The sequence below is a fragment of the Streptomyces sp. NPDC090083 genome (assembly GCF_044747445.1).
Classification (GTDB): domain Bacteria; phylum Actinomycetota; class Actinomycetes; order Streptomycetales; family Streptomycetaceae; genus Streptomyces.
This window is the reverse complement of record NZ_JBIVED010000001.1, coordinates 1-57,102: the sequence shown is the minus strand read 5'-3', so window position 1 is coordinate 57,102 and position 57,102 is coordinate 1. Positions and strand designations below refer to the sequence as shown.

Here is a 57,102-nt window from a genome sequence, read left to right as displayed (position 1 = left end):
TCGGGGGCGCTGAACGCGGTGTCGACGAGCTGTTCCCAACGCTCCTTGCCCGCGCGGTACTCGGCCTCGTAAACCGAGTTCACACGGTGATCGGCGAGTGCCTCGGTCAACGCGGTCAGGCCCGCCCGCGCGTCGCACACCAGGGTGCGCGCGGCCAGCTTGTGGGCGTCGAACGCGGTGATGTTGAGGTTGACGAACCGGACGGTCGGGTTCTGGAACAGGGTGTGGGACGCCGTCGTGAAGTCCGTGTAGCGGGTGCCGACGCCGATCACCAGGTCCGCGGTGCGCGCGATGTCGTCGCTGACCGCGGTGCCGGTGTGGCCGATGCCGCCCAGGTCGGCGGGATGGTCGTGGCGCAGCGAGCCCTTGCCCGCCTGGGTCGAGGCGACCGGGATCCCGGTCGCGTCGGCCAGCGCCTTCAGCGCCTCCTCGGCGCGGCTGTGGTGGACACCGCCGCCCGCGACGATCACCGGGCGCTCGGCGGCCCGGATCGCCGCGACCGCCTCGGCCAGCTCCGACGGATCGGCCGCGGGACGCCGTACGTGCCACACGCGGTCGGCGAAGAACTCCTCCGGCCAGTCGTACGCCTCGGCCTGGACGTCCTGCGGGAGCGCGAGCGTCACGGCGCCCGTCTCCACCGGGTCGGCCAGGACGCGCATCGCGTTCAGGGCGGCCGGGATCAGGGCCTCGGGGCGCATGACGCGGTCGAAGTAGCGGGAGACCGGGCGCAGCGTGTCGTTGACCGAGAGGTCCGCCTCGACCGGGTGCTCCAGCTGCTGGAGCAGCGGGTCGGCGGCCCGGGTCGCGAAGTAGTCGCCGGGGAGGAGGAGGACCGGCAGCCGGTTGATCGTGGCCAGTGCGGCACCCGTGACCAGGTTGGTCGCGCCCGGTCCGATCGAGGTGGTGACGGCATGCGCGGAGAGCCGGTCGAGCTGGCGGGCGTAGCCGACCGCCGCGTGGACCATGGCCTGCTCGTTGCGGCCCTGGTGGAACGGCATCGTGGCGTCCGGCCCGATGCCCGCCTCCACGAGTGCCTGGCCGAGGCCCGCGACGTTGCCGTGGCCGAAGATGCCCCAGGTGCCGGCGATCAGCCGGTGCCGCACACCGTCGCGCTCGGTGTACTGGACCGACAGGAACCGCACCAGGGCCTGGGCGACGGTCAGACGGCGGGTGGGGGTGCTCATCAGGACTTCTCCGGTGCCGTGTAGAGGGGGAGGCGGGGGTCGACGGGCTGCTCGGGCCAGGTGCCGCGGACCCACGCGTGGTCGGGGTGGTCGCAGATCAGCCAGGAGCGGTCGTCGTCGGGGCCCGCCATGACGTTGAGGTAGTACATGTGGTGACCGGGCACCGCCATCGAGGGCCCGTGCCAGCCGTCCGGGATCAACACCACGTCCCCGCCCCGGACTTCGGCCAGGACGTCCGTGTTGCGGCCCTGGCCGGAGGGGGAGACGCGCTGGTAGCCGAGGCCGGGGGTGCCCTCGTGGTCGGCGAACTCGAAGTAGTAGACCTCTTCGAGGACGGACTCCTCGCCCGGCCGGTGCTCGTCGTGCTTGTGCGGCGGGAACGACGACCAGTTGCCGCCGGGGGTGATCACCTCGACCGCGATGAGCTTGTCGCACTCGAAGACCCCGGCCGCGCCGAAGTTGTTCACCTGGCGGCTGCTGGTGCCGGTGCCGCGCAGCTCCACCGGCACCGACTCCGCCGGTCCGTACCGGGCGGGCAGCCGGCGGGTGCAGCGGGCCCCGGTGAGGGCGAAGCGGCCACCGCCGGCCGACGACACCGTCGTACGGGAGTCCCTCGGGACGTACGCGAAGTCGCTGACGGCGGTGAACACGCTCTCGCGGCCGGTGAGTTCGAAGGTGTCGTGGCCGAAGTCGTCGGCCGCGGAGACCGTGCAGGCGCCGCTCAGCGGGAGGACGATCCACTCGCTGTCGCCGGTGTCGAAGGTGTGGGTGCCGCCCGGGGGCAGCTCCAGGACCCGCAGGCTGGAGTAGCCCCAGGCCGCCGACTCGGGGCTGACGTCCACGACGTAGGGGCCGCCGAGGGCCTTGCCCGCGGGAAGGTGGTATGCGCTCGTCATCGTGTGCCTCCGGTTCACAACAGACCCACAGCGGTGTCCACGGCGCTCTCCACGCTGCCCGTGGCGGGGTACAGCAGGGAGCGGCCGACGACCAGACCCTGGACGGTCGGCAGGCGCAGGGCCTTGCGCCACTTCTCGTACGCGCCGTCCTGGTCGTCGCCGACCTCGCCGCCCAGCAGGACGGCGGGCAGCGTCGACGTCTCCATGACCTCGGCCATGTCGTCCGGGTCGTCGGTGACGGGCAGTTTCAGCCAGGTGTAGGCGGAGGTGCCGCCCAGACCCGAGGAGATCGCGATCGAGCGGGTCACGGCCTCGGCGGACAGGTCGTTGCGGACCTTGCCGTCGACCCGGCGGGAGATGAACGGCTCGACGAACAGGGGGAGCCGGCGGGCCGCCATGTCGTCTATCGCCCGCGCGGTCGACTCCAGGGTGGTCAGCGAGCCCGGGTCGGCGTAGTCGATGCGGAGCAGCAGTTTGCCGGCGTCGAAGCGGAGCCGGGCGATGTCCTCGGCGCGGTGGCCGGTGAACCGGTCGTCCATCTCGAAGGAGGCGCCGGACAGCCCGCCGCGGTTCATCGAGCCCATCACGACCTTGCCGTCGAGGACCCCGAGGAGGAGCAGGTCCTCCAGGATGTCGGCGGTGGCGAGCACCCCGTCGACGCCCGGCCGGGACAGCGCGATACACAGGCGTTCCAGCAGGTCGGCGCGGTGGGCCATGGCCGTACGGTGGCCGCCGACGGCGAGCGCGCCGCGTGCGGGATGGTCGGCGGCCACGATCATCAGACGGCCGCTGTCGCCCAGCAGCGGGCGGCGCATCCGGCGGGCGGCGGCCTCGGCGACGGCCTCCGGGTGCCGGGCTCTGACCGTGACCAGGTCGGGGATGCTGATGCTCAAGGGAGACTCCGTTCAGGGGTGGCTGGATCGGCCACGTGCTCAGTCGCCCGCGCGGGCGCCGACGAGGAGGTCCTCGACCTCGGACTCGGTGGGCATCGCGGTGGAACAGGCGAGACGGGAGGCGACGAGGGCGCCGGCCGCGTTGGCGTACCGCATGGTCCGCTCCACGTCCCAGCCGGACAGCAGGCCGTGGCAGAGCGAGCCGCCGAACGCGTCGCCCGCGCCGAGGCCGTTGAGCACCTCGACCGGGACCGGCGGCACCTCGGCGGTCGTACCGTCGCGGTGCACGGCCAGGACGCCCTTGGGCCCCTGCTTGACGACGGCGAGCTCCACGCCCGCGTCCAGCAGCGCCTGCGCGCAGGCGCGGGGCTCGCGGACGCCGGTGGCGATCTCGCACTCGTCGAGGTTGCCGACGGCGACCGTCGCGTGCCGCAGCGCCTCCGCGTAGTACGGGCGGGCCTCCTCCGGGTCCTTCCAGAACATGGGGCGCCAGTCGAGGTCGAAGACCGTGACGCCGGCCTTGTCGCGGGCCTTGAGGGCGGCGAGCGTGGCGGAGCGGCTCGGCTCCTCGCTCAGGCCGGTGCCGGTGATCCAAAAGACGCGGGCTTGGCGGATCGCGAAGTAGTCCAGCTCGTCGGTGCGGATCTCCAGGTCGGGTGCCTTGGGCTGCCGGTAGAAGTACAGCGGGAAGTCGTCCGGCGGGAAGATCTCGCAGAACGTGACCGGGGTCGGGTACTCCGCGACGGGCGTCACCCAGCGGTCGTCGACCCCGAACTCCTTGAGCGCCTCGTGCAGGTAGCTCCCGAAGGGGTCGTCGCCGGTGCGGGTGATCACCGCGGTGCTGCGGCCGAGCCGGGCCGCCGCCACCGCCACGTTGCTCGCCGAACCCCCGAGGAACTTGCCGAACGTCTCCACCCGTGCCAGCGGTACGCCGGACTGCAGCGGGTAGAGATCGACCCCGATGCGGCCCATGGTGATCACGTCGAAGGGCTGGGCTGACTCGGCCATGCGGGACACTCCTCTGCGCTGCTGGGGGTGGGCGGGTCCCAGGGGCCCGCCGACTCTCAGGTGTAGGACTCGGAGGGGTCACCTGTCAATAGTTTGTACTTACATTCGGACCTGTTCGTGAAATGATGTCTTAACAAAGTATTGACAGCGGGCGCCCTCGGGGATTTGATTCCGTCCCAGCGCAACAACCGTGTTCCGCGGCGGACGACCGGGGCCGGAGAGGCCTCGCGCCCCGATCTCTGCGATCATTGATCCCTTTCCCCTGAAGCACAGTGAGGTGCAGGAAAGATGGACCGTTCCTCTTACTCCCGCTCGCGCAGAATGGCCCCCTTTGTGGCGGTGGCCGCGGCAGCGGCCCTGACTCTCGCCGGCTGCTCCAGCAGCTCGGGCGGGAAGAAGGCCACGGAGGACAGCTCCGGCGCCTCCGCGGGCAAGGCCAGCACGCCCCGCATGACGGTCGCCCTGGTCACGCACCAGGCGCCCGGCGACACGTTCTGGGACATCGTCCGCAAGGGCGCCCAGGCCGCCGCCGACAAGGACAACATCAAGCTCGTCTACTCGGCCGACCCGAACGCGGGCAACCAGTCGAACCTGGTGCAGAACGCGATCGACCAGAAGGTCGACGGCATCGCGGTCACCCTCGCCAAGCCCGACGCCCTCAAGGACGTCATCGGCAAGGCGAAGTCGGCGAACATACCCGTGGTCGGCCTCAACTCCGGTCTCAGCGACTGGAAGAAGCTCGGCCTGCTGGAGTTCTTCGGCCAGGACGAGACGGTGGCCGGCGAGGCCCTCGGCAAGCGGCTGAACACGGAGGGCGCCAAGAAGGTCGTCTGTGTCATCCAGGAGCAGGGCAACATCGGCCTCACGCAGCGCTGCGACGGCGTGAAGAAGACCTTCAGCGGCACCACCGAGGTCCTCAACGTCAACGGCACGGACATGCCGTCCGTGAAGTCGACGATCACCGCCAAGCTCACCCAGGACAAGGCCATCGACTACGTGGTCACCCTCGGCGCCCCGTTCGCGCTGACGGCCGTGCAGTCGCTGTCCGACGCGGGCAGCAAGGCGAAGGTCGCCACCTTCGACCTCAACAAGGACCTCACGTCCGCGATCAGCAAGGGCACCATCCAGTTCGCCGTCGACCAGCAGCCCTACCTCCAGGGCTACCTGGCGGTCGACTCGCTGTGGCTCTACAAGAACAACGGCAACTACAGCGGTGGTGGTGAGCAGCCCGTACTGACCGGCCCGGCCTTCGTCGACAAGACCAACGTCGATGTGGTCGCCAAGTACGCCGCCAACGGAACCCGGTGATGAGCATGACCCAGCACGCCGAGCCGGCGGTGACCTCACCGCCGGCCCCCGGCCCGAAGGAAACCGACGGCCGGACCTCCGAACGGCCCCTGGCACTACGGCTGTTGGCGCGTCCTGAGGTGGGTGTCTTCCTCGGCGCCGCCGCGGTGTACGTGTTCTTCCTGATCGCCGCCCCGCCCGTGCGCGAGGGCGCCTCGATGGCGAACATCCTCTACGGCTCGTCGACCATCGGCATCATGGCGCTGCCGGTCGCCCTGCTCATGATCGGCGGCGAGTTCGACCTCTCCGCCGGTGTCGCCGTCATCACCTCCGCGCTCACCGCGTCCATGCTCAGCTACCAACTGACCATGAACGTATGGGTCGGTGTCGTCGTCGCCCTGATCGTGTCCCTGGGCATCGGCTTCCTCAACGGCTGGCTGGTCGTCAAGACGGGCCTGCCCAGCTTCCTGATCACCCTGGGCAGCTTCCTGATCCTCCAGGGCGTCAACCTCGCCGTGACCAAACTGGTCACCGGCAACGTCGCCACCGACGACATCAGCGACATGGACGGCTTCGGCCAGGCCAAGAAGATCTTCGCGTCGAGCTTCGACGTCGGCGGCGTCCAGGTGAAGATCACGATCGTGTGGTGGCTGGTGTTCGCGGCCATCGCCACCTGGGTCCTGCTGCGCACGAAGTACGGCAACTGGATCTTCGCCGTCGGCGGCAACAAGGAGAGCGCGCGGGCGGTCGGCGTGCCGGTCGCGTTCACCAAGATCTCCCTGTTCATGCTGGTCGGCTTCGGAGCCTGGTTCATCGGCATGCACCAGCTGTTCTCGTTCAACACCGTGCAGTCCGGCGAGGGCGTCGGCCAGGAGCTGATCTACATCTCCGCGGCCGTCATCGGCGGCTGCCTGCTGACCGGTGGCGCGGGCTCCGCGATCGGTCCGGTCTTCGGGGCGTTCATGTTCGGGATGGTCCAGCAGGGCATCGTCTACGCCGGCTGGAACCCCGACTGGTTCAAGGCGTTCCTGGGCGTGATGCTCCTGGGCGCCGTAATGATCAATCTGTGGGTGCAGCGCACCGCGACCCGGAGGTGACCTTCATGACCGACGACACGACCGGCACCCACGGTGCGATCCTGACCGACACCCCGCCCGAGGGCGGCGACCACCCCCTGGTCCAGCTGCGCAACGCGGGCAAGTCCTACGGCAACGTCCGCGCCCTGCACGGCGTCGACCTCGCGGTCCGCCCCGGCCAGGTCACCTGCGTCCTGGGCGACAACGGCGCGGGCAAGTCCACGCTGATCAAGATCATCTCCGGGCTGCACCAGCACACCGAGGGCGAGTTCCTCGTCGACGGACAACCCGTCCACTTCACCACCCCGCGCCAGGCGCTCGACAAGGGCATCGCGACGGTCTACCAGGACCTGGCCGTCGTCCCGCTCATGCCGGTGTGGCGCAACTTCTTCCTCGGCTCCGAGATGACGCTCGGCCCCTGGCCGATCCGCCGCCTCGACATCGAGGGCATGAAGAGGACCGCGGACGAGGAACTCCGCAACATGGGCATCGTCCTGGACAACCTGGACCAGCCCATCGGCACCCTCTCCGGCGGCCAGCGCCAGTGCGTCGCCATCGCCCGCGCCGTCTACTTCGGCGCCCGCGTCCTCATCCTGGACGAGCCGACCGCCGCACTGGGCGTCAAGCAGTCCGGCGTCGTCCTCAAGTACGTGGCCGCCGCCCGGGAACGCGGCCTCGGCGTCATCTTCATCACCCACAACCCGCACCACGCCTACATGGTCGGCGACCACTTCAGCGTGCTGCGCCTGGGCACGATGGAACTGTCCGCCGAGCGCAGCGAGATCACCCTCGAAGAGCTCACCAACCACATGGCAGGCGGCACCGAACTCGCCGCGCTCAAGCACGAGTTGTCCCAGGTGCGCGGCCTCGACATCAACGAGCTGCCCGAGGCGGAGGACCTCAGGGCGTCGGCGGGCACGGCTCCGGAAGGGACTGCCTGACATGTCCGACCGTCCCACTCTGGACCGCATCCGGGTCGGGTCCGCCCCCGACTCGTGGGGCGTCTGGTTCCCCGAGGACCCCCAGCAGGTGCCGTGGCAGAGGTTCCTGGACGAAGTCGCGCAGGCCGGCTACTCCTGGATCGAACTGGGACCGTACGGCTATCTGCCGACCGACCCGTCCCGGCTCACGGACGAGATCACCCGGCGCGACCTGAAGGTCTCCGCCGGCACGGTCTTCACCGGCCTGCACCGGGGCCCCTCCGTCTGGGACGCCACCTGGGAACACGTCAGCCAGGTGGCCGGGTTGACCCAGGCGATGGGCGCGAGGCACCTGGTCGTCATCCCCTCCTTCTGGCGCGACGACAAGACCGCCGAGCTCCTGGAGCCGCCGGAGCTGACCGCCGAGCAGTGGGCCCATCTGACCCAGGGCATGGAGCGGCTCGGGCACGAGGTGAAGGAGGCGTACGGGCTCGACATCGTCGTCCACCCGCACGCCGACACCCACCTCGACACCGAGGACCACGTCGAGCGCTTCCTCGACTCGACCGACTCCGGCCTCGTCAACCTCTGCCTGGACACCGGGCATTACGCCTACTGCGGCGGCGACAGCGTCAAACTGATCGAGACCTACGGCGAGCGCATCGGCTATCTGCACCTCAAGCAGGTCGACCCGGAGGTCCTCGCGGGCGTCGTCAAGGACGAGGTGCCGTTCGGGCCGGCCGTGGCGCGCGGGGTGATGTGCGAACCGCCGTCCGGCGTACCGGAGTTGGAGCCGGTACTGGTCGCCGCGCAGCGGCTGGGCGTGGAGTTGTTCGCGATCGTCGAGCAGGACATGTACCCGTGCGAGCCGGACAGGCCGCTGCCCATCGCGGAGCGCACCCGCGCGTTCCTGCGCTCCTGCGGTGCGTGAGACCTCCGGTTCCCTCCACGTCCACGTCAGCCACCCCTCCACCCCTCCATGACTTTGACGACCCTGACGACACTCACGACCCTGACGACTCGAAAGGACGGCCGATGGCCATGAGCCCGCGCGACCCGCTCGGAGTGGCAGTCGTCGGAACCGGAAAAATGGGCGCCGACCACGTCCGCCGCATCGGGGCCGTGATCAACGGCGCCCGGGTGACCGCCGTCGTGGACGTCGACGCCGAGCGTGCCAAACGGATCGCGTCCGCCGTCGACGGCTGCACCGCGTACACCGACCCGGCCGCCGCGATGGCCGCGGACGACGTCGACGCCGTCCTGATCGCCTCACCGGGGCCCGCCCACGAGGCGGCCCTGCTGACGGCCTTCGAGCACGACCTCCCGGTCCTGTGCGAGAAGCCGCTCACCCCCGACGCCGCCTCCGCGCTGCGCGTCCTGGAGGCCGAGCTGCGGCTCGGCCACCGCCGGGTCCAGGTCGGCTTCATGCGGCGCTACGACGTCGAGTACATGAAGCTCAAGTCCCTGCTGGAGACAGGCCAGTTGGGCCGACCGCTGATGCTGCACAACCGGCACCGCAACGCGGCCAGCCCGCCCTTCTTCACCAGCTCCATGCTGATCAGCGACTCGGTGGCACACGAGACGGACGCCACCCGCTGGCTGCTCGGCCAGGAGATCACGGCGGTCCAGGTGCTGCGCCCGCGGCCCTCCGCGAGCGCCCCCGACGACCTCCAGGACCCGCAGTTCGTCGTGTTCGAGACGGACGGCGGCGCGATCGTCGACGTCGAGATGTTCGTCAACTGCGGCTTCGGCTACCAGGTCCAGGCCGAGATCGTCTGCGAACGCGGCACCGCCCGCATCGGCGACGGCCACGCCATGGTCACCAACATGGCCGGCCGCTGGGGCGGCACCATCGCCCAGGACTTCGTCGAACGCTTCGCCGACGCCTACGACCGCGAGATCCAGACCTGGGTCGACGCCACCCGCCGCGGCGAGGTGACCGGCCCGAGCGTCTGGGACGGCTACGCGGCGGCGGCCGTGTGTGAGGCGGGGGTACGGGCGCTGGAGGAGGGCGGACGGGTGGAGGTGGAACTGGTGGAGCGGCCCGCGTTCTACCGGTGACCGTTTCTCCTTCCGGTGACCACTCCGTCGGGGGCGGCGCGTGCGACCACGTGCCGCCCCCGACGTGCGTGCCAGGCCATGCGTCCGCGACAGGAGCCGCCGGACAGGCCCTACCGCAGGACCGACAGCCGCGGTCTGGGTGCGAATCCCGCCGCCCGATAGGCCTCGTCGATCAGTGTCATCGTCGCGACCGCGTCGTCCGGACCCAGCGGCAGGGGCGCGCCCTCCCTCAACCGGGCCGCGAACGACTCCAGTTGGTAGGTGTAGGAGGAGCGGCGGCCGAGACGCTCCGTGCGTTCGCCGTCCGTCGTGCGGATCACGACGCGGTCGTCGAGATGGGGGAGGACGAAGTTCGGCGCGAAGGCCTCGCCCCGGCTGCCGGTGATCCGGCAGCTCATCACCATCTCGTCGTACGCCATGTGGCAGCGGGCGGAGCCGGTGGCGCCGCTCGGGAAGGCCACGTCGGCGTCGAGCCACTCGTCGACGCCCGGGGCGCCCGGGCGTTCGCCGCCCCGGGCGGAGACCAGGCGGGGTGCGCCGCCCGCCCAGGGGGCGAGCATGCGCAGGGCGTGCAGGCTGTAGCAGCCCAGGTCCATCACGGCGCCGCCGGCCAGGTCGAGGGACCAGCGCGGGTCGGTGTCCGGCGGCGCCGGGATCGCGACGAGCGTCTCGACGTGCCGGAGTTCACCGAGTTCACCGGAGGCCAGCAGCTCGTGCAGGCGCCGGGTGACCGGGTGGAAGAGGTAGTGGAAGGCCTCCATGAAGACCGTTCCGGACGCGGCGGCGGCCTCCCTCACCTCGGCCGCCTCCTCCGCGTTGCTCGCGGACGGCTTCTCCGACAGGACGTGCTTGCCCGCCGCGAGCGCGGCGAGGTTCCACGGTCCGTGCAGGCCGTTGGCGAGCGGGTTGTAGACGACGTCCACCTCAGGGTCGGCGATCAGGTCGGCGTACGAGTCCGCCACCCGCTCGACGCGGTGCGCGGCGGCGTACGCCTCCGCCCTCGACCGGTCCCGCGCGGCCACCGCGACGAGGCGGTGGCCGGTCGCCCGGGCCGGACCGATCAGGGACTGCTCGGTGATCCGAGCCGCTCCCAGTACTCCGATGCGCAGTGGTTCCCGGCCCGGACCGCTCATGCCTCCCGTACCTCCTGGATGGTGACCGGGCGGTGCTCGTGCAGCGACAGGGTGCAGGCGTCGGCGATCCAGCCGGCCTCCAGGGCGTCGGCGACCGTGCACGGCGAGGGGCGGGTACCGGCCACGACCTCGGTGAACGCGGTGAGTTCGGCGCGGTAGGCGGCCGTGAACCGGTCCATGAAGAAGTCGTGCGGCACGCCCGCCGGGAACGTCACGCCCGGCTCGACCGAACGCAGCGGCAGCTTGTCCTCCAGGCCCACCGCGATGGAGTCCGTGAAGCCGTGGATCTCCATGCGGACGTCGTAACCCCGCGCGTTGTGGCGGGAGTTGGACACCACCGCGATGGTGCCGTCGTCCAGGGTCAGGATCGCGCCGGTGGTGTCGGCGTCGCCCGCCTCCTTGATGTACTCGGCGCCCCGGTTGCCGCCGACCGCGTACACCTCGGTGACCTCACGGCCGGTGACCCAGCGGATGATGTCGAAGTCGTGGACCGAGCAGTCCCGGAAGATGCCTCCGGACGCGGCGATGTACGCGGCCGGCGGCGGCGCCGGGTCCAGCGTCGTGGAGCGCACGGTGTGCAGCTTGCCCAGCTCGCCGGAGTGCACGGCGGCCCGCGCGTTGACGAAACCGGTGTCGAAGCGCCGGTTGTAGCCGATCTGGATCGGCACGCCGCTGCCCTCGACGGCCTTGAGGACCTTGACGCCCTCGGCCATTGTCTTGGCGACGGGCTTCTCGCAGAAGACGGGGATGCCCGCCTCGACGGCGGCCAGGATCAGGCTCGGGTGGGCGTCGGTCGCCGCGGCGATCACGACACCGTCGACCCCGGCGGCCAGTACGGCCTCGGGGGAGTCCGCGACCTCGGCGCCGAACCGCTCGGCCGCCTTCTTGGCGGCCTCCGCGAACGGGTCGGCCACGACGAGGGACTCGACCGCGTCGAGTCCGGACAGGGTCTCGGCGTGGAAGGCGCCGATGCGGCCGAGGCCGAGGATTCCGATGCGCATGAGGGCTCTTGCTTTCTTGAGAGGTGCGGGTTTCGTGCGGTGGTTGCCTTGGAGGGCGCCGAGGGCCGGACGGCGCGGGTCAGTCGAGGGCGCCCAGGACGTTCTGGTCCCAGTCGATCACCGAACCGGTGACCACGCCGGACCGCTCGGACAGCAGGAACACCACGAAGTCGGCGATCTCGTCCGGCTGCCCGAGCTTGCCCATCGGCTGCGACCGGGCGGCCAGCTCCCGCCAGTCGTCGCCCGCGCCGTGGAAGGCGCGCTGCGTGGCGTCCTCGCCCTCGGTGTCCGTCCAGCCGATGTTGAGCGCGTTGATCCGGACGCGGTCGAAGCGGTGTGCGTGGGCGGCGTTGCGGGTCAGGCCCACGAGCCCGGCCTTGGCCACGGAGTACGGGGCGAGATGGGGCGGGCCGCCGTGGGCGCAGTTGGAGCCGATGGTGACGATCGTGCCCGGTGCCTCGCGGGCGACCATGTCGGCCACCGCGGCCTGCGTCGCGAAGAACGGGGCCCTCAGGTTGATGGCCATGTGCTGGTCGAACAGCTCGGGTGTGGTGTCCAGCAGCGAGCCGCGCGAGGTCAGCCCGGCCGCGTTGACGAGGCAGTCGACGCGGCCCAGCGCCTCGACGGTGCGTACGACGCTGTCCCGGGCCTGCGCCGGATCGGCGAGGTCGGCGCGCAGGAAGAGCGCGCCGGTGTCCGCCGCGAGCTTCTCGCCCACCTCGGCACGGCGTCCGGTGAACGACACCACCGCGCCCTCGCGCACCGCCGCCCGCACGATCGCGGCGCCCACACCCTGGCTGCCGCCGTTGACGAGGACGACCTTGCCGTCGAGGAGCCCCGTGCCCCCCGGACGTTCCGTTGATCCCATGGCCGCCCTCAGCTCTCGCGCCGCTCGGCACGGGCCCGCAGCTCACCGCGGAGCGCCTGCGGATCCCACCCCTCGCGCACCGCGCGGCGCACGAGGTCCGCCTGCGACGCCGGGGCGAGCCCCTCGACCGGCGGATCGTTGTCGAGGTTGGTCGGGAACGGGTAGCCCTCGGCGCTCGCCGCGACGACCGTGTCGAGCCACTCCTCGCCCACCCCCTCGGCCTTGCGCTTCAGCAGCACGGGGAAGACCGCGTTGGTGACGGCCTCGCGGTCCACCGTCTCCATCGCCCGGCCGAACGCGGAGGACACCTGGAGCAGGTTCGCCATGCGCCGCACGTCCGCCGTGCGGTTGGTGCCGGCCGCGTGGAAGAGCGCCGGGTTGAAGAACGCCGCATCGCCCTTGGCGAGCGGGAGTTGGATGTGGTGGGCCTCGAAGTAGGCCTGGAACCGCGGGAGTCGCCACGCCAGGTAACCCGGCTCGAACTTCTGGGAGTGCGGCAGGTACATCGTCGGCCCCGACTCCACCGGCATGTCGCAGTGCGCGACCGCCCCTTGGAGCGTGAGCACCGGCGAGAGGCGGTGCACGTGCGCCGGGTAGCCGGCCGCCGCCTCGTTCGTCAGGAACCCGAGGTGGTAGTCGCGGTGCACGGTCTGCGCCGCGCCGCCCGGATGGACGACGTTGATCTGCGAGGTGACCTGGTAGCCGGGGCCGAGCCAGGCGGTGGAGACCAGGGCCAGGATGTCGTTCGCGTAGTAGTCGGCGAACGCCTCGGGGTCGTAGAGCGCGGCCTTCTCCAGCGCGTTCCACACCCGGTCGTTGGCACCCGGCTTCGCGAAGTGGTCCCCGGCGCCCGCGCCCGACGCGCGCTGCTCGCCGATCAGGGCCTCGAACACCTCGGTGGCGCGGTCCACGACGGACGGATCGGGGAAGGCGCCCCGGAGCACCACGATGCCGGGACCCTCGGCGAACGCCCGCGCCAGCTCCGTCAGCACCTCGCGGCGCTCCCCGGCGGTCACGGACTTGCGGAGCCGGTCGCTGTCGTAGACGAGGACGTTCCGCTCGACCGAGGTCGCGTACGGGAAGTCGGCCAGGTCGGTCGGCTGCTCGACCAGGGCGCGGAAGGCGTCGAGATCGCAGTCCTGCTCGGTGAGCCAGGCGCGGGTTTCTGCTGATGTGAAGGACATCGTCGTCCCCTCGGGTCACGGAGCGGTGCGGTCCTGTCATTCTTGTCAGTACAAACCCGTCGAACAACCAGCAGCCAGCCATCAAAAACCCCTCAAGGAGACGACCGGTGGGCCATCCCTTCCCGATCCGGGAAATCGCACGTCAGGCGGGCCTCAGTGAGGCCACCGTGGACCGGGTGCTGAACGGCAGGGGCGGTGTGCGGGAGAGCACCGAGCGTGAGGTGCGCCAGGCCATCGCCGATCTCGACCGGCAGCGCACCCAGGTCAGGCTCGTCGGCCGTACGTTCATGATCGACATCGTGATGCAGACGCCGGAGCGGTTCTCCACCGCCGTCCGGGCCGCGCTGGAGGCCGAGCTGCCCGATCTGCACCCGGCCGTCGTCCGCTCCCGCTTCCACTTCCGCGAGACCGCGCCGGTCGGGGAACTGGTCGCCACGCTGGACCGGATCGCGCGGCGCGGCACCCAGGGGGTCATCCTCAAGGCGCCCGACGTCCCGGAGATCACCTCCGCCGTCGGCCGGCTCGTCGCCGCCGGCATCCCGGTCGTCACCCTGGTCACCGACCTGCCCGCGAGCGCCCGCCTGGCCTACGTCGGCATAGACAACCGGGCCGCGGGCGCCACCGCCGCCTACCTGATGGGCCAGTGGCTCGGCGACCGCCCCGGCAACATCCTCACCAGCCTGAGCAGCGGTTTCTTCCGCAACGAGGAGGAGCGCGAGATGGGCTTCCGCAGCACCATGCGCGCCCGCTACCCGGAACGGTCCCTCGTCGAGATCACCGAGGGCCACGGCCTGGACGTCACCCAGTACGAACTGGTCCGGTCCGCCCTCCGCGGCGACCCGGACATCCGCGCCGTCTACTCCATCGGCGGCGGCAACAACGCGACCCTGCGCGCCTTCGCCGACCTGGACCGCGAGTGCGCCGTGTTCGTCGCGCACGACCTCGACCACGACAACACCCGGCTGCTGCACGAGCACAGGCTGTCCGCCGTCCTCCACCACGACCTGCGCCAGGACGTCCGCGACGCGTGCCGCATCGTGATGCGCGCCCAGGACGCCCTGCCGCCCGCGGGCCCGACCCCGCCGTCCGCGATCCAGGTCGTCACGCCCTACAACATGCCTGTCCCCGCGCCGCGTTGAGCCCGTCTCACAGACTGATCGCGTAGGCCTTGCGCAGCGTCTCGTGCACGGTCCACGTCGTACGGTCGCCCGCGCGCAGCACGGCCATGTCCCCGGGGCCGACCGTGAGCGTCGGGCCGTCCTCGACCTCGACGGTGGCCGATCCGCTGATCACGACGAACAGCTCGTCCGCCTCCGTGTCGGTGACCACCCCCGGGGTGATCTGCCAGATCCCGCGGAGCTGCCTGCCGTCCGCGGACTCCCACACGACCTTCCCGGTGACCTCGGGCGTACCGGAGACGATCTGCGCCGGGTCGAGCGGCTCGGGTTCGAGCTCGGCGTCGGGGACATGGACTACGAAACTGTGCGTCATGCCGCGACCCTAGCCGGGGCCGGGCGGTCCGGGCGTGGACACTGTGTGGGGTATCGGCCCAGGTGGGGGGACACATCGTCGCGGAGTGGCGGCCGGGGCGGCGCCGGGTGATCGTGGAGGGCATGGCGCAGACCACGGCGACCGCCCCCGAGCCGCACCCGCACGCGACCCGGGAGAACATCCTCTTCGGCGGCGTCTACGGCGCCGTCCTGGCCTGCTCGATGGTCGCCGCGCTCACCCAGTACGGCCACACCGACCGGGGCAGCCGCCGCTACGACGCCCTGTGGCTGCTGGTGACCGCCGCGGCCTCGGCACTCGCCCACGGGTACGCCCACTACATCGCCGAACGCGCCCCGCACCGCCGCTGGGACGCCCTGCGCACCCTGCGCGACGAGTGGCCCCTCGTCGCCGCCGCGCTGCCCACCGTCTTCCTGCTCGCCGGGGCGGGCTGGGGCTGGTGGCCGGCGAACGGCGTCGAGTACGCGGCGTTCGTCCTCAACATCGTGCTGCTGTTCGGCCTGGGCCTCGTCACCGCCCGCTGGTCGGCGCGGAGTTGGCCGGTGGCCCTGGCCATCGGGGCGGTGGACGCGCTGCTGGGGGTGGTGGTCGTGGTGGCCAACGCGCTGATCAAATAGGCGTGTTCCGGCTACGGGACGTCCCGGTACCCGCGCAGCTTGCGGTACAGCGTGGCCCTGCCGATCCCCAGCGACACCGCCGCCCGCGCCTTGTTGCCGCCGTGCCGACGCAACGCGGCCAGGATCGCGGTGCGTTCGGCGAGCTCCATCGGGCTGAGCCGCCGGGCGGCCGGCCCCTCCCGGACCGGATCGGGCAGCTCGGCCCGCCGCACCGGGCCGGTCGTCCGCCGGTGTTCCGCCAGCGTCCGCACGACATGCGCGAGTTCGGTGACGTTCCCGGGCCACGGGTGTTCCTCGAGGGCGCGCAGCGCGTCCAGCGTCCAGGTCAGCGGCGGCTGCCCCGGCGCCGGGCGGGGCGCGAGGACCGGCAGCAACTCCTTGACGTCCTCGGGGCGTTCACGCAGCGCGGGCAGGGTCACCGACCGGGCCGCGAGGGTGTCCAGGAGGCGCTGGAAGCAGGGGCCCGGGGGAGTGCCGGGCGTGTAGGTGACCAGCAGGCGGACGTCCGGGTGTTCGTCGAGCAGGGAGTTGAGCGCCGCGACGTCCGGCTGGGCGAGCCGCTCCGCGTGCCGCAGGAGCAGCGGGCGGCCGTCGGCCAACTCGCCGTACTTCACGCCGAGTTCCGGCGACTCGGCGGCATCCGCGACCAACGGCTCGATCCCGCCGAGCAGTTCACGGGCCAGCGCGGTCTTGCCGCTGCCGCGCTCACCGGTCAGCAGCAGGGGCTCATGGACCCGGGCCAGTTCGACGGCCCGGCCCACCGCATGCCGCCAGGGCACCGAACCACCGGCCAGCGCCAGCGCCGGGCGCGGAGCCGGGCGCGGCACCTCGGCGACCCGAGCCTCCAGTACGGCGACGATCCCGAGGACGCGGCCCTCGTGCCGTACGGGAGTGACCTCGGCCGTGCATCCGGCGTCGGCGGGGAGCGCGACGGCGCGGGACCGCTCCTGCGCCGGACGGGGACCGGCGGTGCGGGACGCGGTGCGGGACCGTTCCAGAGCGGTCAGCACCTGCGGGGTCGCGAGCCCGACCGCCGCCTCGCTGATGAGGCGGTTACGGCCGTCGAGGGCGACGACCGCGGGATGCGGACCACGGGTGGCCCGGGCGTACGCGTCGAGGAGGACCCGTTCGGCGGTACTGGAGCGCGCGAGGAGTTCCGCCTCGACGGCGCAGGCCGCGGCCTCGGCGAGGGCCGCGCCCGGATGCGGTCCGCATCCCGCGCACAGGGCCGAGGCGACGGTCACCGTGCCCAGTACCTGTCCGGAGTCCGGGGCCAGGAGCGGCACGCTGACGGCGGACACGTCCTGCCACATGTCGAGGAAGTGCTCGGGGCCGTGCACCTCGGCCCGGCGGCGGGTGCGCAGGGCGAGGGCCGCGCTGTTGTGGCCCACCTCCCGCTCGGAGAGGTCGCGGCAGCGGTCGTCGCCCGGCACCTCGCCCGTGGTCCACAGCACCCGCAGCCGCTCGTCGGTGAGGAGCAGCGCCGAGTGCCCGAGGGCCGGTGCGATGCGCTCCAGCACGGGCCGCGCGGCCTCCGACAGGGCCGAATCCGCGGGGAGTCCGGGCTCGCGGACCGGTCCGTCGAGGTCGTGCCGCACGCCGTAGAAGCGGGCCCGGCGCCAGGCCGCGAGGACCTCGTCCGGGATGTCGTCGGGCAGCGGGCGGCCGGTCAGGAAGCGCTCGCGCGCCTGGCGCAGCGGGGTGAGGGCGGGGGAGTGGTCCAGGGTGGTCATGACGCCTCTCACCGTATCGGGCCCGTGCCGGCCGCCGCCGAGGGGCTGAGACTGTCTCGTAATGAGACACCCGGCCGGGTCCGGCCCGCATCATGATCGTGAAGGGTCGATGCCTTTCTCGGCCGAGTCCTCCTCCGCCGCACCCCTGGAGCGTCCCGCCGTGCACGTTGTCGAGACCGACGTACTGATCGTGGGCAGCGGCCCGGCCGGGGCCGCCGCCGCGCTGGCGCTGAGCACCTACGGCGTGCCCCACATCGTCGTCACGCGCTACTCACGCCTGACCAGGACGCCCCGCGCGCACATCACCAACCAGCGCACGATGGAGATCCTGCGCGACCTCGGGGTCGAGGACGAGGTGCTGGCCAAGGCGACGCCGCAGCACCTGATGGGCAACACCACGTTCTGCACCAGCCTGGCCGGCGAGGAACTGGGCCGGATCCGCTCCTGGGGCAACGACCCGCTCGTGCAGGCCGCCCACGAACTGGCCAGTCCGACCCGGATGTGCGACATGCCGCAGCACCTGATGGAACCGGTGCTCGTCGACGCGGCGCTCGCGCGCGGCTCGCAGATCCGCTTCAGCACGGTCTACCGGTCCTTCGTCCAGGACGAGGACGGCGTCACGGTCACCGTCGAGGACCGGCTGCGCGGCGACGAGTACCAGATCCGCGCCCAGTACCTCATCGGCGCCGACGGCGGCCGTTCCCAGGTCGCCGAGGACGCGGGCCTGCCGATGGGCGGCCAGATGGGCGTCGCGGGCAGCATCAACATCCTCTTCGACGCGGACCTGTCGCAGTACACCGCGCACCGCCCCTCCACCCTGTACTGGGTGCTCGCCCCCGGTGCCACCGTCGGCGGCATCGGCGCGGGCCTGGTGCGCTGCGTCAAGCCGTGGAACGAGTGGCTGATCGTGTGGGGTTACGACGTGACGGCCGGCGCCCCCGACCTCACCGAGGAGTACGCGCTGTCCGTCGTACGGCAGTTGGTCGGCGACGACGACATCCCGGTGACCATCAGGTCGTCGTCGGCGTGGACGGTCAACGAGATGTACGCCGAGACCTACGCCAACGGCCGTGTCCTGTGCTCCGGTGACGCCGTGCACCGCCACCCGCCGTCGAACGGGCTCGGCTCCAACACGTCGATCCAGGACGCCTACAACCTGGCGTGGAAACTGAAACTGGTCCTCGACGGCACCGCCACACCGAAACTCCTCGACTCCTACGACGCCGAACGCGCCCCCGTCGGCCGGCAGATCGTCACCCGCGCCAACAAGTCCATCGGCGAGACCGCCCCGATCTTCGCGGCCCTGGACGGCCTCTCGCCGCAGACGCCCGAGCAGTTGTGGGCCAACATCGACGCCCGCAAGGACGCCACGGAGGCCGCCGCCGAGCAGCGGGCGGCGCTGCGCGCGGCCATCGCCTTCAAGGTGTACGAGTTCAACGCGCACGGCGTCGACCTCAACCAGCGCTATTCCGCGGAGAGTTCGACCGCGGTCGTGCCGGACGGCACGCCCGACCCCGGCTTCGACCGCGACCCCGAGCTGTATCACCAGCCCAGTTCCCGCCCCGGCGCGAAACTCCCGCACGCCTGGATCACCTCCGGCACCCGCACCCTCTCGACCCTCGACACGGTCGGCAAGGGCCGCTTCACCCTCCTCACCGGCATCGGCGGCGAGGTCTGGCTGCGCGCGGCGGAGGCACAGTCCCTGGACATCGCCACGGTCGTGATCGGCCCCGGCCGGCAGTACGACGACCCGTACGGCGACTGGGCCCGGCTGAGCGAGGTGTCCGACGCGGGCGCCCTCCTCGTCCGCCCGGACGGTCATGTCGCCTTCCGCCACGCCGACGCGGCCGAGAACGCCGAAGAGTTGCTCACGGACGCGTTGCGACGCATCCTCGGGCACGGCTGACATTTCGCACAGGGGCAGTCCGCACAGGGGCGGTCAGCGCAGAGGCAGTCCGCACAGGGCAGTTCGCATCGGGTTGGGAGCCGCAATGACCACTGACGTCACCGTCACGGACGAGGCCGTCGCCAGTCTGGAGGGGACCGCCGACCCCCGCCTCAAGGAACTGCTGACCGGCCTGATCCGGCACCTCCACGCGTTCGCGCGGGAGTCCCGCCTCACCCAGGCGGAGTGGGAGCGGGCGATCGGCTTCCTGACGGAGACCGGGCAGACCTGCACGGACACCCGGCAGGAGTTCATCCTCCTGTCGGACGTGCTCGGCCTGTCGATGCTCGTGGAGACCATCAACGGCGACCACGCCGCCGGTTCCACCGAGTCGACGGTGCTGGGCCCCTTCCACATGACCGAGTCGCCGGTGCGCGAACTCGGCGCCGACATCGACCTGGTGGGCGGCGGCGAGCCCTGTGTGGTCAGCGGCCGGATCGTCTCCGACGACGGCACCCCGCTCCCGGGCGCACTCCTCGACGTGTGGCAGGCCGACGGCAACGGCTTCTACGACGTGCAGCAGCCGGACGTCCAACCCCCGGGCAACGGAAGGGGGTTGTTCACCGCGGACGCGGAGGGCCGGTTCTGGTTCCGCACCTGCGTCCCGAGCCCGTACCCCATCCCCACGGACGGCCCGGTCGGCGACCTCCTCAAGGCCACCGCCCGCCATCCCTACCGCCCCGCCCACATCCACTTCATCGCCTCGGCCGAGGGCCACACGCCGGTCACCACGCACATCTTCGTGGCGGGCAGCGACTACCTCGGCTCCGATGCCGTCTTCGCCGTCAAACAGAGCCTCGTGGAGGACTTCACCCCGACCGACGACCCGTCCCTGGCGCGGGAGTTCGGCATCGGGAACCCCTTCCGCCACGCCCGCTTCGACCTCGTCCTGGACCGCGCGTGAGGAACGTCCTGGACTTCGCCTACGACGCCCAGCCCATGCGGGTCGTGTTCCGGCCCGGCGCCGCGCTCACCGCGACCCCCGCGGAGGCCGAACGGCTCGGTCTGCGCCGGGTGCTGGTGCTCTCCGGTGCCCGGGGCGCCGACACCGCACGGGCGGTCGCCGACGCGCTGGGCGAGGCGTGCGCCGGGGTGCACGCGGAGGCGAGGATGCACGTACCGGTCGACGTGGCGGACCGCGCGGTGGAACGGGCGCGCACGCTCGGCGCCGACGGCTGTGTCGCGGTCGGCGGCGGCTCGGCGGTCGGCCTCGGCAAGGCGATCGCGCTGCGCACCGGCCTCCCGCTGATCGCCGTGCCCTCCACCTACGCGGGCTCCGAGATGACCCCGGTCTGGGGCCTCACCGAGAACGGCGTCAAACGCACCGGCCGCGACCCCGCCGTCCTGCCCCGCAGCGTCGTCTACGACCCCGAACTCACCCTGGAACTCCCCGTCCCGCTCACGGTGACCAGCGGGATCAACGCGATCGCGCACTCCGTGGAGGCCCTCTACGCCCCGGACACCTCGCCGCTGATCGCGCTGATGGCGGAGGAGGGCGTACGGGCGATGGCCGGTGCGCTGCCCCGACTGGCCGTCGAACCGGCGTCGTCGGAGGCCCGGAGCCGCGCCCTGTACGGGGCCTGGCTGAGCGGCTCCTGTCTCGGCGGTACGACGATGGGCCTGCACCACAAGCTGTGCCATGTCCTCGGCGGCACCTTCGGCCTGCCGCACGCGGAGACGCACACGGTGGTGCTGCCGTACGCGCTGGCCTACAACGCGCCCGCCGCGCCGGACGCCGCCGCGGCCGTGGCCCGCGCACTGGACGCCGGGGACGCGCCGCGCGCCCTGTGGGACCTGGGCCGCCGGCTCGACGCACCGCGCTCGCTCGCCGAACTCGGCCTGAAGGAGGGCGACTTGGCGACGGCGGCGACACAGGCGGTGAGCCAGGAGTACGCGAACCCCCGGCCCGTCACCGAGGAGGGGGCGCTCGCGCTGCTGCGCGCGGCGTACGAGGGCACGCCTCCCGCCTAGCCGCTCCGTCAGCGGTTCGTGCGGACGCCGTCCAGTGCGATCGCCAGCACGCGGTCGCGCTGGGCGTCGTCCACGAACGTCGTGCCGGTGATCCCGGCGGCCATGCGCAGCAGATCGCCGAAGTCCATGTCCGTGCGGGCCACGCCCGCCTTCTGCGCGCGCTCGAACAGCGGGCCGCCCGCGGAGAACATCGACTCACGGCAGGTCTCGAAGATCTCCGAGTCGTTCTCCAGCGCCTGCCGCACCGCCTGCTTCGTCGTCACGTAGCCCGCGAACCGGTTGAGCCACGCGGTCAGCGCCTCCCACGGCTCCCGGTCGGCGACGTCGAGGGCGAACTGGCAGAGCGCGTTCACCTCGCTCGCGTAGACGCTCTCGAAGAGGGCCCGGCGGGTCGGGAAGTTGCGGTAGAGCGTGCCGATGCCGACGCCCGCGCGCCGCGCGATGTCCTCCAGCGAGGCCTCCGCGCCGTGCTCCGCGAAGGCCTCGCGGGCGGCCGTCAGCAGGGCGTCGTAGTTGCGGGCGGCGTCCTTGCGGTGCGGTCTCTGGGCCGCGACGATCTCGCTGACGGGGAACGGTGGGGCCGTCACGGGTGCCTCCCAGGGGCGGGCTCGGTTGAACCGGAGGTATGCCTCCGCTATGGTGGAGGGGTACCTCCACTTTAGCAGTGTGGGCGCGTTCCGCCGTATCACCGTGCGCGGGCGCACCCCCGTTCGCTTGTTCCGGAGAGGCTCTCGATGCCCCGCAAGTCCTCCCGCCTCACCTTCGCGGTCCTCGCGACCGGTGCGGGCGTGTTCTCCATGCTGCAGTCGCTGATCGCGCCGGCCCTGCCGACCGTCCAGCACGCGCTGCACACCTCCCAGTCCACCGCGACCTGGGTCATGACGGCCTACCTGCTGTCCGCCTCCGTCTTCACCCCCATACTCGGCCGCGTCGGCGACCTCGTCGGCAAGAAGCGCACGCTCGTCGCCGTCCTCCTGGCCGTGCTCGCCGGCTGTCTGGTCGCCGCGCTCGCGCCCGACATCGGCGTCCTGATCGTCGCCCGGGTCGTCCAGGGCATCGGCGGCGCGCTGTTCCCGCTGTCCTTCGGCATCATCCGCGACGAGTTCGACGCGTCCCGCGTCCCGGGCAGCATCAGCAACCTGTCCGCCGTGATCGCCGCGGGCGGTGGCGTCGGCATGGTGGCCGCCGGACCCATCGTGTCCGCGCTCGACTACCGCTGGCTGTTCTGGTTCCCCGTCGCCATCGTCGCCGTCACCACCCTCATCGCCGTGCGCTACGTCCCCGAGTCGCCCAGCCGGGCCGACGGACGCGTCAACTGGCTCGGCGCCGTGCTCCTTTCGAGCTGGCTGGTCGCCCTGCTGCTGCCGCTCAGCCAGGCCGGGACCTGGGGCTGGGGCTCCGTGCGGGTCGTCGGCCTGTTCGCCGCGGCCGTCGTGCTCTTCGCGGCCTGGCTGCTGTCCGAGGCCCGCTCCGACAGCCCGCTCATCGACCTCAGGGTGATGCGCCTGCCGTCCGTGTGGACCACCAACACCGCCGCCCTGCTCTTCGGCGCGGGCATGTACGCGATCTGGTCCTTCCTGCCGGGCTTCGTCCAGACCCCGTCGTCCGCCGGATACGGCTTCGGCGCCAGCGTCACCGCGTCCGGCCTGCTGATGCTCCCGATGCTGCTCGCCATGTTCGTCTCGGGCGTGCTCAGCGGCCGTCTCGAACCGATCGTGGGCGCCAAGGCCCTGCTCACCACCGGTGCCGCCCTCGGCGCGGTCGCCTGCGCGATCCTCGCCCTCTGGCACGACCAGCAGTGGCAGATCGCCCTGGTGGCCGGCATCTTCGGCCTCGGCATCGGACTCGCCTTCGCCTCCATGGCCAACCTCATCGTCGGCAGCGTCCCGCCCGAGCAGACCGGCGCCGCGACCGGCATGAACGCCAACATCCGCACCATCGGCGGCTCGATCGGCGCCGCCGTGACCAGCGTCCTGGTCACCGGCCGCCTCCAGCCCTCGGGCCTGCCCTACGCCTCCGGCTACACCCACGGGTTCACGCTGCTCGCGGTGCTGCTCCTCGGCGCCGCGCTGGCCGCCCTCATGGTGCCGGCGCGCCGGTCCGGCCGTAGCGGCGGACAGAAGATCGGGGGCTCCGGGACGGCGCTCCTGAAGGCGGAGGAGGAGGCGTCGGTGATGGCACCCGGCGCCCTGAACTGACCCGGCCGGTGTGCCAGCATGAACCGATGATCGAAGAGAGCGCGCGGGGCTCCCGCGCCGAACTCCTGGACGTCCACCGGCTCCGGCTCGTCGAGACCGCCGCTCCCCGGCTCACCCCCGAGGAGCGGCGGTCGATGGACCGGCTGTGGGAGGCGAAGGTACGGGCCAACCCGAACTTCTTCGACGGCCCGGTCCTGGTGTGCGCGGGCGCACGGCCGGACGGGCCGGACGGAGTCACCGTCTCCTGGGTCAGGACGACCTACCGGCACTTCGCCCTGCGCCGCGTCCCGTTCTCGACCTCGTGGCTGCCGTCGTTCTTCGTCTCCGTCCTCCAACCGGCCGACGACGGACGCCTGTTGGTGGGCCGGATGTCCAAGGCCACCGCGGCACCGGGCCGTTGGCAGCTGCCGGGCGGCTCCCTCGAACCTCCCGAGGGCGACGCGCCGCTCGACATGAACGCCCTGTACCGCCACGCGGCACGGGAGTTGATCGAGGAGACGGGCATCGACACCCCGCCCGGCGACCTCACCCTCTGGAACGTCACCCGCACCAGGAACGGCAGCATCGGCGTCCTCTTCCGCGCCCCGTCCCTCCCGGAGGCACGGCTGCGCGAGCGGTTCGGGGCGATGACGGCGGACGAGCGGGCCCACGGGCGCGAACCGGAGCTCGACGACATGGCCCTGGTCGACTCGACCGCCCAACTCCCGCTCCTGGCGGGCCCGCACGCCGACTACCTGGAGCCGATCGTCCGCCGCTACGAGACGTCACGCGGCGCGTAACGGGCGTAACGGGTGTCTCGATTTGAGACACCCGTTGCGCGTGCGAAGCCTTCAGGATCAGCAGAGTACGACTGCTGTGAAGAAAGGTGATCACCATGGCCCTCGCACTGCTCAGGCGCCGGCGCCAGGCCGCCACCGCCCCGGCCGCGGGCCTCTCGCTCCCCCTCCCGCCCGGCGCGGGCGGCCTCGGCCGGGAGATCGTCGACCCGACGGGCGCGCCCATGGCCGCCGCCGACGTGACGGTGACGGCCCTGGACTCGCACCGCGTCGCCGCCTCCGGTACGACCGACCCGTACGGCTTCTTCCTCGCGGCCCTGCCGCCCGGCCGCTACAGCCTCCTCGTCTCCGCCCAGGGACTCCAGCCGCACCAGGAGACGGTCGAGGTCGTCGCCGGGACCGCCGAACCCGTGGAACGCGTCTGGCTCCAGCCCGCCCGCGCCCAGGAACTCCCGCCGCCCGGCACCTGGCTCTTCGACCCGCCGCACACCGCGATCCGCTTCATCGCCAAGCATGTCGGCATGGCCCATGTGCACGGCCGGTTCGAGCGGTTCCAGGGCGGCATCCAGATCGCCCAGGACGTCGCCGAGTCCCGGGTCCAGGTCCGCATCGACGCGTCCAGCATCACCACCGGCAACACCACGCGGGACGACCATCTGCGCTCGGGCGACTTCCTCGACGTGGAGCGGTACCCGTACATCGACTTCGCCAGCACGCGGTTCGCCTACCGGGGCGGCAGCAAGTGGAACCTCCAGGGTTCCCTGACGATGCACGGCGTGAGCCGCTCGGTGAACCTGGACACCACGTACCTCGGCACGGTCAACGGCGGCTACGCCGAGGAACTCCGCTGCGCGGCCCTCGCCACGGCCGAACTCCACCGCGAGGACTACACGTTGAACTGGCGAAGCATGCTGGCCCGGGGCATCGCCGTCGTCGGCCCCACCGTCCAGCTGGAGTTGGACATCCAGGCGATGTACCGCACCCACGACACCCCGACCCCGCCGAAGTGACCCGCCGTATGCGGTAGGGTTCACCTGCGCGTTCACCCGACCGACCGGGTGCGGCGCGAGCGGGACGTGGCGCAGCTTGGTAGCGCACTTGACTGGGGGTCAAGGGGTCGCAGGTTCAAATCCTGTCGTCCCGACTTTTCGAAGTCGCCGATCAGGGCCGCTTCCGGAGGTATCCGGAAGCGGCCCTGATCATTTCTGGGGATCGTGTGCGGTCCGGGTTGCTCAGAAGTGCCGTAGGCGCAGCAGGAACTGGCAGCCGCCGGAGCGGCCGTCGGCGTCGATCTTGACGGTGACCGGGGTGCCGACGAAGGCCGACCGGTACTGACCGGCGGGCAGGGCGTCGGGGCACTGGCCCGCGTCGCCGTCCGGGTAGAACTGGACGTCGAGGACGATCCTGCCGGTCACGGTGAAGGTGAGGTTGCACCAGCCCGGGCGGCCGTCGGTGTCGAGCCTGACGGCCTGTCCGAACACCGGGATCGGCAGGATCGGCGCCGCGTAGGTGTCCTGGTAGCTCCCGCACTGACCGGCGTCGCCGCCGGCGCTGGGCTGGAGCGAGTAGCTGATGCTGGAGCCGGTGAGGGTGCTGTCGGGGTCGTAGACGCCGAACGCCAGTTGGCAGCCGCCGCCGCGGTCGTCGGTGTCGAAGCGGATGGCCTGTGTCCAGTCGGGCGAGGGGGCCCACTGCTCCCCGGTCTGGCCGCCGCACTGGCCCGGGTCACCGTCGGCGTTGAACTGGATGCCGAGCTGCGGGGCGGCGCTGAGCGGGGCCGCCTCCGACGCGTAGGCGGCTGTGCTGGAGAGACCGGCGACCATGATCGCGGCGGCCACGAGTGCGCGCGCCGACGATCTCAGACGTCCGGTCATCCGTAAACCCCTCATCGGGAGTCTCCTCAGGTCTCAGGGCGCGACGGCAGGCGCCGCCGCACCGCTGTCGTATGCCGATGACATGTTCGGCAGGTCCAGACCGCAGTATCAGGCGTCGGCCCACCCTCCTGTTCGCCATGAACGCGCCAAAATCTGCGGCGGGTTGCGACGGGTGCGACCACTGCGGATCCGGCCATGTGACCTGCGGTCATCCGGCCATCCGGCCATCCAGTCATCCGGTCGTCCGGGCTGACGGCGGTGTCAGCCGCCTGCGGCAGCGCGATGCCGCTCGACCCGGCCGTCGGGCGTCAGGACGATCCTGCCGAACACGCTGCCCGCGTCCATCGCGCGGTGGGCCGACGCCGCCTCGTCCAGCGGCAGCACCTCGTGCACGACCGTGCGCAGGCTGCCCTGGGCGGCCGCGCTGAACTGGGCCGATCGCACGGCCTGCCGGTCCGCGCCGGGCACGGTGTCGGAGCTGAAGGTGGCGAACGACAGCGACCTGCGGAAGGCGTCCATGAGCCGCATGCCGAAGTCCGCCGGCGGCTGTCCGCCGACGACGCCGACCGCCACGTACCGTCCGTTCGGGTTCAACTTCTCCAGGAAGAGGGGGAGTTGAGGGCCTCCTACGACATCGATCACCACGTCGAAGCCCGATGGCGCCCCCGAGCCGCCCGTGCCACCTGTACCGCCCGTGCCGTCCTCGCCGGAGCGGTCCAGGACATGGGTCGCGCCCAAGTCCCGCAGCCGCGCGCCGCGTTCGGCCGAGGAGGTGGTGACCGCCACCGCGCCCGCCTCGCCCCGGGCCGCGAGCTGCACCGCCGTGATCCCGATGCTGCCCGCCGCGCCGCGGACGAGCACCGTCTCGCCGGGCGCGAAGTGCGCGCGGGCCAGGGCGAAGTGGGCGACCACGCCGGAGCCGCCGAGCGCCACCGCGTCCGCGCCGGTCAGGCCGTCGGGCAGCGGAAGGATGTCGTCGACCGACGCGACGGCCTCCTCGGCGTACCCGCCGGACAGACCGGTGAACGCCCACACCCGGCGCCCCGTCCACGAGGCGTCCACGCCCTCTCCCACCGCCTCGACGGTGCCCGCCACCTCACTGCCCAGCAGATGGCCCTCCCGGAAGCCGTACGCGGCGAGCGTGCCCCGGCGGATCACGGCGTCCACGCCGCCCACCCCGATCGCCTCCGTGGCGATCCGCACCTGCCCGGGACCCGGTTCGGGCCTGGGCAGGTCGACGACCTCCAGACCGTCGGGGTCTCCGAACCGCCTGATCACCACGGCTTTCATCGCTGCTCCTCACGTCCGGTCGCGGCACGGCGTCCCCGGCGGGACACCGGGACACGGGACCGTGCCGCCGTGATCGGACCGTAACGGACGCCCCCGTCCGGTTGGCTAAAGTGAGACGCCATGACCGAGCGATTGCCTCACCCCGGGCGCTCCGACGCCCGCGACAACCGGGCCCGCATCCTGGACGCCGCCCGCGCGGTCTTCGGCGAGGAGGGCCTGAGCGCGCCCATGCGCGAGGTCGCCCGGCAGGCGGACGTGGGCCCCGCCACGCTGTACCGGCACTTCCCGACCAAGCGCGCTCTGATCGTCGAGACCTTCGCCGCACAGCGGCGGGCCTGCCACGGCGCCGTCCGTGACGCCCTCGCGGACCCGGACCCGTGGCACGGATTCCGGAGCCTGATCGAGCGCATCTGCGAACTCCACGCGCACAGCCGGGGTTTCGCCGACGCCTTCATGACGGCCTACCCCGAGACCATGGACTTCGCCGCCGACCGGGACCGGACCGTGCACGCGGTCGCCGAACTGGCCCGCCGCACCCAGCGGACCGGCCACCTCCGCCCCGACTTCGTCGTCGACGACCTGATCCTCATGCTCACGGCCCACCAGGGCCTTCAGCACACACCCCGCGCCGCCCGCCTCACCGCCTCCCGCCGCTACGCCGCCTACGTGATCCAGGCGTTCCGCTCCACGCCGGAGTCGGGACCGCCCGCGCCCCTGCCGCCGGCGCCGCGTCTGCGCCTGGCGGAGGCTCGATAGACTCGCCCCCATGGTCCGGTCGTCCCGTGGTGAAGCGAGCGTCGGGACGTGGCGGCGCGAGGCGGGCACCGTGGTGCACCAGTCCGACGCCTTCCCGGAGGTGACGGTGGAGCCGTTCGCCATCGCGGCCGGGTTCCACGTACCCCCCGTCCCCACCGAGTGGGCGCCGCACGCGCATGCCCTGCACGAACTGGTCTGGGTGCGTGGCGGGACGCTGACCTCCCGGGTGGAGGACCGGGTCTTCACCGTGTTCACGGGGCAGGGGCTGTGGATGCCCGCCGGAGTGGTGCACGGCGGGCGGGCCACGGCGGGCGCGGAGTTCCATCACGCCTTCTTCGCCCCCGAGCCGACGTCGTTCGCGTTCGCGTCCGGTGAACCGACGGCCATCGCGATCACACCGTTGCTGGAGTCGTTGCTGACCCACCTGTACCGCACGGATCTCGACGCGGCGGCCAGGACGCGGGCGGAGTCGGTCGTGTTCGACGTGATCCGGCCCGCGGAGCGGCAGTTCGCCCTGCACCTGCCCGGCGACGCCCGTATCGACGCCATCGCCGAGGCGCTGCTCGACGATCCCGCGGACACCCGTTCACTGGAGGAGTGGGCGCGCTGGCTCGGCATGAGCGAGCGCACCGTCACCCGCGCGTTCCGCACCGCGACGGGCCTGTCCTTCGCGCAGTGGCGGCAGATGCTGCGGGTCCACCGGGCGCTGGTGCTGCTGTCCGAGGGCTTCGACGTGATGACGGTCGCCGAGACGCTCGGCTACGCACAGCCCAGTTCCTTCATCGTCGCCTTCCGGCGGGTCATGGGCACCACACCGGGCGCGTTCTTCGGCACGGGCGACTCCGTCCCCGGGAGTGTCCGGAATCCCGTATCGCCTGTCCACAACTCCTGATTGTCGACAGGGCGGGCAAAACATAAGCTGCGCGGAGTTAGGTAACCCTTAGTTCGAATGCGGACGGCGGGCGGTGCTTGTCGTGCCCGCCGGTCGAGGGTGCCGTAGTCCTTGCTCCTCCGACCGTCCGGATCCATCGATGTTCACCAGCCTCTTCCGGCCCGCCGGCCGCGCCGCCGCCGACCCCGCCACGCCGGTCGCCGCCCTCGACGGGCACGACCTCGTGCTGCGGTACGCCGGCACGACGGTCGTCCACGGCGTCTCCATCGCCCTGGAACCCGGCCGCGCGACCGCCCTGGTGGGGCCGAACGGCAGCGGTAAGTCCACGCTCCTGCGCGCGCTCTCCAGGCTGCACAGGATCGACGACGGCCGGATCACCCTCGGACGCGCGACCGGTGACGGAGCCGACGCCCGGCCCGGCGTTGCCACCGACGGGCCGGGCGTGCGCGACGCGGCGCTGCTCAGCGCCCGTCAGTTCGCCCGCGAGGTCACGCTGTTCTCCCAGTCGCGGCCCGCGCCCCAGGGCCTGACGGTCACGGAGGTCGTCGCGTTCGGCCGCCACCCGTACCGCCGCGGCTTCGCCGGGCCGAGCGCCGAGGACCGTGCCGCCGTGGACCGGGCCATGGGCGTCACCGGCGTACGGGACATGGCCGACCGGCCGGTCGGAGAACTGTCCGGCGGCGAGATGCAGCGGGTCTGGCTCGCCGCCTGTCTCGCCCAGGACACCGGCGTCGTCCTGCTGGACGAACCGACCAACCACCTGGACCTGCGCTACCAGGTCGAGACGCTCGACCTGGTGCGCGATCTCGTCGAGGACCACGGCATCGCGGTCGGGATCGTGCTCCACGACCTCGACCAGGCGTCCCGCGTCGCGGACACGCTCGTCCTCATGCACGCGGGCCGCGTGCACGCGACGGGCACACCCGCCGAGGTGCTCACCGCCGAGCACATCCGTGAGGTCTACGACATCGGTGTCGAGGTCGGCGTCGACCCGCGCACCGGCCGGCTCCGCATCGACCCGATCGGCCGGCACCCCGTCTGAACCGGCGTCTCCGCCGCCGCGCCCACTCGTAGGAACACCCGCAGGGACACCGCGGGACATCAGGAAAGAGGCTTGTTCATGAACCGTGCCCACCGTCTGGCGGCTTCGGCCTCCGTGGGGCTCTTCGTCCTCTCGGTATCGGCCTGCGGCACGACCGACGTCGACAAGGTCGAGGCGGGCACCAGCGCCAGTGCCTCGCCCGCGTCGAAGAGCTGTGCCGACGACACCACGACCACCTCCACGAAGCCCGTCTCCTTCACCGACGGCGTCGGCCGGAAGGTGACGCTCGCCAAGCCCGCGAAGCGCATCGCCGTCCTGGAGTGGCAGCAGGTCGAGGACGCGCTGACGCTGTGCGTCACCCCCACCGCCGTCTCCGACAAGAAGGGATACGGCACCTACGTCAGCGCCGAGAAGCTGCCCAGCGGCGTGACCGACATCGGTACCCGCGGGGAGCCCGACCTCGACAGCCTCTACGCCACGAAGCCCGACCTCATCGTCGTCGAGGCGTTCAAGGCGAACGACGAGACCCTCGTGAAGCTGGCGAAGCGGGGCGTTCCCGTGATGGCCACGAAGGGCGCCGACCCCAAGGACCCGCTCGGGAACATGAAGAACGTGTTCAGCATGATCGCCAAGGCGACCGGTCGCACCGAGCGCGCCGACCAGGTGCTCAAGCAGTTCGACGAGCACCTCGCGACGGCCGAGCAGAAGGTCGCCGACGCCGACCTGCCGACGAAGAAGTTCCTGTTCTTCGACGGCTGGCTGGAGAGCGGCAACCTCGTCGTCCGCCCCTACAGCAAGGGCGCCCTCTTCACCCAGATAGGTGAGGAACTCGGCATGACCCCCGCCTGGACCGACAACATCAACAAGGCCCACGGCGACGGCGGTGTCGACCCCTCCTACGGCCTCGCGCAGACCGACGTCGAGGGACTCACCTCGGTGGGCGACGCCAACCTCTTCTACTCCGCCGACGAGAGCGCCGACGGGTACGTCGCCGCCCTGAGGAAGAACCCGCTCTGGAAGAGCATGCCCGCCGTGAAGGAGGGACGCGCGCACGCGTTCCCGGCCGGGGTGTGGGGCGCGGGCGGCCCGCTCTCCTGCGAGCAGGCCATCGACGCGTACGTCGACGTACTCGACAAGTGAGCACGACGACACGGGAACCGGTGACACGGGAGCCGGTGGAGGCGCCGCCGGGCGAAGCGTCGCCGCGCGGCGGCGGCCTCACCGGGGCGGCCGTCCTCGCCGCGCTGCTCCTCCTGACCGTCCTGGTGGGCATGTGGCACCTGACGCAGGGGACGTCGGGCGTCGGCGTCGGCGACCTGGTGCGCTACGTCACCGGGGAACGGCAGACCAGTGGCGGGGCGCCGGTCGGTGAGATCCTCACCGGCTCGCGCCTCCCGCGCCTGCTCGCGGGCGTGGCCGTGGGCTTCGCCCTCGGCTCGGCCGGCACACTGCTCCAGTCCGTCACGCACAACGCGCTCGCCTCGCCCGACACCCTCGCGGTCACCTCCGGGTCCTACGTCACGCTCACGCTCGTCGCGGCCTTCGGCATCTCCGTCCCGCTGTGGGCGTCGGGCGCCGTCGCCTTCGCGGGCGGCCTCGTCGCGGCGGGTCTCGTGCTGCTCCTCGCGGGACGGGCCGCCGGCACCGCGGGCACCCGTCTCATCCTCGCCGGATCGGCGATGGCGATGGCACTGGACGCGGTCAGCGGGATGCTCCTCATCCTGTTCAAGCAGAACACGGTCGGCCTCTTCGCCTGGGGGAGCGGTTCCCTCGCGCAGATGAACATCGACGCGTCGCTGCGCGCCTTCCCCGTCATGGCCGTGGTGCTGTGCGTCGCGCTGGCCCTGTCCCGGCGGCTCGACGTGATGAACCTCGGCGACGACACCGCGGCCACCCTCGGCGTACCGATCCGGACGACCCGCGTGACCGCCGTGATCTGCGCGGTGGTCCTGACCGCCACGGCGGTCACCCTCGCGGGCCCGATCTCCTTCGTCGGCCTCGGCGCCCCCGTCCTGGCCCGTCTGATCGCCGGACGGGCCCGGGCACTGCGCCGGCATCTCCTGCTCGTCCCGGCGGCCGGACTGCTCGGCGCGCTGCTCATCCTCCTCGCGGACGCGACCCTGCGCGCGATCCAGGGGGCGAACGGCGCGGCCTCCATCCCCACCGGGGTACCGACCGCGCTGCTCGGCTCCGTCGTGATCGTGGTCCTCGCGCTCCGCCTGCGCGACACCGGCGAACTCCGGCAGCCGCCGCACGTACGCGTCGCCGTACGCTCGCGCCGGGGATTCCTCCTCGTCGTGGCCGGCGCGGTCGCGCTGCTCCTCGTCGCGGTCCTCGTGGGCGCACTCGCGGGCAGCATCTGGCTGCGGACCGGCGACATCGGCCTCTGGCTGCGCGGTGCCGCCCCGGACCTGATCGGCCAGGCCCTGGACGACCGCGTCCCCCGGGTGACCGCCGCGGTGCTGGCCGGCGCGGCGCTCGGACTGGCCGGATGCGTCGTGCAGGGCGCGGTCCGCAACCCGCTGGCCGAACCGGGCGTGCTCGGCATCACGGCGGGCGCCGGACTGGGCGCGGCGGCCGTCGTCACCTCCGGCATGCCCGGCGGACGGCCCGTGCTCATCGCGGTCGCCGTCGCGGCGGGCCTCGCCACCTTCGCGCTGATCACCCTGCTGTCCTGGCGCGGCGGCTTCCTGCCCGACCGGTTCGTGCTGATCGGCATCGGCTGCGGGTACGGCATCAGCTCCGTCACCACGTTCCTCCTGCTGCGCGCCGACCCGTACAACACACCCCAGCTCTTCACCTGGCTCTCCGGTACGACGTACGGCCGCGAGTTCCCCGACGTCGTACCCGTGGCCGTGGCCCTCGTGCTCGCGCTCCCGGTGCTGATCGCGATGCGCGGCAGACTCGATCTGCTCGCCGTGGACGAGGACACCCCGCGCATCGTCGGTGTCAGGGTGGAGCGCACCCGCTTCGCGGCCCTGGCCGTCGCCGCCGTCCTCGCCGCGCTCAGCGTGGTCGCCGTCGGCGTCGTCGGTTTCGTCGGGCTGGTCGCGCCGCACCTCGCCCGGTCGCTGGTGGGCGCACGGCACGGGCGCTCGATCCCGGTCGCGATGCTGCTCGGGGGCGTCCTGGTGTGTGTGGCCGACACCCTCGGGCGCACGGTCGTGGCACCGGCCCAGGTGCCGGCGGGCCTCATGATCGCCCTGGTCGGCGGCCCGTACTTCATCTGGGTGCTGCGGAGATCCCGAGCATGACAACGGGGGCGCGCACCCAGCCCGTCCGCCGTCCCCCCGCCCCTCAGCCGCCCGTCGTCGGGCCTCGCACCGATCCGCCAGGAGCACCGGAATGCCGTCGTCCCAGCAGGAAGCGCCCGCCGAGCGCACGGTCGTGCCGTTCGAACCCGGTGCCCTGCCCGGCCCGTTGCGGCGGCTCGGGCGCCACGAGGTGCTGGAGCGCTGGCAGTCGGTCGACCGCTCGGGCCACGGCGCCCGCATCGTGGCGGTCACGGGCGACAGCGCGGACTGGACCGGTGCCGCGCTGGTCACGGCCCGCCCGCACACCGCCTACCTGAAGATCGTCGACGCCGTCGGAGACGTACCTGCGGCCGTCGCGGCCGTCGTGGACCACGCACGCGACCGGGGCCTCGCCCAGGTCAAATGGGAAGGCTGGACGGCACGTCCCGAGGATGCCGCCGCCGCCGGTTTCACCGCCCTGCGTCCCCCGCTCGCGGGCGGCACGCAGGACGAGCCGGGGCCCGCGTCCGGCTACGTGCGCTGGCTGAGCGCGGGCGCGGAGGTGACCGAGCCGCCGTACTACCGGCAGTCCACGCACTTCTCCTGCGGTGCCGTGACCGCGCTGGTCGCGCAGGCGCACGCGGGCCTGCTGCCGTCCCGGTCGCTCGACCGGCGGGCGGAGCTGACGCTGTGGCGGGACGCGACGAACTTCCCCTCGTGCGAACCCGTCGGACTGGGCGTCGCCGTGCGCCGGGCGTGGCCGTCGTCCTCCGTGGCGGTCCACCTCGACGTGGACCGGCCCGTCCTGCTCGACCACTTCCCGGAGACCGAGCAGGAGTGGCGTGCCCACCTCCAGGGCATGTCCCGCGCGGACGCGGCACGGGTCGGCGTGCCGATCGTTCAACAGCCCTTGTCCTCGGCCGGGATCCGGAACGCGGTCGAGCGGCGGGAGCGGGTGCTCCTGCTGATCTCGCTCGCCGGGATGCAGGGCTTCGAGGTACCGCACTGGGTGCTCTGCCACGGCACCGTGCCCGGCGCCGTCGTCATCGAGGACCCGTGGGCCGGTACGGCGACGGGGGACACATGGGTCGACGCCCACCTGCTGCCCGTCTCCGACGCATCCCTCGACACGATGTCGGCCGTACCGCCGGACCAGTTCCACGGCGCGGTGCTCATCGGCGGCGAGGCCACCGGTTAGGGATTCGGTAAGGGAACGTCATTCAATCCTCACCTCCCCTCTTGAAATCGGCAACTCCCTTCCCCGTATTCACAGTTGCCCACTTCGAGAAAGGGAAACGCCATGTCCTTCGCGAAGATCACCCTGGCCAAGAAGGCCAAGAAGAAGGAATGCGCCAAGGAAGCGCACCACAAGCACCACCACGGCGGAAAGCACCACCGCAAGCACAAGAAGCACGGCAAGTGACAGCGGTGCCGGGGTCCGCCCGCACCGCCGGCGCGGACCCCGGCACGCTCGGGAAGCGGACCGCCCCGGGGGAGCGCGGACCCTCCCGCATGCGCCATGCCCGCATGTCTCCCCTCGCCGCCTTCCGCACCTTCTGGCCCCTGGTCCGCGGCAACCGCGCCGCCGTCCTCGCCTCGGCCGCGCTCCTCGTCGTCTCGGCCGCCGCGGACGCCGTCGCGATCGGTGTCGCGGGCCACCTCACCGACGACGTCCTCGCCCCCGGCGACCTCGCCGCCTTCTGGACCCCGGCCACCCTGTGGCTCGGCCTGGCCGCGGCGGGCGCCGTGGCCTCCGCCGCGGGCAGCTACCTGTCCGGCTGGACCAGCGAGCACTTCCTCCTGGGCCTGCGCGACCACGTCTTCCAGCACCTTCAGCACCTTCCGCCCGGCACCCTCGACCGCTACGGCACCGGCGACCTGGTCACCCGCCTCACCGGGGACGTCGAGATCGTGGAGACACTGGTCGCCTCCGCCCCCGTGGACCTGATCACCTCCGCGGCGGGCGCCCTCGTCTTCGCCGTCGCCGCCTTCCGGACCAGCTGGCAACTGGCCCTCATCACACTCGCCGCGGCCCCCGTGATCTGGGCCGGCGCCCGGGTCTTCGGCACCCTGATGCGCACCGCCGGCCGCGCGGAACGCGACAGCACCGGACGGCTCGCCTCCCTCCTGGAGGAGACCCTCACCAACATGCCCCTGGTGCAGGCGTACGGCCGCCAGCGGACGGAGAGCGCCAAGGTGCACCGCGAGGGACGCGCCTGGATGCGGGCCGGACTGCGCCAGACCAGGCTGTCGTCGTGGTACGGCCCGTTCGGTGAACTCCTCGAAACGCTCAGCGTGTTGGCGGTGATCGGCGCCGGGGCGTGGCAGATCTCCGAGCACCACCTCAGCGTGGGCGGCCTGCTCTCCTTCGCCGCCTTCCTCAGCCATTTCCACCCGCGTCTGCAGGAACTCGGCGAACTCGCCGTCGGCGCCTCCACCGCGACGGCCGCCTGCGAGCGACTGACCGAGATCCTGCGCACCGCTCCCACCCCCGACACGGTCACCGGCCCCGGCACCCCGCCCCTCCCCGAACCCGTGCGCGGCGCCGTCACCTTCCAGGACGTCGACTTCTCCTACCCCGGTACCGCGAACCCCGTACTCCGCCACGTCCGGCTCGACATCGCCCCGGGTCTGCTGGTCGCCGTCACCGGACCCAGCGGCGCCGGGAAGTCCACCCTCGGCCAACTCCTCCTGCGCTTCCACGAACCCACCCGAGGCCGGATCCTGCTCGACGGCCGGAACATCGCCGAACTCCCGGTGGACGAACTGCGCCGCCACATCACCCTGCTCCCGCAGGACAGCATGCTCTTCGACGACACGATCCGCGCGAACATCGTCTACGGCCGTCCCGACGCCGCCGACAGCGACGTGCTCGCAGCCGCCGTCGCGGCCGACGCGCACGGATTCGTCACCGCGCTGCCCGAGGGCTACGACACCCCGGCCGGCCGGCACGGCCACCGTCTCTCGGGCGGCCAGCGCCGCAGGATCGCCCTCGCCCGCGCCATGCTGCGCACCGCGCCCGTGCTCGTCCTCGACGAACCCACCACCGGCCTCGACGACGCGGCGACGGCCCGCGTCATGGCCCCCCTGCGCCGCCTCACCGCCGGCCGTACGACGTTCCTCATCACCCACGACCGGCGCCTGACCGCGCTGGCCGACCTCGTCCTCCACGTGGCCGGCGGCGAGGCCGTACTGTCGATGCCCGCGCCGACCGGCGACCCCGCGCCGATGAGCGACGAGGCGGCCTGAGGGTTTTGCCGGAGTGGCAACAAAGGTGGCCCGACCGGCACGCGATGGGTGACCGTGGGCCCGTGACCGACAACACCGCAGAATCCTTCGCGCCCGACACCCGCCTGCCCGCCGACGGATACTCCGGGGACCCCGAGGTCCGGGCGGAGTGGGACAACCGGTACGCCGACCGGCAGCAACTGTGGAGCGGCCGGCCCAACGGCGCGCTCGTGGCCGAGATCGCCGGGCTCACGCCAGGACGCGTGCTCGACGTGGGCTGCGGCGAGGGCGCGGACGCGGTCTGGCTGGCGCGCGAGGGCTGGGACGTGACCGCGATCGAGGTCTCGGGCGTGGCGCTGGAGCGGGCCGCGGGGCATGCGGCCGACGCCGGTGTCACCGTCCGCTGGGTGCACGCCGAACTGACCGGGGCGGCGCTTCCCCCGGGCTCCTTCGACCTGGTCTCCGCGCAGTACCCGGCCCTGCTGCGCACACCCGACGCCGCGGCCGAACGAGCGCTGCTCGCGGCCGTCGCGCCCGGCGGTGTGCTGCTGCTCGTGCATCACGCGGGGATGGACACCCGGCATGAGCACGACGCCGAATTCGACCCGGCCGACTACGTCTGGCCCGCCATGGTCGCCGCCCTGCTCGACGACGACTGGACGGTGGAGGTGGACGAGCAGCGGCCACGGGTGGCACCCGAGGGCGGCGCGGGCGCCCACCACACCGATGACGTGGTGCTCCGGGCGCGACGACTGCGCTGACGCGCCGGCGCGTCCCTTGCGCCCAGCGAGCCCGGCTCCGTCAGGGGGCGTCCCAGAACGCGCAGTGGTGGCGAGGCTCCGCCGTGCGGGTGGGGGCGATGCGGTCCGGTGCCAGGGACTGCACCGTCCGCCGGGACCAGCGCGGGGACGACGGGCCGTCGGGACTGCCTGTCCTGGCGAAACGGGTCCAGTAGTCGATCATGGTGTCGGCCAGCCGGTGCTGCGCCGCGGTCAGGTCGCGAGGACGGCCCCCGAGGTCGAACAGGTACGGCAGTTCGCTCGCGTGGGGCGCGCCGAGCGGGAACGGCGGCGTGCCGGAGGTGAGCGGCGGGGCGTGCTCGTCGGCGAACTCGTAGCGCCAGGTGGGTACGTGGGCCGCCAGGAGAGTGCGGGTGCGGGCGGTCGGGCAGGCGAAGTCCGCGTCACCGATGACGGCGCCGAACACCGGGCCCCCGTCCGTGCCGTGCACCGGGTAGGCGCGGACGATCGCCTCGGCCTGTCCCGGGGCGGGAAAGAAGGCGGACACCACGTCGGGCCAGGTCTCGGTGGTGACCGGGTTGCCTGCCTGGATGATCCCGGCGGCCCAGCCGTTGCCCTCGTCGTGGTTGCTGCCGATCAGGACGGGGACGCGGTGGTAGCGGCCGGCGGTGATCGCCGCCGCGGGGTCGGCGGGCAGCAACGGGGTGTCGTAGGCCGGCTGTTGATCGGTGTCCTGGGCCGCGAGCAGGCGCGGAACGGAGACGCGCCGAAGGCAGGCGAGGGCGTCGCGGGCACCGCCGCAGCCGGCCTTCGCCGCCAGGTCCTCGCCCGCCGCGCGCGCCGTGGCCAGGGGTGCGGAGGACGGGGCGAACGGATGATCGGGGGTGCCGGTGCACGGGCCGCTCTCGATGATCGCGCGGTCGAAGAGCCCCCGGGCGGCGGGCGAGGCGAGCTGGGCGCAGACGCTGTAGCCGCCCGCCGACTCACCGGCCAGTGTCACCTGGTGCGCGTCGCCGCCGAAGGCCCCGATCCCGGCGCGGACCCAGCGCAGCGCGGCCTGCTGGTCGGCCAGCCCGAACGTGCCGGAGCCGGGCAGACCGTCGTGCGCGAGGAAACCGAGGGCGCCGAGACGGTAGTCGACGGTGACGACCACGACGTCTCCCCGGACCGCCATGCGGTGGGCGTCGTAGGAGGCGCCCGCTCCGGTGGTGAAGCCGCCGCCGTGCAGCCACACGATCACCGGCCGGGGGTGCGCGGGGTCCGCGCCGTCGGGTGCGGTGACGTTCACATGGAGGCAGTCCTCGTCGGTGCTGCCGCCGGGGACCTCTCCGGTCGCCTGCGGACAGGCGTGCGCGGGCCGGGTCGCGTCCCGCACCCCGTGCCAGGGGGCGGCGGGGCGGGGCGCCGCCCAGCGCAGTGCGCCCTTCGGGGGTGCCGCGTACGGGATGCCTTCGAAGGTGCGGTAGCCGTCGTGCGCGGTCCCCCGCACCACGCCGTCATCGGTGCGTACCTCCGTGACGGGCCGGGGCGCCGGCGTCGGCGCGGTGGTGGTCCAGGCCGTCGCCAGTACGGCGCTCAGGGCGCAGCCCAGGGTGGACAGGACGCGGTGCGTGCGCATGGTCTTCCTCTCCTCGTCCGGTGCCGGTCAGCCGCCGCCCATGCCGCCGCGGGCGGCGACCATGGTCATCGGCAGGGTGCGTACGGCCTTCTCCAGGCCGGGTGCGAGGGCCGCCAGCGAGTGCGTGCAGGCGTCGATACGGGCCCGGTACGTCCTGGCGTCCTGACGCGAGACGACCGAGCGGACACCGCCCGCCGCCGCCAGCGCCAGCAACGCGGCGTCGGCGGCCGGGACCTCCGCGACCGGGCCGTCCCCGCACAGCGCCGCGGACACCCGGGCGCGCACCACGGCCGACGCGGCACGGTCCGCCACGGTCGGCCTCCGGCCGCCGGGGCGCGTGCGGCGTGCGGTCGCGGTGAGCAGCCCCGCGGCGAGGAGCCGGTCCTCCACCCGCGTCAGGGTCGGCCGGCGGTGGCGGCGCACGAGACGCTTCCAGCCGTGCCCGGCCGCGGCGTCGCGCAGCACAGCGTCCAGGACCGGGTCCCCGGTCGGTTCCGTGCCGCACACGGCGACCGTGCCGTCGCGCTCCTCCAGCCGGCCGCGCGACGCGAGGTCGACGAGGGCGGCGGCCCGCACCAGGAACCCGGTGCGGGAGCGGTCGTAGGGGCCCTCGGACGCGTCGTCGTGGGCGAGCAGGTACATGAGGCCGGGCAGGTCGTCGATCACATTCCGACGGTAGGGCCGCAGACCCCGGCACCGGATCGGCCACGGGAAGGGCACCCCGGTGGGAGCGCGGGAGGACCGCGGCCCGGTGTCCTCCCTGAGGAGGAGACCTCGCGTCAGGGGTGGCGCGGTCGCACGAGTCCGTGGTCGTAGGCGGCGACGACCGCGTGGACGCGGTCGCGCAGGTCCAGTTTGCGCAGCACCGCGGTGACATGGTTCTTGACGGTGGCCTCCGACAGCCCCAGCCGCTCCGCGATCTCCGTGTTCGACAGCGCCTGCCCGATCAGGGTGAGCACCTCCCGCTCACGGCCGGAGAGGTCCCGCAGGGAGGGCGGCGGTGGCTGGTCGGGGGCGGTGCTCAGGAACCGGTCGAGGACGCGGCCGAGCACGGCCGGCGCCAGCAGCGCGTCGCCGCGCGCGGTGACGCGGATCGCGTCGACGAGTTCGCCCGGGCGCATGTCCTTCAGCAGGAACCCGCTGGCCCCGGCCCGCAGCGCGGCGACCACGTGCGCGTCGACGTCCCAGGTGGTCAGCACGAGCACCCGGGCGCTGCTCCCGCCGGTCACGATCCGCCGGGTGGCCTCGATGCCGTCCAGCACGGGCATGCGGACGTCCATCAGCACCACGTCGGGAGCCAGTTCCCGGGTCAGCCGCACCGCCTCCCCGCCGTCCGCGGCCTCACCGACCACCTCCAGGTCGTCCCTGGCATCGATGATCATGCGGAATCCGGTACGGACCAGGGCCTGGTCGTCGGCCACCACCACCCGGAGTGTCGTCACGCGCCCTCCACCGGCAGCCGCGCCGCCACCTCGAACCCGCCGCCGGCCAGTGGACCGGCCCGCAGGCTCCCTCCCACCAGCCGTACCCGCTCCCGCATCCCCACGAGACCGCGCCCCGCGCCCACCGAAGCCGAACTCCCTTGTGGTGTACATCCGTTGTCGGCCACCGTGACCTCCACGCACTCCCCGTCGACCGTCACGCGCACGCTCACCTCGTCGGCGCCGACCGCGTGGCGCAGCGTGTTGGTGAGGGCCTCCTGGACGATCCGGTACGCCGTCAGATCCACCGTCGCCGACAGCCCCTCGAAGACACCCTCGCGCCGCACGCGCACCGCCATCCCGGTCGCGCGCACGCTGTCCGCCAGCTCGTCCAGGCCCGCGAGCGAGGGTCCCGGCCCCCGCCGCTCCTCCGCCCCCGCGTCGTCCCGCACGTCCTCGGGCCCGAACGCGCGCAGCAGGAGCCGCAGTTCGCCGAGCGCCGAGCGGGCACCGGTCTCGATGGCGCGCAGCGCCTGCCGGGCCTGGTCGGGCCGCCGGACGAACACGTCGTCGGCGGCGCCCGCCTGAATGACCATCACGGACAGCGTGTGCGCCACCACGTCGTGCACCTCGCGCGCGATCCGCGCCCGTTCCTCGGCCACGGCCCGGTCCAACTCGGCCGCCACCCGCTCCCGTTGGGCCCGCCGCCACTGCCCCGCGGTCCACGCGAGGACCACCGCCAGCAGATAGACCGCCACCCCGGCGGGACCACCGCCCGCCCCGAACGCCAGCGGCACCAGCAGGCACATCGCCGCCAGCGCCCCCACCGACACCCGGCGCGGCCCGGTGGCCGACAGCACGCACAGCACCACCTGCGCCGCGAGCAGCGCCCCCGTCAAGCTCACCGCGGGCAGCAGCGCCCACACCCCGATCCCCGCCGCCGCGGTCACGCCCAGCACGGCGACCGTCCCACGCACCTGCCACCACAGCGCGCCGACCTGCACGCCGACCAGGGCCAGCGCCACGGCCCGCCGCCCACCGTGATCCGCGCCCGCCGCGAACACCGAGGTGCCCAGCACGGCGAGCACCAGCCCGGCGGACCCCCACCACAACGACCGCACCGCCCGCGGCGACAGCCCGCCGCGCGCCGCCTCCGTGACCACGACACCCGGCTGCCCCCTGCTACGGTCCACCGGCCGACCCTATCCACGGGAACCCCCGGAACCGGGGACGCCCGCCGCCGGAGTCCGCCACCGGCACGAGACGTGCGGACGGCTCAGCCGCCGCCGTCCAGATCGGTGCGCTGCCGCACCACCCGCACCTCGTCACCGGTCAGCTCCATCTCGTACAGCTTCCCCCGCGCGTTCTCGAACGGCCGGTGCAGGACCATCATCAACTGTCCCTCGAACGTGCGGAACAGCATCCCGTGCCCGCTGTCCTCCCGCACCAGCGGCCGGCGCTGCGCCCAGGGCCCGCGCAGCGCACCGGACCCGGAGACGGCGTAGGTCTGCACATAGCCGCCGGTGAGGGTGCCGTCCGCGCCGAGGACGTTCTTCTCGTACGTCGACCACAGCATCAGGAGGGAACCGTCCGGGGCGGGATACAGCTGCGGTCCGTCCGTGACGTACGGGGGCAGCTGGTGCGGCACGCCGGCCGGGATCTCCTCGCCGATCCAGGGCGCGTCCGAGGCCTTGAAGAGGAGGACGGGGTCGCCGATCGTCGCGGTCAGGTCCGGGGCGAGCCGGATCGCCTCCATCGTGCCGTCGACGGTCTGCAGCCACTCGTGCGCGTACACCATCCACGGCTGCCCGGACGGGTCGACGTACAGCGTGCCGTCCAGCGTCATGAGGTGTGCGGGCGGGGTGGGACGCGCGGGGTCGACCGCCTTGAAGGGACCCAGCAGGGAATCGGACACGGCCGTGATCGTGCCCCGCCGATGGTTCGCGAGCTGAAACGGCGTGCCCCAGCGGCCGGTCGGCGGCACCGGCAGCGGACTGTTCTCGTCGTGCAGCGTGGTGAAGAGGTAGTACCTGCCCCGCCACGCGTGCACTTCGGGCGCCCACCCCCCGTCGCCCGCCCAGAGGCCGGCCTGCTCCCCGGCCAGGAACACCACCGTCGGACGTGTCCAGTCGCGCAGGTCGGCGCTGCGGTGGACCATCGTGCCGACGCCCTCCACACCCGACACGGACGGGTCGTTGGACGTGTAGAGGTGGTATGTGCGGGTCGCCTCGTCGGCGACCACGAACGGGTCGTGCACGGGCATGTCGGGAAGCCGCATCGGTGCGCCGGTGAGCCGCGCCGGATCGCTGTCCGCAGTGATCGCCACGGTCGCAGAATACGTCGGAACCCTGTCCCCGCAAGCCCCTCGATCCCCGCCCGCATCCCTGCTGTCGAGGGAAAAACGCTTGGACCGCACGGAGTCCGTCGCGGGACACTGCCAGTCCTGGCCAGCCGTCACGCCGGGCGCCGGACGACATCACGGGGTGGGGATGGGATCGCCTGAATCGCGCGTCGCCGGGCCGCGCCGAGGCCCGGTGCTGCTCGCACTTCGTTACTACGGACGGGAGTTGGCCCGGCTCCGCCGCTGGACCGCGCCCGCCACACTGCTGCCCGCGCTGGGCAACATCGGCATCAACTACATCGCCCCGCTGATCGTCGCCAAGCTCGTCGGCCGCATCGCCGGCGACGCGGGCACCGGCGTCGGCTCGGCGCTGCCGTACGTCCTCGGGTTCGCCGGGGTCCTGCTCCTCGCCGAGATGTTCTGGCGCCTGGGACTCCACTGTCTGAACCGGCTGGACGCGCTCGGTATCGAGCACCTGTACGTCATCGGCATGGACGAACTCTTCGCCAAGGACGCCGCGTTCTTCCACGACAACTTCGCCGGGTCGCTCACCAAGCGGGTGTTGAGCTTCGCCTCCCGCTTCGAGGAGTTCGTCGACACGATGACCTTCCAGGTCGTGGGCAGCCTGGTCCCGCTGTTGTTCGGCTCGGTCGTGCTGTGGCGCTACGAACCGCTGCTCGTCGTGGGCCTGTTGGTGATGATCGCGCTCACCGCCCTGGTCGTCGCGCCGCTCATCCGGCGCCGCCAGGCACTCGTCGACCTGCGCGAGGAGGCCATCGCCCGGGTGTCCGGCCATGTGGCCGACAGCCTGATGAACATGGACACGGTCCGCGCGTTCGCCGCCGAGGAACGCGAGGCCGCCGAACACCGCTCCCGCGTCGCCCAGTCGAGGCGCCTCACCCTCCGCTCCTGGGACTACGGCAACCTGCGCATCGACACCCTCGTCGCACCGCTCTCCGTGCTCACCAACGCCCTCGGCCTGCTCCTCGCGGTGGCCCTCGGCGGCGGCGAACACGGCGTCGAGGCCGTCGTCGTCGCGTTCACGTACTACACGAACGCGACCCGGATCATGTTCGAGTTCAACCAGATCTACCGGCGCCTGGAAAGCTCGATGACCGAAGCCGCCCAGTTCACCGAGCTGTTGATGGCCCCGCCCACCGTCCTCGACCCGGACACGCCCGAACCGCTGCGCTCCCGGGCCGCTGACGTCCGCTTCGAGAACGTCACCTTCGCCCACGCGGGCGCCGACACCCTCTTTGACGGGCTCGACCTGACCGTGCCCAGCGGCACGAAGATCGGCCTCGTCGGCCGCTCCGGCGGCGGCAAGACCACCCTCAGCCGACTGCTGCTGCGGATGACGGACATCGACGCCGGCCGCATCCTCGTCGGCGGCCAGGACATCACCAGGCTGCGCCAGGCCGACCTGCGCAGCCTCATCGCCTACGTCCCGCAGGACCCGGCGATGTTCCACCGCACCCTGCGCGAGAACATCGCCTTCGCGCGGCCCGACGCCACCGAGGCCGAGGTCCGCCGCGCGGCCGAGGCGGCGCACGTCACGGAGTTCGCCGACGCGCTGCCGGACGGCTTCGAGACGATGGTGGGGGAGCGCGGCGTCAAGCTCTCGGGCGGCCAGCGCCAACGCGTCGCCCTCGCCCGGGCGATCCTGCGCGACGCGCCGATCCTGCTGCTCGACGAGGCGACCAGCGCCCTCGACTCCGAGAGCGAGATCCTCGTCCAGGAGGCGCTGTGGCGGCTCATGGAGGGCCGTACCGCTCTCGTGGTCGCCCACCGGCTGAGCACCGTCGCCGGCATGGACCGGCTGGTCGTCCTCGACCGCGGCCGGATCGTCGAACAGGGCGCGCACCAGGAGCTGTTGACCGCGGACGGCGCCTACGCGAAGCTCTGGCGGCACCAGTCCGGCGGCTTCCTCGACGACAGCCCCGAACACGCCGCCGACCTGCACTGACGGCCCGAACCGCGGCCGGTCTCCCGGGACTTCGCGCACCGGATCTCCGGGACACCGGCCGCCTCTGACCAACAACCGGTTTCTGGCCGACGGCCTTCCAGCGCCGTCCCGCCGGGGTCATCCAGTCTTTTCGAAAGTCCGCCCAGGGTCTTGACGCCGTTTCCGAGCCGGAAGAAGCTCTGCCCCACCGCATGACAACCGGTTTCTACGGGAGGTGAGCGCGGTCATGCATCCACGTGCCGGTGCGCCCCCGGCGAAGGGCAACCCCCGCGTCCCTTTCTCCACGCCCGAGCCCGCTGATCCTCCTCGCCGCCCGGCGCGGGTCCGTCGCCGGGATGCCGACGGCCGGCCCCGGACAGGCCCGACAGTCCGGACGAGCGGCCCGCAGCAAACGGCCCGCAACACCCCCGTCACCCGTGTCGCAAGGAGCCGCACCATGACCACACCTCTGTCCCGCCGCACCGCCCTCCAGGCGGCCGGTGCCACGGCGGTCGCCGCCGGGCTGACCGGGCCGACCGCCACGGCGGCTCAGGCCGGCGGCGGACCCGACTCCCGTCCCAGGCTGGTCACTTACCCGCGACCGGCGACCATGCCGACCAACACCGGCTTCCAGGTGCGGGTCCGCAGCGCCCCGCACGGCAGCTGGCAGACGCTCGACATCTACCGGCCGCAGCTGGAGGAGATCGACGCCACCACCGGTGCGGGCAAGGTCCACGACTCGTCGATGGTGTACTTCGACTTCGACGGCTCGGCCGAGATCGAGGTGACGTACCTCAGGGGCGGCACCACCAAGGCCCGGGTGAGACCCGACGCGCTGGGCATCACGCCCCGACTCCGCGGCGACACCCTGCGGTTCACCCTCGACGAGCCCAGGGACGTCGTCGTCCAGATCAACGACGAGGTCTTCGACGCCCTGCACCTGCTCACCAACCGCGTCGAGCACCACGCCCCGTCCCCCGACGACCCGGACGTCCTCTACTTCGGCCCCGGCGTCCACACCGTCACCGGCGGCGTCCTCACCGTTCCCAGCGGCAGGACCGTCTACCTCGCGGGCGGCGCCGTCCTCACCGCGCAGGTCCGCTTCAAGGACGTGGAGAACTCCGGCCTCGCCGGACACGGCGTCCTCTGCGACAACCCCGGCGGCGCCGTCCTCGGCGAGGGCAGCAGGAACATCCGGATCGAGGACGTCATCATCCTCAACCCGGCAGGCTACGCGGGCACGTTCGGCGAGTGCGAGAACGTCCGGGTCACCAGGGCACGCGCGTTCAGCTCGAAGGGCAACGGCGACGGCTTCGACGTCTTCTCGTCGACCGGGGTCACCTTCGACGGCTGCTTCCTGCGCACCTCGGACGACTGCGTCGCCATCTACTGCCACCGCTGGGACTACTACGGCGACACCCGCGACATCACCGTCAGGAACTGCACCCTGTGGGCGGACGTCGCCCACCCGGTCAACGTCGGCACGCACGGCAACACCGACGCCCCCGAGACGATCGAGAACCTCCTCATCCAGAACATCGACATCCTCGACCACCGCGAACCCCAGATGAACTACCAGGGCTGCATCGCCCTCAACCCCGGCGACTCCAACCTGATCAGGAACGTCCGCATCGAGGACGTCCGGATCGAGGACTTCCGCTGGGGCCAGGTCATCTACCTGAAGGTCATGTTCAACACGAAGTACAACACCTCGGTCGGCCGCGGCATCCAGGACGTGTACGTCAAGAACCTCAGGTACACCGGCACCCGCGCCAACCCGTCGCTCCTCCTCGGCTACGACGCCCAACACGCCATCGACAACGTCACGTTCGAGAACCTGATCATCAACGGGGTCGTCGTCGCCGACTCGATGAAGAAGCCGGCCTGGTACTCCACCACGGACGAGATCCAGTGGTTCTCCAACGAGCACGTGACGAACCTGAGGTTCCTCACCACCGCCGAGGCCGAGGCGGCGGCGACGTCATGACGACCCCCGCACCGGGCCGCCGGGGCTTCCTCGGCGGCACCGCGGCCCTCCTCCTGGCATCGGGCGCGAGCGGACTTTTCGCACCCGGCACCGCCCGGGCCGCGGAGAACCACGCGCCGGCCTTCACCCACCCCGGCCTGCTGCACACCGCCGCCGACCTCGCCCGTATGAAGGCTGCCGTCGCCGACCGGCGGTCACCCGCCCACGACGGCTATCTGGCGCTCGCCGCGCACGCCCGCTCCGCCGCGTCGTACGCCGTGCAGAACACCGGCCAGATCACCACCTGGGGTCGCGGCCCCGCCGACCACCAGAACCAGGCCGTCGCCGACTCGGCCGCCGCCTACCAGAACGCCCTCGTCTGGTCCGTGACCGGGGACACCGCGCACGCCGACAAGGCCCGCGACATCCTCAACGCCTGGTCCGGCTCCCTCACCGCCGTCACCGGGGCCGACGGACCGCTCGGCGCGGGCCTCCAGGCCTTCAAGTTCGTCAACGCCGCCGAACTGCTCCGGCACACCGGCTACGACGGCTGGAGCGCCGCCGACATCGCCCGCTGCGAGCAGTCCTTCCTCCGCGTCTGGTACCCGGCTCTGTCCGGCTACTGCCTCTACGCCAACGGCAACTGGGACCTGACGTCCCTTCAGTCCCTGCTGGCCATCGGCGTGTTCTGCGATGAGCCCGCCCTCTTCCACGACGCGCTCCGTTTCGCCGCGGCCGGCGCCGGCAACGGCAGCGTCCTCCACCGCATCGTCACCGCCGCGGGCCAGGGCCAGGAGAGCGGCCGCGACCAGGGCCACGAACAGCTGGCGGTCGGCCTGCTGGCGGACGCCGCGCAGGTCGCCTGGAACCAGGGCGTCGACCTCTGGGGCTTCGCCGGCAACCGCATCCTCGCCAACGTCGAGTACGCCGCCCGCTACAACCTCGGCGGCGACGTCCCCTTCGTCCCCGGCCTCGACCGCACCGGCAAGTACGTCAAGCAGACCGTCTCGCCCGTCTCGCGGGGCACCCTGCCGCCCGTCTACGAGATGGCGTACGCGCATTACGCCGGTGTCCGCGGCCTCGACACCCCGTACACGAGGAGCGCCGTCTTCCGCGGCACCGGCGGCACCCGCGTCGTCGAGGGCGGCAACGACGACCTGCCGGGCTGGGGCACCTTCGCTTACGCTGGCGCGACGGCCCCCGCGCCGGCCCCGCCGACCGCGCCCGCCGGTGTCACGGCGCGAAGCAACGACCGCTCCGTGACGGTGAGTTGGCTGCCGTCGACCTGGGCCGACACCTACACCGTCCTGCGGGCCACCGACGTGGACGGCCGCTACGAGAGGATCGCGTCCGGCGTCACCCGGCCGACGTACACCGACCGGAACGTGCGCGCCGGGCGGACGTACTCCTACACGGTCGCCGCCGCCAACACCCTGGGCGGGAGCGGAGGTTCGGCCTGGGCGGCGGCCGCGGCCGGTCTCCCCGCCCCCTGGTCGACCCGTGACATCGGGGACGTGCGGATCCCCGGCTCCGCGGCCTTCGACGGCGAGCGCTTCGTCCTGGAGGCGAGCGGCACCGCCGACACCTTCCGTCTCGTCCACCTCCCGCTGCGCGGCGACGGCACGGTCACCGCACGGATCGTGTGGCCGCTCAGCTCGCAGTACTCCAGGACCGGCGTCACCGTCCGGGCCTCCCTCGACCCGGACGCGGCGCACGCCTCGATGCTGGTCCAGGGACTGCCGCTGCACACCTGGAGCGGAGTGTGGACGGTACGCCCGTCGACCGGCGCGCGGATCTCCGCGACCGGCAGCACACCCGTCCCGCCCTCCCAGCAGCAGGCGATCACGGTGAACGCCGCCTTCCCGCTCTCCGACCTCGGCACGCTGCCCGAGTCGGCGACCCCGCTGGAGGCGCCGTACGTCGAAGGCGCGGGCGACGGCTACCGGCTGCGGAAGCCCTACTGGGTACGGGTGACCCGCGAGGGCGCGCGCTGCACCGGCGCCCTCTCCCCGGACGGCGTCCACTGGACCGAAGTCGGCTCCACCGAGGTCGCGTTGGGCCGCACCGCGTACGCGGGCCTCGTCCTCACCTCCTGTCTGGGCGTCGACGAGGACTACGCCGGGACCGGCACCGGCGCCTTCGACAACGTCGGCGTGACCTCGTCGTCCGGCACGGTCTGGCGCGTACCCCGCCCGGCCCGCACGGCCACCGGCCTACGGGCCGAACCGGGCGCCGACGCCGTCGAGTTGGCCTGGAGCGATCCGGACCCCTCCGCCGGGTACACGGTGCTGCGGGCGACTCGGGCCGCCGGGCCGTACCGGACCCTCGCCACCGGCGTCGGCCCGGTCGGCTTCGGCACCCGCGTCCGGTACACCGACCCGACGGGGACGCCCGGAACGACCTACCACTACACGGTCGCGAAGACCAACACCGGCGGCCGGGGCCCGCGTCCGGGAAGCGTGCGGGCCGTGATGCCGACTCCGTCGCCACCTCGGCTCACCTCCGCGCCCAGCGTGTTCACCAACCATGGCACCCCCTTCCGGTATCCGCTGCGGGCCTCGCACGAGCCCGTGCGGTTCACGGCGGACGGGCTGCCCGCCGGGCTGCGCGTCGACCCGCGCACCGGCCTCATCTCCGGAACCCCCACGCGGACAGGCGAGTTCACCGTCGCGACCACCGCCGCCAACGCCTCCGGAACCGCGACCGGCACCCTCGTGCTCACGGTCGGCAGCGCGCCGCCCGCTCCGTGGACGTACGGCGACCTCGGTGACACCGTGCTCGACGACCGCGAGGTCGGGACGCTGGGCGTGGTGGCGATCACCACGCCGGGCAGCACGTCGTACGACGACGGGACCTTCACCGTGCGGGGCGCGGGCGTCGACCTCAACGCCAACGGCCAGGGAATGACAGGCCAGTTCGTCCGGCGGCCGGTCAGCGGGGACTGCGAGATCGTCGCGCGGATCGTCTCCCGCGACGGTGCCACGGCCGACCGGGTGGGGCTGCTGATGGCGAAGTCGCTGTCGCCGTTCGACCAGGCCGCAGGAGCCGTCGTGACCGGTGGGACCAGCGCGCAGCTCATGCTCCGCACGACCGTGGCCGGTGCCTCCGCCTTCACCGGCGGCGCCGCCGTCACCCTCCCCGCCCTGCTGCGGCTGAAGCGCGCCGGGACCGCCTTCGGCGCGGCCCTGTCCACCGACGACGGCGCCACCTGGACCCCCCTCGCCGACGGAGAGATCCCCGGCTTCGGTGACGCCCCCTACCACGTCGGGCTGGTGGTCTGCTCGCGCAGCCAACCGGCCCGCTGCACCACCGAGTTCGACGAGGTGAGCATCACGCCCACCTGATCCTCCGTGGATTGGAGATGCACCGCAATGAGCCGCACGTCCCCCCACGAGCACGTCCGCAGCAATGAGTTGAGCCGCCGCGGTCTCCTGAAGACCGCAGGCGGGCTCACCGCGGCCGTCGCCCTCGGCGGCAGCACGGTGGCCACGACCGCGCACGCGGCCCCGGCCACGTTCACCCACCCCGGCATGCTGCACAACGCCGGCGACATCAACCGCGCCAGGGTCAGGGTCGCGGCGGGAACCGACCCCTGGCTGTCCGGCTGGAACCGGCTGACCGCCAACTCCCACTCCCAGTCGACCTGGACGAACCGGGCCACGGCGACGATCGTCCGGGGCGGCACGGGACAGAACTACAGCCTCCTCTACAACGACATCGCCGCCGCCTACCAGAACGCCCTGCGCTGGCAGGTCGGCGGCACCGAGGCCAACGCGGTGTGCGCCGCGAACATCCTCAACGCCTGGTCCACGACGCTCACTTCGATCGGCGGCAACGCCGACCGGTTCCTCGCGGCCGGCCTCTACGGCTGGCAGTTCGCCAACGCGTGCGAACTCATGCGGGACTACCCGGGGTTCGACCTGGCCGCGGCCCAGGAGCTGCTGGCGAACGTCTTCTACCCGATGAACAACAGCTTCCTCACCCACCACAACGACGCCTGCATCACCAACTACTGGGCCAACTGGGACCTGTGCACCATGGCCTCCGTCCTGGCCATCGGCATCCTCAACGACGACTCCGCCATGTACGACCAGGCCGTCACGTACTTCACGTCCGGCGCGGGCAACGGCTCCCTCGCCCACGCCGTGCCGTACCTGTACACCGACGCGGACGGCTACGCGCTGGGCCAGTGGCAGGAGTCGGGCCGGGACCAGGGCCACACCGTCCTCGGCATGGGCCAGATGGGCGCGGTCTGCGAGATGGCCTGGAACCAGGGCGACGACCTGTACGGGTACGACAGCCGCCGTTTCCTGAAGGCCGCCCAGTACGTCGCGAAGTACAACAGCGGCGGCGACGTGCCCTTCACCACCTACACCTGGGGCACCGGGCAGAGCTGCGCCCGGTCGTCCCAGACGGTGATCTCCGCCGCCTCGCGCGGCCAGCTCCGTCCCGTGTGGGCGATGCTCCACTTCCACTACAACCGGCGGGTCGGCCTCGACGACAAGTACATCGCGGCCATGTACGACGACCTCGTCGCGCCCGAGGGCGGGGGAGGTGACTACGGCTCCGACAGCGGCGGCTACGACCAACTCGGCTTCGGGACGCTGATGTACGCGAAGTAGGGACACGGGGCGTCCACGGACCGGGCTGTCGATGACCGGTCCGTGGACGCCCCCTTGACCTCGGGTGGCGGTGGATCGACACTCGACCAGGGAATCCTAGTGAACAGGTAGGGAAATATGGGGCTGGAGCCGGTCACCACTCGCCGCGTGGGCCGTTCGCCTCTTCTGACCTCCCGCCGTCACATCGATCTGCTGCGGGTCTGCAGCGCACTGAACCCCCTGCGCTGAACCCCGTCCACCGCACGACGACGCTTCCGCCGCGCGTACGTCCACGCGCCCGTACCCGGGGAGTCCCATGTCCAGCACGCCTCTCGCCGCCGTCCCCTCGCCCCGGTCCACCCCCGTGTTCCGGGGCCGGATCGGGCGCGACGCGCGCAGCGGGCACTACGCCGTGCCGCGCCGCTACCGCCTCCACCTGTCCACCGCCTGCGCCGACGGCCTGCGCATCGCCGTCACCCACAGCCTGCTCGGCCTCGGCGAGAGCTGTCCGGCCGTGTTCCTGTCCGCCGTACCCGACTGTCCGAACGGCGGACACTCCGTGCTGCGCCCGCTCTACGAGGCGAGCGCGCACCGCTACGCGGGGCCCGCCGCCGCGCCGGTGCTCAGCGACGACTGGTCCGGCCGGATCGTCAGCACCCACGCCCCCGACATCACGCGCGACCTCGCCCGGCACTTCGGCGAGAGCGGAACCCGGCTGTACCCGGGCGACGCCGAGTCCGAGATCGAGGCCGTCGAGCGGCTGTGCGCGCACGGCATCGAGGGCGCCGCGCAGCGCGCCGGAGCGGCCGGTGCCGAGCAGGCCGAGCGGGACGAGGCGGTCGGCCTGCTGCTGGAGACACTGGGCTCGCTGGACCGCTGGCTGGACGGCCGCGAGCACCTGATCCGCGACGAACTCACTGCGGCGGACGTCGAGTTGTGGGTGTCACTGGTGCAACTCGACACCGTGCACCGCAACCACCTGGACGCCGCCGCCGTGCAGCGGATCGCCGACCACGCCCACCTGTGGGCCTACGCCCGCCGCCTGGCCGCCCACCCGGCCTTCGGCACCCACCTCGACCTCGACGGCATCGCCCGCCGCCACCACGCCCACTGCCGGGGCCTGGAGGCCGCCGGCGCCGCTGTCCAGATCCTGGACTGGGCAGCCCACGCGGCGGACGAAACCGGAGCCTGTCGCAGCTGAGCGGCCTCCCGGACCGTCCAACAGGTGGACCGCCGTTGACAGTCGAACAGGCATCTGACTAACTACCGCTTCAATGAGCGCGAGGCCCATCGGGGCCGGAACGGCAACGGTGACGGACATGTACGCAGCTTCGAGGACGGCCACGCGCCGCTCCCACGGCTGCGTACTGCCGTACGCGAACCCGCTCGTCGAGGACCGCGCCGTCGATCTCCTGCGCGTGAACAGCGCACTGTGTACCGCACCGGGCTGCGCCCGCTGTCGAGGCTGACGACTTCGCCCAAGAGTTTCCCAGCTCTTCCCGTTGGTCATTCCAGCCCCCGGTCCGTGCGTCTGTCGCCGTGCGCGTCGCTTCCGCCACGCCCAGGTGCCGCGGTCCGGGGAGCTCCCACTCCCGCCGGAGCCCCCTCATGAGTGAACCCCCAGGCACCACCGTGTCCCTGGCCGTGGCGCCGCCCGCCGACGCCCCGTCAAAAACCCTGACAGCACAGCGAGTCCAGCCCCTGCGCCGACCCGGCCGCTGGATCGCCACGCTCGCCGTGCTGGTCGTCGTCGCCCAGTTCGTGCACGGCCTGGCGACCAACTCGTTCTACCAGTGGGACCGCTTCGGCTACTGGTTCCTGCGCCCGACGATCCTCGACGGACTCGTCATCACCCTCCAAGTCGCCGCGCTCAGCGCCGTGCTGGGCCTGACGGGCGGCATCCTGCTGGCCCTGGCCCGGCTCTCGGGAAGCCCGGTGCTGCGCGCCGTGAGCTGGACCTATGTGTGGGCACTGCGGTCGATCCCGCTCATCGTGGTGCTGATCTTCCTCTACAACTTCAGCGCCCTGTACAAGACCCTCAGCATCGGCGTCCCCTTCGGCCCCGCCTTCTTCTCCTTCGACGAGTCGAGGCTCGCCACCGACATGGCCGTCGCCGTCGTCGGACTCAGCCTCAACGAGGCGGCGTACGCGGCCGAAGTGGTCCGCGGCGGCATCCTCTCCGTCGACCAGGGCCAGCACGAGGCGGCCTCCGCCCTCGGCCTGCCCAAGCGGTACCAGTTCCGCCGCATCGTCTTCCCGCAGGCCCTGCGCTCCATCACCCCGAACTACGTCAACCAGCTGATCGGCCTGATCAAGAGCACCTCCCTGGTCTTCTACGTCTCGCTGCTCGACCTGTTCGGCTCCGCGCAGACGATGGGCTCCACCTACCCCGGCGACATCGTGCCGCTGCTCCTGGTCGTCACCGTCTGGTACCTGATCCTGACCAGCGTGGTGTCCGTCATCCAGTTCTACGTCGAACGGCACTACGCCCGCGGCGCCACCCGCTCGCTGCCGCCCACCCCGTTCCAGCAGCTCCGCACCGGCCTGACCGACCTGCGGGCCCGGATCCGTCGGGAGACCGCGCTATGACCACCCGCACGATCGAACCGCTGACGGAGATCGTCCCGGCCGCCGTGGAGGTGCACGACGTGCACAAGTGGTACGGCGCCCACCGGGTCCTGGACGGCGTCGACCTGACCGTACGACCCGGCGAAGTCACCGTGATCCTCGGCCCGTCGGGCTCCGGCAAGTCCACCCTGCTGCGGGTCGTCAACCACCTGGAGAAGCCGGAGATCGGCTACGTCAGCGTCAACGGCGAACTGATCGGCGTGAAGCAACAGGGCGGTCGGCTCAAGGAGTTGAGCGAGCGGGCCATCCTCGCCCAGCGCAGCCGGATCGGGTTCGTCTTCCAGAACTTCAACCTCTTCCCGCATCTGACCGTCCTCGACAACGTGGCCGCCGCCCCGGTCGCCACCGGCAGGCTCGGCAAGCCCGAAGCCCTGGACCTGGCACGGGAGTTGCTCGGCCGCGTCGGTCTCGCCGAGAAGACCGGCGCCTATCCCCGCCAGCTCTCCGGCGGCCAGCAGCAGCGCGTCGCCATCGCCCGCGCCCTCGCCCTGCGCCCCGGCGTCATCCTCTTCGACGAGCCGACCTCCGCCCTCGACCCCGAACTCGTCGGTGAGGTCCTCGCCGTCATCAAGGACCTGGCGACCAGCGGCACCACCCTCATCATCGTCACCCACGAGATCGGCTTCGCCCGCGAGGTCGCCGACCGGGTCGTCTTCATCGACGGCGGAAAGATCGTCGAGCAGGGCCCGCCGCACGAGGTCCTCGACAGGCCGCAGCACGAGCGGACCCGCGACTTCCTCAGCAAGGTCCTCTGAACTCCCGTACCGCCACACCCACTTACGCCCCGAACACCGAACCTAGGAACAGCCATGCCTCCGCTCAGCCTTCGCAGCAGACTCACGCGCGGACTCACCGCGGGCACCGTCCTCGCTTCCCTCGCCGGCGGGCTCGCGGCCTGCGGCGGCGACAGCGACGCGGCCACCACCACCGACAGCGCCGCCGGCACCGTCACCGTGGGCGCCCTCTCGAACGGCGCCGCCCGGCAGACCACCCTCAAGGTCTCCGAGGTGAAGTCGATCAGCGCCGAACTGCCCAAGTCGGTGGCGAAGAGCGGCACGCTGGAGATCGGCGTCGGCTTCCTGCCCGCCGGCTCCCCGCCGCTCGGCTACGTCGGCTCCGACCAGAAGACGCTCACCGGCTCCGAGGCCGACATCGGCCGCCTCGTCGCCGCCGTCCTCGGCCTCAAGCCGGAGCTGAAGAACTCCACCTGGGAGAACCTCTTCATCGGCCTGGACAGCGGCAAGGTGGACGTCGCCTTCTCCAACGTCACCGACACCGAGGAGCGCAAGGCGAAGTACGAGTTCGCCTCCTACCGCGAGGACAACCTCGGCTTCGCCGTGAAGGCGGGCACCTCCTGGAACTTCGACGGCGACTACGAGAACCTCGCCGGCAAGACCGTCGCCGTGGGCGCCGGCACCAACCAGGAGCGGATCCTCCTGGAGTGGAAGAAGAAGCTGGCCGCCGAAGGCAAGAAGGCGCTCACCGTCAAGTACTTCCAGGACAACAACAGCACCTACCTCGCGCTGGCCTCCGGGAAGATCGACGCCTACCTCGCCCCGAACCCCTCGGTCGCCTACCAGGTCTCCTCGACCAAGGGCACGGCGAAGGCCGTCCGCAACGCGGGCACCTACTCCGGCGCCGGGTCCTCCCTCCAGGGACTGATCGCGGCCACCGCGAAGAAGAACAGCGGCCTCGCCAAGCCGCTCGCCGACGCCGTCAACTACCTGATCAAGAACGGCCAGTACGCCAAGTGGCTGGCCGCCTGGAACCTCTCCAACGAGGCCGTCGCCACGTCCGAGGTCAACCCGCCCGGACTGCCGCTGACCGACTCCTGACCCGCCCTCTCCGCACGGGGACCCCGCCGCAGCCCGCCGGGGTCCCCGCCCGCGCGACCCGTACCGGAGCCGTCACCCGATGTCTTCCACCGCCAGTATCGAAACCCCTACCTCCACGTCCCACATCCTGGACAACCCGGCATGGGCCGCGCTCACCGGCCCGCACGCCCACCTCGCCGAACGCGTCGGCCGCGCCGCCCGCTACCCCGCCGACGTGGCGGGCTTCCACGCCCTCACCGACCACGACGACCCGCGCGCCTGGGCGGACCTCGCCGCGCTCGTCGGTCCCGGCGGCACCGCCGCGCTGCGTGGGGTGAACCGGGCCCCGGACGGCTGGGAGATCGTCCGCAGCGGACAGGGCGTCCAACTCGTGGACACCGCGCTGCGCGCCGAACCCGACCCCGAGGCCGTGGTCCTCGGCGCCGCGGACGTCCCCGAGATCCTCGACCTGGTCGCCCGCACCGAACCCGGCCCGTATCTGCCCCGCACCGTCGAACTGGGCACCTACCTCGGCATCCGCCACGAGGGCCGCCTCGTCGCCCTGGCCGGGGAGCGCCTCCACCCGCCGGGATGGACCGAGATCAGCGCCGTGTGCACCGACCCCGACCACCGCGGCCGGGGCCTGGCCACCCGTCTGGTCCGCGCCGTCGCCGCCGGCATCAAGGAACGCGGCGACCACCCCTTCCTGCACGCCGCCGCGAACAACACCCGCGCGATCCGGCTCTACGAGTCGATCGGCTTCACCCTGCGCGCCCGCACGCGCTTCTCCCTCCTCCGGCGCACGGGCCCGGCCGTCGCCGTCGCTCCGCGAGAATCCGCCGCCGATCCGGAAGAAACGGCACAGACACGCCGTTGCTCCCTGTGAAGCCGGAATCCGTGGAGGTGGAGCACATGTGCGGCGCATCGCTACGCGACGTACGTCTCACCACCCGCCAGCACATCGACCTGCTGCGCACCGCCGGCGCTCTCTGTCGCCCCTGACCGTGTCCCAGCCGCCGGCCGGAGGACCTCCTTCTTCCTGCGGTCGCCCCATCCGCCGCGCGCCCCGTCCGAGGGCCGGCGATCTCGTACGGACCTCCAGGAAGGCACCCCTCGTGTCATCGACCTCCGTTCCTCCCCTCCATCTCGCCGTCGCCCTCGACGGCACCGGCTGGCACCCGGCCTCCTGGCGCGAGCCGGTGGCCCGGCCCCGGGACCTGTTCACCGCCGCGTACTGGGCCGACCAGGTCGCCGAGGCCGAGCGCGGCCTGCTGGACTTCGTCACCTTCGAGGACGGCCTCGGCCTGCAGTCCTCGCACTACGGCGAGCTGGACGGCCGCACCGACCAGGTCCGGGGGCGCCTCGACGCCGTCCTCGTCGCGGCCCGGATCGCACCCCTCACCAGCCACATAGGCCTGGTCCCGACGGTGGTGTCCACCCACACGGAGCCGTT

General features: G+C 72.3%; 50 protein-coding genes, 1 tRNA gene and 1 pseudogene (1 of these 52 only partly in view). 34 read left to right on the top strand and 18 right to left on the bottom strand.

What is annotated here, in order from left to right; genetic code table 11:
- The 4 genes in view from iolD to iolC are tightly spaced (at most 39 nt apart) and all read right to left on the bottom strand, a layout consistent with a single transcriptional unit that may run on beyond the window.
- On the bottom strand, positions 1–1,184 hold the 5' portion of the coding sequence (gene iolD / locus ACIPTO_RS00260; RefSeq protein ID WP_401188013.1) for a 3D-(3,5/4)-trihydroxycyclohexane-1,2-dione acylhydrolase (decyclizing). Its footprint begins 703 nt before the window's first position; the window shows 1,184 of its 1,887 coding nt (coding positions 1–1,184); it begins with the start codon at positions 1,182–1,184; the stop codon falls past the left edge of the window.
- Positions 1,184–2,080 carry a 5-deoxy-glucuronate isomerase gene (iolB, locus tag ACIPTO_RS00255; RefSeq protein WP_366322615.1) on the bottom strand — a complete coding sequence of 299 codons (897 nt, stop codon included), beginning with the start codon at positions 2,078–2,080 and terminating at the stop codon, positions 1,184–1,186. The genes iolD and iolB overlap by 1 nt, the downstream gene beginning before the upstream one ends.
- Before the next feature lie 14 nt (positions 2,081–2,094).
- Complete coding sequence (locus tag ACIPTO_RS00250; protein ID WP_401188010.1) at positions 2,095–2,973, bottom strand: deoxyribose-phosphate aldolase; 879 nt, start codon at positions 2,971–2,973, stop codon at positions 2,095–2,097.
- A 39-nt stretch (positions 2,974–3,012) separates the two neighbouring features.
- Entirely contained in the window at positions 3,013–3,981 is a 969-nt protein-coding gene (gene iolC / locus ACIPTO_RS00245; RefSeq protein WP_366322618.1) for a 5-dehydro-2-deoxygluconokinase, read from the bottom strand.
- Positions 3,982–4,269: 288 nt separating this feature from the next.
- Here iolC and ACIPTO_RS00240 point away from each other — a divergent pair, with 288 nt between their 5' ends.
- From ACIPTO_RS00240 to ACIPTO_RS00220, 5 genes are all read left to right on the top strand, one after another.
- Positions 4,270–5,289, top strand: coding sequence for a sugar ABC transporter substrate-binding protein (locus tag ACIPTO_RS00240; protein WP_366322620.1), 1,020 nt, complete (start codon positions 4,270–4,272; stop codon positions 5,287–5,289).
- The gene (locus ACIPTO_RS00235) at positions 5,289–6,365 is read left to right on the top strand and encodes an ABC transporter permease (protein WP_366322622.1); all 1,077 of its coding nucleotides are present in this window, start codon (positions 5,289–5,291) and stop codon (positions 6,363–6,365) included. Before ACIPTO_RS00240 ends, ACIPTO_RS00235 begins: the two co-directional genes overlap by 1 nt.
- Before the next feature lie 5 nt (positions 6,366–6,370).
- Positions 6,371–7,285, top strand: coding sequence for an ATP-binding cassette domain-containing protein (locus tag ACIPTO_RS00230; protein ID WP_401188006.1), 915 nt, complete (start codon positions 6,371–6,373; stop codon positions 7,283–7,285).
- A gap of 1 nt (position 7,286) precedes the next feature.
- On the top strand, positions 7,287–8,195 hold the full coding sequence (locus ACIPTO_RS00225; RefSeq protein ID WP_366322625.1) for a sugar phosphate isomerase/epimerase: 909 nt from the start codon (positions 7,287–7,289) through the stop codon (positions 8,193–8,195).
- A gap of 110 nt (positions 8,196–8,305) precedes the next feature.
- Positions 8,306–9,325 carry a Gfo/Idh/MocA family protein gene (locus ACIPTO_RS00220; protein WP_401188002.1) on the top strand — a complete coding sequence of 340 codons (1,020 nt, stop codon included), beginning with the start codon at positions 8,306–8,308 and terminating at the stop codon, positions 9,323–9,325.
- A gap of 110 nt (positions 9,326–9,435) precedes the next feature.
- Here ACIPTO_RS00220 and ACIPTO_RS00215 read toward each other — a convergent pair whose 3' ends face one another.
- From ACIPTO_RS00215 to ACIPTO_RS00200, 4 genes are all read right to left on the bottom strand, one after another.
- Complete coding sequence (locus ACIPTO_RS00215; protein ID WP_401188000.1) at positions 9,436–10,458, bottom strand: Gfo/Idh/MocA family protein; 1,023 nt, start codon at positions 10,456–10,458, stop codon at positions 9,436–9,438.
- The gene (locus ACIPTO_RS00210) at positions 10,455–11,459 is read right to left on the bottom strand and encodes a Gfo/Idh/MocA family oxidoreductase (RefSeq protein ID WP_366322633.1); all 1,005 of its coding nucleotides are present in this window, start codon (positions 11,457–11,459) and stop codon (positions 10,455–10,457) included. The genes ACIPTO_RS00215 and ACIPTO_RS00210 overlap by 4 nt, the downstream gene beginning before the upstream one ends.
- Before the next feature lie 79 nt (positions 11,460–11,538).
- The gene (locus ACIPTO_RS00205) at positions 11,539–12,327 is read right to left on the bottom strand and encodes an SDR family oxidoreductase (protein WP_366322635.1); all 789 of its coding nucleotides are present in this window, start codon (positions 12,325–12,327) and stop codon (positions 11,539–11,541) included.
- 8 nt (positions 12,328–12,335) lie between these two features.
- Positions 12,336–13,511 (bottom strand): phytanoyl-CoA dioxygenase family protein, encoded by a 1,176-nt coding sequence (locus tag ACIPTO_RS00200; RefSeq protein WP_366322637.1) that lies wholly within the window; start codon positions 13,509–13,511, stop codon positions 12,336–12,338.
- A gap of 107 nt (positions 13,512–13,618) precedes the next feature.
- Here ACIPTO_RS00200 and ACIPTO_RS00195 point away from each other — a divergent pair, with 107 nt between their 5' ends.
- The gene (locus tag ACIPTO_RS00195) at positions 13,619–14,650 is read left to right on the top strand and encodes a LacI family DNA-binding transcriptional regulator (RefSeq protein ID WP_366322639.1); all 1,032 of its coding nucleotides are present in this window, start codon (positions 13,619–13,621) and stop codon (positions 14,648–14,650) included.
- Positions 14,651–14,657: 7 nt separating this feature from the next.
- Here ACIPTO_RS00195 and ACIPTO_RS00190 read toward each other — a convergent pair whose 3' ends face one another.
- Positions 14,658–15,002, bottom strand: a complete 345-nt coding sequence (locus tag ACIPTO_RS00190; protein WP_366322641.1) for a cupin domain-containing protein — start codon at positions 15,000–15,002, stop codon at positions 14,658–14,660.
- 122 nt (positions 15,003–15,124) lie between these two features.
- Here ACIPTO_RS00190 and ACIPTO_RS00185 point away from each other — a divergent pair, with 122 nt between their 5' ends.
- Complete coding sequence (locus ACIPTO_RS00185) at positions 15,125–15,637, top strand: hypothetical protein (RefSeq protein ID WP_366322642.1); 513 nt, start codon at positions 15,125–15,127, stop codon at positions 15,635–15,637.
- Between the two features lie 11 nt (positions 15,638–15,648).
- Here ACIPTO_RS00185 and ACIPTO_RS00180 read toward each other — a convergent pair whose 3' ends face one another.
- Complete coding sequence (locus ACIPTO_RS00180) at positions 15,649–17,370, bottom strand: sigma-54-dependent Fis family transcriptional regulator (protein ID WP_401187994.1); 1,722 nt, start codon at positions 17,368–17,370, stop codon at positions 15,649–15,651.
- A gap of 109 nt (positions 17,371–17,479) precedes the next feature.
- Here ACIPTO_RS00180 and ACIPTO_RS00175 point away from each other — a divergent pair, with 109 nt between their 5' ends.
- The 3 genes from ACIPTO_RS00175 (at position 17,480) to ACIPTO_RS00165 (ending at position 21,286) form a co-directional block, all read left to right on the top strand.
- On the top strand, positions 17,480–19,276 hold the full coding sequence (locus ACIPTO_RS00175; RefSeq protein WP_401187991.1) for an FAD-dependent oxidoreductase: 1,797 nt from the start codon (positions 17,480–17,482) through the stop codon (positions 19,274–19,276).
- Between the two features lie 85 nt (positions 19,277–19,361).
- A complete protein-coding gene (locus ACIPTO_RS00170) occupies positions 19,362–20,219 on the top strand; it encodes an intradiol ring-cleavage dioxygenase (protein ID WP_401187988.1) in 858 nt (285 codons plus the stop codon).
- Positions 20,216–21,286, top strand: coding sequence for a maleylacetate reductase (locus ACIPTO_RS00165; protein WP_401187985.1), 1,071 nt, complete (start codon positions 20,216–20,218; stop codon positions 21,284–21,286). The genes ACIPTO_RS00170 and ACIPTO_RS00165 overlap by 4 nt, the downstream gene beginning before the upstream one ends.
- Before the next feature lie 8 nt (positions 21,287–21,294).
- On the opposite strand, the gene ACIPTO_RS00160 is transcribed toward ACIPTO_RS00165, so the two are convergent.
- Positions 21,295–21,873, bottom strand: a complete 579-nt coding sequence (locus ACIPTO_RS00160; RefSeq protein ID WP_366322652.1) for a helix-turn-helix domain-containing protein — start codon at positions 21,871–21,873, stop codon at positions 21,295–21,297.
- Positions 21,874–22,020: 147 nt separating this feature from the next.
- Between ACIPTO_RS00160 and ACIPTO_RS00155 the strand changes: the two genes are divergently transcribed.
- From ACIPTO_RS00155 to ACIPTO_RS00140, 4 genes are all read left to right on the top strand, one after another.
- Entirely contained in the window at positions 22,021–23,484 is a 1,464-nt protein-coding gene (locus ACIPTO_RS00155) for an MFS transporter (RefSeq protein ID WP_401187981.1), read from the top strand.
- A 26-nt stretch (positions 23,485–23,510) separates the two neighbouring features.
- Entirely contained in the window at positions 23,511–24,263 is a 753-nt protein-coding gene (locus ACIPTO_RS00150) for an NUDIX domain-containing protein (protein WP_366322656.1), read from the top strand.
- 95 nt (positions 24,264–24,358) lie between these two features.
- Positions 24,359–25,270 carry a YceI family protein gene (locus tag ACIPTO_RS00145; protein ID WP_401187978.1) on the top strand — a complete coding sequence of 304 codons (912 nt, stop codon included), beginning with the start codon at positions 24,359–24,361 and terminating at the stop codon, positions 25,268–25,270.
- Positions 25,271–25,330: 60 nt separating this feature from the next.
- Positions 25,331–25,404 (top strand) — tRNA-Pro (locus ACIPTO_RS00140).
- Between the two features lie 88 nt (positions 25,405–25,492).
- Here ACIPTO_RS00140 and ACIPTO_RS00135 read toward each other — a convergent pair.
- Both ACIPTO_RS00135 and ACIPTO_RS00130 read right to left on the bottom strand, forming a co-directional pair.
- Positions 25,493–26,134, bottom strand: coding sequence for a hypothetical protein (locus ACIPTO_RS00135; protein WP_366322660.1), 642 nt, complete (start codon positions 26,132–26,134; stop codon positions 25,493–25,495).
- A gap of 261 nt (positions 26,135–26,395) precedes the next feature.
- Entirely contained in the window at positions 26,396–27,424 is a 1,029-nt protein-coding gene (locus tag ACIPTO_RS00130; RefSeq protein WP_401187975.1) for a zinc-dependent alcohol dehydrogenase family protein, read from the bottom strand.
- A gap of 120 nt (positions 27,425–27,544) precedes the next feature.
- On the opposite strand from ACIPTO_RS00130, the gene ACIPTO_RS00125 reads away from it, so the two are divergent.
- The 9 genes from ACIPTO_RS00125 (at position 27,545) to ACIPTO_RS00085 (ending at position 37,336) form a co-directional block, all read left to right on the top strand.
- Complete coding sequence (locus ACIPTO_RS00125; RefSeq protein ID WP_401187972.1) at positions 27,545–28,180, top strand: TetR/AcrR family transcriptional regulator; 636 nt, start codon at positions 27,545–27,547, stop codon at positions 28,178–28,180.
- A 10-nt stretch (positions 28,181–28,190) separates the two neighbouring features.
- Entirely contained in the window at positions 28,191–29,072 is an 882-nt protein-coding gene (locus ACIPTO_RS00120; protein WP_366322665.1) for an AraC family transcriptional regulator, read from the top strand.
- A gap of 139 nt (positions 29,073–29,211) precedes the next feature.
- Positions 29,212–30,114, top strand: coding sequence for an ABC transporter ATP-binding protein (locus ACIPTO_RS00115; RefSeq protein ID WP_401187969.1), 903 nt, complete (start codon positions 29,212–29,214; stop codon positions 30,112–30,114).
- A 78-nt stretch (positions 30,115–30,192) separates the two neighbouring features.
- Positions 30,193–31,254: an iron-siderophore ABC transporter substrate-binding protein gene (locus ACIPTO_RS00110; RefSeq protein ID WP_366322669.1), complete on the top strand. Its 1,062-nt coding sequence runs from the start codon at positions 30,193–30,195 to the stop codon at positions 31,252–31,254.
- 35 nt (positions 31,255–31,289) lie between these two features.
- Complete coding sequence (locus ACIPTO_RS00105; protein WP_401189640.1) at positions 31,290–33,368, top strand: iron ABC transporter permease; 2,079 nt, start codon at positions 31,290–31,292, stop codon at positions 33,366–33,368.
- 91 nt (positions 33,369–33,459) lie between these two features.
- A complete protein-coding gene (locus tag ACIPTO_RS00100; RefSeq protein WP_401187966.1) occupies positions 33,460–34,545 on the top strand; it encodes a peptidase C39 family protein in 1,086 nt (361 codons plus the stop codon).
- A gap of 102 nt (positions 34,546–34,647) precedes the next feature.
- Positions 34,648–34,770: a hypothetical protein gene (locus ACIPTO_RS00095; RefSeq protein WP_366322673.1), complete on the top strand. Its 123-nt coding sequence runs from the start codon at positions 34,648–34,650 to the stop codon at positions 34,768–34,770.
- The gene (locus ACIPTO_RS00090) at positions 34,767–36,596 is read left to right on the top strand and encodes an ABC transporter ATP-binding protein (protein ID WP_401187964.1); all 1,830 of its coding nucleotides are present in this window, start codon (positions 34,767–34,769) and stop codon (positions 36,594–36,596) included. Before ACIPTO_RS00095 ends, ACIPTO_RS00090 begins: the two co-directional genes overlap by 4 nt.
- 62 nt (positions 36,597–36,658) lie before the next feature.
- The gene (locus ACIPTO_RS00085; RefSeq protein WP_401187962.1) at positions 36,659–37,336 is read left to right on the top strand and encodes a class I SAM-dependent methyltransferase; all 678 of its coding nucleotides are present in this window, start codon (positions 36,659–36,661) and stop codon (positions 37,334–37,336) included.
- A 40-nt stretch (positions 37,337–37,376) separates the two neighbouring features.
- On the opposite strand, the gene ACIPTO_RS00080 is transcribed toward ACIPTO_RS00085, so the two are convergent.
- The 5 genes from ACIPTO_RS00080 to ACIPTO_RS00060 all read right to left on the bottom strand — a co-directional run bounded on the left by ACIPTO_RS00080 (position 37,377) and on the right by ACIPTO_RS00060 (position 42,632).
- A complete protein-coding gene (locus tag ACIPTO_RS00080) occupies positions 37,377–38,933 on the bottom strand; it encodes a carboxylesterase/lipase family protein (RefSeq protein WP_401187959.1) in 1,557 nt (518 codons plus the stop codon).
- 27 nt (positions 38,934–38,960) lie between these two features.
- Positions 38,961–39,599 carry a GPP34 family phosphoprotein gene (locus ACIPTO_RS00075; RefSeq protein ID WP_401187956.1) on the bottom strand — a complete coding sequence of 213 codons (639 nt, stop codon included), beginning with the start codon at positions 39,597–39,599 and terminating at the stop codon, positions 38,961–38,963.
- Positions 39,600–39,712: 113 nt separating this feature from the next.
- Positions 39,713–40,375: a response regulator gene (locus ACIPTO_RS00070; protein ID WP_401187953.1), complete on the bottom strand. Its 663-nt coding sequence runs from the start codon at positions 40,373–40,375 to the stop codon at positions 39,713–39,715.
- Entirely contained in the window at positions 40,372–41,547 is a 1,176-nt protein-coding gene (locus ACIPTO_RS00065; RefSeq protein WP_401187950.1) for a sensor histidine kinase, read from the bottom strand. The genes ACIPTO_RS00070 and ACIPTO_RS00065 overlap by 4 nt, the downstream gene beginning before the upstream one ends.
- Positions 41,548–41,630: 83 nt before the next feature.
- Positions 41,631–42,632 (bottom strand): glycoside hydrolase family 43 protein, encoded by a 1,002-nt coding sequence (locus ACIPTO_RS00060; RefSeq protein ID WP_401189638.1) that lies wholly within the window; start codon positions 42,630–42,632, stop codon positions 41,631–41,633.
- Between the two features lie 211 nt (positions 42,633–42,843).
- Here ACIPTO_RS00060 and ACIPTO_RS00055 point away from each other — a divergent pair, with 211 nt between their 5' ends.
- The 11 genes and pseudogenes from ACIPTO_RS00055 to ACIPTO_RS00005 form a co-directional block, all read left to right on the top strand.
- On the top strand, positions 42,844–44,661 hold the full coding sequence (locus tag ACIPTO_RS00055) for an ABC transporter ATP-binding protein (RefSeq protein WP_401187947.1): 1,818 nt from the start codon (positions 42,844–42,846) through the stop codon (positions 44,659–44,661).
- Between the two features lie 436 nt (positions 44,662–45,097).
- Positions 45,098–46,627: a glycosyl hydrolase family 28 protein gene (locus tag ACIPTO_RS00050; RefSeq protein WP_401187944.1), complete on the top strand. Its 1,530-nt coding sequence runs from the start codon at positions 45,098–45,100 to the stop codon at positions 46,625–46,627.
- Positions 46,624–49,950 carry an alginate lyase family protein gene (locus ACIPTO_RS00045; RefSeq protein ID WP_401187941.1) on the top strand — a complete coding sequence of 1,109 codons (3,327 nt, stop codon included), beginning with the start codon at positions 46,624–46,626 and terminating at the stop codon, positions 49,948–49,950. The genes ACIPTO_RS00050 and ACIPTO_RS00045 overlap by 4 nt, the downstream gene beginning before the upstream one ends.
- Before the next feature lie 27 nt (positions 49,951–49,977).
- Positions 49,978–51,228: an alginate lyase family protein gene (locus ACIPTO_RS00040; RefSeq protein ID WP_401187938.1), complete on the top strand. Its 1,251-nt coding sequence runs from the start codon at positions 49,978–49,980 to the stop codon at positions 51,226–51,228.
- Positions 51,229–51,345: 117 nt separating this feature from the next.
- Positions 51,346–51,456, top strand: a complete 111-nt coding sequence (locus ACIPTO_RS00035) for a putative leader peptide (protein WP_352181201.1) — start codon at positions 51,346–51,348, stop codon at positions 51,454–51,456.
- A gap of 67 nt (positions 51,457–51,523) precedes the next feature.
- Positions 51,524–52,408, top strand: a complete 885-nt coding sequence (locus ACIPTO_RS00030) for a glutathione S-transferase family protein (protein WP_401187935.1) — start codon at positions 51,524–51,526, stop codon at positions 52,406–52,408.
- A gap of 407 nt (positions 52,409–52,815) precedes the next feature.
- Positions 52,816–53,796, top strand: a complete 981-nt coding sequence (locus ACIPTO_RS00025) for an amino acid ABC transporter permease (RefSeq protein ID WP_401187932.1) — start codon at positions 52,816–52,818, stop codon at positions 53,794–53,796.
- On the top strand, positions 53,793–54,590 hold the full coding sequence (locus tag ACIPTO_RS00020) for an amino acid ABC transporter ATP-binding protein (protein WP_401187929.1): 798 nt from the start codon (positions 53,793–53,795) through the stop codon (positions 54,588–54,590). Before ACIPTO_RS00025 ends, ACIPTO_RS00020 begins: the two co-directional genes overlap by 4 nt.
- 54 nt (positions 54,591–54,644) lie before the next feature.
- Positions 54,645–55,670, top strand: a complete 1,026-nt coding sequence (locus ACIPTO_RS00015) for an ABC transporter substrate-binding protein (protein ID WP_366322703.1) — start codon at positions 54,645–54,647, stop codon at positions 55,668–55,670.
- Between the two features lie 79 nt (positions 55,671–55,749).
- A complete protein-coding gene (locus tag ACIPTO_RS00010; RefSeq protein WP_401187925.1) occupies positions 55,750–56,535 on the top strand; it encodes a GNAT family N-acetyltransferase in 786 nt (261 codons plus the stop codon).
- Between the two features lie 229 nt (positions 56,536–56,764).
- Positions 56,765–57,102, top strand: a pseudogene (locus ACIPTO_RS00005) (FMNH2-dependent monooxygenase); the annotation flags it as partial.

Bases quoted from the DNA above. Each gene is read 5' to 3' on its own strand.
- ACIPTO_RS00060 (WP_401189638.1), bottom strand. From the start codon at position 42,632: ATGCGGCTTCCCGACATGCCCGTGCACGACCCGTTCGTGGTCGCCGAC.
- ACIPTO_RS00180 (WP_401187994.1), bottom strand. From the start codon at position 17,370: ATGACCACCCTGGACCACTCCCCCGCCCTCACCCCGCTGCGCCAGGCG.
- ACIPTO_RS00040 (WP_401187938.1), top strand. From the start codon at position 49,978: ATGAGCCGCACGTCCCCCCACGAGCACGTCCGCAGCAATGAGTTGAGC.
- ACIPTO_RS00135 (WP_366322660.1), bottom strand. From the start codon at position 26,134: ATGACCGGACGTCTGAGATCGTCGGCGCGCGCACTCGTGGCCGCCGCG.
- ACIPTO_RS00020 (WP_401187929.1), top strand. From the start codon at position 53,793: ATGACCACCCGCACGATCGAACCGCTGACGGAGATCGTCCCGGCCGCC.
- ACIPTO_RS00120 (WP_366322665.1), top strand. From the start codon at position 28,191: ATGGTCCGGTCGTCCCGTGGTGAAGCGAGCGTCGGGACGTGGCGGCGC.
- ACIPTO_RS00145 (WP_401187978.1), top strand. From the start codon at position 24,359: ATGGCCCTCGCACTGCTCAGGCGCCGGCGCCAGGCCGCCACCGCCCCG.
- iolB (WP_366322615.1), bottom strand. From the start codon at position 2,080: ATGACGAGCGCATACCACCTTCCCGCGGGCAAGGCCCTCGGCGGCCCC.
- ACIPTO_RS00225 (WP_366322625.1), top strand. From the start codon at position 7,287: ATGTCCGACCGTCCCACTCTGGACCGCATCCGGGTCGGGTCCGCCCCC.
- ACIPTO_RS00205 (WP_366322635.1), bottom strand. From the start codon at position 12,327: ATGGGATCAACGGAACGTCCGGGGGGCACGGGGCTCCTCGACGGCAAG.
- ACIPTO_RS00150 (WP_366322656.1), top strand. From the start codon at position 23,511: ATGATCGAAGAGAGCGCGCGGGGCTCCCGCGCCGAACTCCTGGACGTC.
- ACIPTO_RS00215 (WP_401188000.1), bottom strand. From the start codon at position 10,458: ATGAGCGGTCCGGGCCGGGAACCACTGCGCATCGGAGTACTGGGAGCG.
- ACIPTO_RS00130 (WP_401187975.1), bottom strand. From the start codon at position 27,424: ATGAAAGCCGTGGTGATCAGGCGGTTCGGAGACCCCGACGGTCTGGAG.
- ACIPTO_RS00175 (WP_401187991.1), top strand. From the start codon at position 17,480: ATGCCTTTCTCGGCCGAGTCCTCCTCCGCCGCACCCCTGGAGCGTCCC.
- ACIPTO_RS00080 (WP_401187959.1), bottom strand. From the start codon at position 38,933: ATGCGCACGCACCGCGTCCTGTCCACCCTGGGCTGCGCCCTGAGCGCC.
- ACIPTO_RS00035 (WP_352181201.1), top strand. From the start codon at position 51,346: ATGGGGCTGGAGCCGGTCACCACTCGCCGCGTGGGCCGTTCGCCTCTT.
- ACIPTO_RS00095 (WP_366322673.1), top strand. From the start codon at position 34,648: ATGTCCTTCGCGAAGATCACCCTGGCCAAGAAGGCCAAGAAGAAGGAA.
- ACIPTO_RS00210 (WP_366322633.1), bottom strand. From the start codon at position 11,459: ATGCGCATCGGAATCCTCGGCCTCGGCCGCATCGGCGCCTTCCACGCC.
- ACIPTO_RS00185 (WP_366322642.1), top strand. From the start codon at position 15,125: ATGGCGCAGACCACGGCGACCGCCCCCGAGCCGCACCCGCACGCGACC.
- ACIPTO_RS00015 (WP_366322703.1), top strand. From the start codon at position 54,645: ATGCCTCCGCTCAGCCTTCGCAGCAGACTCACGCGCGGACTCACCGCG.
- ACIPTO_RS00050 (WP_401187944.1), top strand. From the start codon at position 45,098: ATGACCACACCTCTGTCCCGCCGCACCGCCCTCCAGGCGGCCGGTGCC.
- ACIPTO_RS00125 (WP_401187972.1), top strand. From the start codon at position 27,545: ATGACCGAGCGATTGCCTCACCCCGGGCGCTCCGACGCCCGCGACAAC.
- ACIPTO_RS00235 (WP_366322622.1), top strand. From the start codon at position 5,289: ATGAGCATGACCCAGCACGCCGAGCCGGCGGTGACCTCACCGCCGGCC.
- ACIPTO_RS00190 (WP_366322641.1), bottom strand. From the start codon at position 15,002: ATGACGCACAGTTTCGTAGTCCATGTCCCCGACGCCGAGCTCGAACCC.
- ACIPTO_RS00010 (WP_401187925.1), top strand. From the start codon at position 55,750: ATGTCTTCCACCGCCAGTATCGAAACCCCTACCTCCACGTCCCACATC.
- ACIPTO_RS00025 (WP_401187932.1), top strand. From the start codon at position 52,816: ATGAGTGAACCCCCAGGCACCACCGTGTCCCTGGCCGTGGCGCCGCCC.
- ACIPTO_RS00045 (WP_401187941.1), top strand. From the start codon at position 46,624: ATGACGACCCCCGCACCGGGCCGCCGGGGCTTCCTCGGCGGCACCGCG.
- ACIPTO_RS00240 (WP_366322620.1), top strand. From the start codon at position 4,270: ATGGACCGTTCCTCTTACTCCCGCTCGCGCAGAATGGCCCCCTTTGTG.
- ACIPTO_RS00230 (WP_401188006.1), top strand. From the start codon at position 6,371: ATGACCGACGACACGACCGGCACCCACGGTGCGATCCTGACCGACACC.
- ACIPTO_RS00170 (WP_401187988.1), top strand. From the start codon at position 19,362: ATGACCACTGACGTCACCGTCACGGACGAGGCCGTCGCCAGTCTGGAG.
- ACIPTO_RS00200 (WP_366322637.1), bottom strand. From the start codon at position 13,511: ATGTCCTTCACATCAGCAGAAACCCGCGCCTGGCTCACCGAGCAGGAC.
- ACIPTO_RS00030 (WP_401187935.1), top strand. From the start codon at position 51,524: ATGTCCAGCACGCCTCTCGCCGCCGTCCCCTCGCCCCGGTCCACCCCC.
- ACIPTO_RS00220 (WP_401188002.1), top strand. From the start codon at position 8,306: ATGAGCCCGCGCGACCCGCTCGGAGTGGCAGTCGTCGGAACCGGAAAA.
- ACIPTO_RS00110 (WP_366322669.1), top strand. From the start codon at position 30,193: ATGAACCGTGCCCACCGTCTGGCGGCTTCGGCCTCCGTGGGGCTCTTC.
- ACIPTO_RS00055 (WP_401187947.1), top strand. From the start codon at position 42,844: ATGGGATCGCCTGAATCGCGCGTCGCCGGGCCGCGCCGAGGCCCGGTG.
- ACIPTO_RS00155 (WP_401187981.1), top strand. From the start codon at position 22,021: ATGCCCCGCAAGTCCTCCCGCCTCACCTTCGCGGTCCTCGCGACCGGT.
- ACIPTO_RS00115 (WP_401187969.1), top strand. From the start codon at position 29,212: ATGTTCACCAGCCTCTTCCGGCCCGCCGGCCGCGCCGCCGCCGACCCC.
- iolC (WP_366322618.1), bottom strand. From the start codon at position 3,981: ATGGCCGAGTCAGCCCAGCCCTTCGACGTGATCACCATGGGCCGCATC.
- ACIPTO_RS00100 (WP_401187966.1), top strand. From the start codon at position 33,460: ATGCCGTCGTCCCAGCAGGAAGCGCCCGCCGAGCGCACGGTCGTGCCG.